General features: G+C 71.9%; 34 protein-coding genes and 1 pseudogene. 33 read left to right on the top strand and 2 right to left on the bottom strand.

Annotated features, from left to right (window positions below; all coding sequences use genetic code 11):
- The 14 genes from RYN42_RS08165 to aroC form a co-directional block, all read left to right on the top strand.
- Nucleotides 1–1,254 (top strand): type IV pilus twitching motility protein PilT (locus RYN42_RS08165; RefSeq protein ID WP_315095268.1); only part of this gene is annotated, 1,254 nt, incomplete at its 5' end.
- Nucleotides 1,254–2,486, top strand: a complete 1,233-nt coding sequence (locus RYN42_RS08160; protein WP_315095267.1) for a type II secretion system F family protein — start codon at nucleotides 1,254–1,256, stop codon at nucleotides 2,484–2,486. The genes RYN42_RS08165 and RYN42_RS08160, both read left to right, overlap by 1 nt.
- A gap of 153 nt (nucleotides 2,487–2,639) precedes the next feature.
- Nucleotides 2,640–3,065, top strand: a complete 426-nt coding sequence (locus tag RYN42_RS08155) for a prepilin-type N-terminal cleavage/methylation domain-containing protein (protein WP_315095266.1) — start codon at nucleotides 2,640–2,642, stop codon at nucleotides 3,063–3,065.
- A gap of 142 nt (nucleotides 3,066–3,207) precedes the next feature.
- Nucleotides 3,208–5,136 carry a type II secretion system protein gene (locus RYN42_RS08150; protein WP_315095265.1) on the top strand — a complete coding sequence of 643 codons (1,929 nt, stop codon included), beginning with the start codon at nucleotides 3,208–3,210 and terminating at the stop codon, nucleotides 5,134–5,136.
- Nucleotides 5,133–5,891 carry a prepilin-type N-terminal cleavage/methylation domain-containing protein gene (locus RYN42_RS08145; RefSeq protein ID WP_315095264.1) on the top strand — a complete coding sequence of 253 codons (759 nt, stop codon included), beginning with the start codon at nucleotides 5,133–5,135 and terminating at the stop codon, nucleotides 5,889–5,891. The genes RYN42_RS08150 and RYN42_RS08145 overlap by 4 nt, the downstream gene beginning before the upstream one ends.
- Before the next feature lie 47 nt (nucleotides 5,892–5,938).
- The gene (locus tag RYN42_RS08140; protein ID WP_315095263.1) at nucleotides 5,939–7,789 is read left to right on the top strand and encodes a hypothetical protein; all 1,851 of its coding nucleotides are present in this window, start codon (nucleotides 5,939–5,941) and stop codon (nucleotides 7,787–7,789) included.
- A 212-nt stretch (nucleotides 7,790–8,001) separates the two neighbouring features.
- Nucleotides 8,002–9,786 (top strand): prepilin-type N-terminal cleavage/methylation domain-containing protein, encoded by a 1,785-nt coding sequence (locus RYN42_RS08135; RefSeq protein ID WP_315095262.1) that lies wholly within the window; start codon nucleotides 8,002–8,004, stop codon nucleotides 9,784–9,786.
- Nucleotides 9,779–10,480: a type II secretion system protein gene (locus tag RYN42_RS08130; protein ID WP_315095261.1), complete on the top strand. Its 702-nt coding sequence runs from the start codon at nucleotides 9,779–9,781 to the stop codon at nucleotides 10,478–10,480. Before RYN42_RS08135 ends, RYN42_RS08130 begins: the two co-directional genes overlap by 8 nt.
- 35 nt (nucleotides 10,481–10,515) lie before the next feature.
- Nucleotides 10,516–12,087 (top strand): hypothetical protein, encoded by a 1,572-nt coding sequence (locus tag RYN42_RS08125; protein WP_315095260.1) that lies wholly within the window; start codon nucleotides 10,516–10,518, stop codon nucleotides 12,085–12,087.
- Nucleotides 12,084–12,869 carry a prepilin peptidase gene (locus RYN42_RS08120; protein WP_315095259.1) on the top strand — a complete coding sequence of 262 codons (786 nt, stop codon included), beginning with the start codon at nucleotides 12,084–12,086 and terminating at the stop codon, nucleotides 12,867–12,869. Before RYN42_RS08125 ends, RYN42_RS08120 begins: the two co-directional genes overlap by 4 nt.
- Before the next feature lie 112 nt (nucleotides 12,870–12,981).
- Complete coding sequence (gene pilM, locus RYN42_RS08115) at nucleotides 12,982–14,046, top strand: type IV pilus assembly protein PilM (RefSeq protein ID WP_315095258.1); 1,065 nt, start codon at nucleotides 12,982–12,984, stop codon at nucleotides 14,044–14,046.
- Entirely contained in the window at nucleotides 14,043–14,744 is a 702-nt protein-coding gene (locus RYN42_RS08110) for a fimbrial assembly protein (protein ID WP_315095257.1), read from the top strand. The genes pilM and RYN42_RS08110 overlap by 4 nt, the downstream gene beginning before the upstream one ends.
- On the top strand, nucleotides 14,719–15,528 hold the full coding sequence (locus RYN42_RS08105; RefSeq protein WP_315095256.1) for a hypothetical protein: 810 nt from the start codon (nucleotides 14,719–14,721) through the stop codon (nucleotides 15,526–15,528). Before RYN42_RS08110 ends, RYN42_RS08105 begins: the two co-directional genes overlap by 26 nt.
- A gap of 72 nt (nucleotides 15,529–15,600) precedes the next feature.
- Entirely contained in the window at nucleotides 15,601–16,791 is a 1,191-nt protein-coding gene (aroC, locus tag RYN42_RS08100) for a chorismate synthase (RefSeq protein WP_315095255.1), read from the top strand.
- Nucleotides 16,792–16,863: 72 nt separating this feature from the next.
- Here aroC and RYN42_RS08095 read toward each other — a convergent pair whose 3' ends face one another.
- Complete coding sequence (locus RYN42_RS08095; protein ID WP_315095254.1) at nucleotides 16,864–20,496, bottom strand: fibronectin type III domain-containing protein; 3,633 nt, start codon at nucleotides 20,494–20,496, stop codon at nucleotides 16,864–16,866.
- 185 nt (nucleotides 20,497–20,681) lie between these two features.
- Here RYN42_RS08095 and RYN42_RS08090 point away from each other — a divergent pair, with 185 nt between their 5' ends.
- The 6 genes from RYN42_RS08090 (at nucleotide 20,682) to nusB (ending at nucleotide 25,091) form a co-directional block, all read left to right on the top strand.
- Nucleotides 20,682–21,245, top strand: a complete 564-nt coding sequence (locus tag RYN42_RS08090; protein ID WP_315095253.1) for a shikimate kinase — start codon at nucleotides 20,682–20,684, stop codon at nucleotides 21,243–21,245.
- The gene (aroB, locus tag RYN42_RS08085) at nucleotides 21,242–22,366 is read left to right on the top strand and encodes a 3-dehydroquinate synthase (protein WP_315095252.1); all 1,125 of its coding nucleotides are present in this window, start codon (nucleotides 21,242–21,244) and stop codon (nucleotides 22,364–22,366) included. The genes RYN42_RS08090 and aroB overlap by 4 nt, the downstream gene beginning before the upstream one ends.
- Nucleotides 22,367–22,395: 29 nt before the next feature.
- Entirely contained in the window at nucleotides 22,396–22,836 is a 441-nt protein-coding gene (aroQ, locus tag RYN42_RS08080) for a type II 3-dehydroquinate dehydratase (protein WP_315095251.1), read from the top strand.
- 163 nt (nucleotides 22,837–22,999) lie between these two features.
- Nucleotides 23,000–23,920, top strand: a complete 921-nt coding sequence (locus RYN42_RS08075; protein ID WP_315095250.1) for a type IV toxin-antitoxin system AbiEi family antitoxin domain-containing protein — start codon at nucleotides 23,000–23,002, stop codon at nucleotides 23,918–23,920.
- Between the two features lie 189 nt (nucleotides 23,921–24,109).
- Complete coding sequence (gene efp, locus RYN42_RS08070; protein ID WP_315095249.1) at nucleotides 24,110–24,673, top strand: elongation factor P; 564 nt, start codon at nucleotides 24,110–24,112, stop codon at nucleotides 24,671–24,673.
- A gap of 1 nt (nucleotide 24,674) precedes the next feature.
- Nucleotides 24,675–25,091 carry a transcription antitermination factor NusB gene (gene nusB / locus RYN42_RS08065; protein ID WP_315095248.1) on the top strand — a complete coding sequence of 139 codons (417 nt, stop codon included), beginning with the start codon at nucleotides 24,675–24,677 and terminating at the stop codon, nucleotides 25,089–25,091.
- A gap of 56 nt (nucleotides 25,092–25,147) precedes the next feature.
- On the opposite strand, the gene RYN42_RS08060 is transcribed toward nusB, so the two are convergent.
- Nucleotides 25,148–27,436 (bottom strand): EAL domain-containing protein, encoded by a 2,289-nt coding sequence (locus RYN42_RS08060; protein ID WP_315095247.1) that lies wholly within the window; start codon nucleotides 27,434–27,436, stop codon nucleotides 25,148–25,150.
- 167 nt (nucleotides 27,437–27,603) lie between these two features.
- Here RYN42_RS08060 and pyrR point away from each other — a divergent pair, with 167 nt between their 5' ends.
- From pyrR to RYN42_RS07995, 13 genes and pseudogenes are all read left to right on the top strand, one after another.
- The gene (gene pyrR / locus RYN42_RS08055) at nucleotides 27,604–28,194 is read left to right on the top strand and encodes a bifunctional pyr operon transcriptional regulator/uracil phosphoribosyltransferase PyrR (protein ID WP_315095246.1); all 591 of its coding nucleotides are present in this window, start codon (nucleotides 27,604–27,606) and stop codon (nucleotides 28,192–28,194) included.
- Nucleotides 28,191–29,195: an aspartate carbamoyltransferase catalytic subunit gene (locus RYN42_RS08050; protein WP_315095245.1), complete on the top strand. Its 1,005-nt coding sequence runs from the start codon at nucleotides 28,191–28,193 to the stop codon at nucleotides 29,193–29,195. Before pyrR ends, RYN42_RS08050 begins: the two co-directional genes overlap by 4 nt.
- The gene (locus tag RYN42_RS08045; protein ID WP_315095244.1) at nucleotides 29,192–30,514 is read left to right on the top strand and encodes a dihydroorotase; all 1,323 of its coding nucleotides are present in this window, start codon (nucleotides 29,192–29,194) and stop codon (nucleotides 30,512–30,514) included. Before RYN42_RS08050 ends, RYN42_RS08045 begins: the two co-directional genes overlap by 4 nt.
- Nucleotides 30,511–31,044 carry a hypothetical protein gene (locus tag RYN42_RS08040; RefSeq protein ID WP_315095243.1) on the top strand — a complete coding sequence of 178 codons (534 nt, stop codon included), beginning with the start codon at nucleotides 30,511–30,513 and terminating at the stop codon, nucleotides 31,042–31,044. Before RYN42_RS08045 ends, RYN42_RS08040 begins: the two co-directional genes overlap by 4 nt.
- Complete coding sequence (carA, locus tag RYN42_RS08035) at nucleotides 31,041–32,210, top strand: glutamine-hydrolyzing carbamoyl-phosphate synthase small subunit (RefSeq protein WP_315095242.1); 1,170 nt, start codon at nucleotides 31,041–31,043, stop codon at nucleotides 32,208–32,210. The genes RYN42_RS08040 and carA overlap by 4 nt, the downstream gene beginning before the upstream one ends.
- A complete protein-coding gene (carB, locus tag RYN42_RS08030) occupies nucleotides 32,210–35,548 on the top strand; it encodes a carbamoyl-phosphate synthase large subunit (protein WP_315095241.1) in 3,339 nt (1,112 codons plus the stop codon). The genes carA and carB overlap by 1 nt, the downstream gene beginning before the upstream one ends.
- Nucleotides 35,545–36,390 (top strand): orotidine-5'-phosphate decarboxylase, encoded by an 846-nt coding sequence (gene pyrF, locus RYN42_RS08025; RefSeq protein ID WP_315095240.1) that lies wholly within the window; start codon nucleotides 35,545–35,547, stop codon nucleotides 36,388–36,390. Before carB ends, pyrF begins: the two co-directional genes overlap by 4 nt.
- A 144-nt stretch (nucleotides 36,391–36,534) precedes the next feature.
- Nucleotides 36,535–36,846, top strand: coding sequence for an integration host factor, actinobacterial type (gene mihF / locus RYN42_RS08020; RefSeq protein ID WP_208213389.1), 312 nt, complete (start codon nucleotides 36,535–36,537; stop codon nucleotides 36,844–36,846).
- A 55-nt stretch (nucleotides 36,847–36,901) separates the two neighbouring features.
- Complete coding sequence (gmk, locus tag RYN42_RS08015) at nucleotides 36,902–37,471, top strand: guanylate kinase (RefSeq protein WP_315095239.1); 570 nt, start codon at nucleotides 36,902–36,904, stop codon at nucleotides 37,469–37,471.
- 55 nt (nucleotides 37,472–37,526) lie between these two features.
- Nucleotides 37,527–37,790 (top strand): DNA-directed RNA polymerase subunit omega, encoded by a 264-nt coding sequence (gene rpoZ, locus RYN42_RS08010; protein ID WP_175347634.1) that lies wholly within the window; start codon nucleotides 37,527–37,529, stop codon nucleotides 37,788–37,790.
- 10 nt (nucleotides 37,791–37,800) lie between these two features.
- Nucleotides 37,801–38,997, top strand: a complete 1,197-nt coding sequence (gene coaBC / locus RYN42_RS08005) for a bifunctional phosphopantothenoylcysteine decarboxylase/phosphopantothenate--cysteine ligase CoaBC (protein ID WP_315095236.1) — start codon at nucleotides 37,801–37,803, stop codon at nucleotides 38,995–38,997.
- A 43-nt stretch (nucleotides 38,998–39,040) separates the two neighbouring features.
- A complete protein-coding gene (metK, locus tag RYN42_RS08000) occupies nucleotides 39,041–40,243 on the top strand; it encodes a methionine adenosyltransferase (protein ID WP_315095234.1) in 1,203 nt (400 codons plus the stop codon).
- 52 nt (nucleotides 40,244–40,295) lie between these two features.
- Nucleotides 40,296–41,412: pseudogene (locus tag RYN42_RS07995) on the top strand (primosomal protein N'); the annotation flags it as partial.

The following is a 41,412-nucleotide window of genomic DNA, read 5'->3' as shown; positions in this document are numbered from 1 at the left end:
GGGCACGTCCCCGCGCCCCAGCAGCCCGCCGAGCCGCCGGCGCGGCCCGAGCCGGCGCCCGCACGGGACCGCGGCCAGCGACGCCCCATGGGGCAGGAGCAGCAGGAGGGCGACCTCCCGATCGACGAGATCCTCACCGAGATGGTCCGGCTCGGCGCGTCCGACGTGCACCTCACCACGGGTACGACGCCCATGGTCCGCATCAACGGCTCGCTCAAGCCGCTCGACGGCTTCGGGCAGGTCATGCCCGAGGGGCTGAAGCGGACGCTCTACTCGTTCCTGACGCAGAAGCAGCGCGAGAAGTTCGAGGCCAACCTCGAGCTCGACCTCTCGTACTCGGTCCGTGGGCTCGCGCGCTTCCGCGTGAACATCTACCAGCAGCGGGAGTCGATCGGCGCCGCGTTCCGCGTGATCCCCTACGAGATCAAGCCGCTCGAGGCGCTCGGGATCCCCGCCGTCGTCGGCACGTTCGCCGGCATGCCGCGCGGGCTCGTGCTGGTGACCGGCCCCACCGGTTCCGGCAAGTCGACGACGCTCGCCTCGATCGTCGACCTCGCCAACCGGACGCGCGAGGACCACATCATGACCGTCGAGGACCCGATCGAGTTCCTGCACCGGCACAAGAAGTGCGTGGTCAACCAGCGCGAGGTCGGCCAGGACACGCACTCCTTCGCCAACGCCCTCAAGCACGTGCTGCGCCAGGACCCGGACATCATCCTGGTCGGCGAGATGCGCGACCTCGAGACGATCTCCGTGGCCCTGACGGCCGCCGAGACCGGTCACCTGGTCTTCGCCACCCTGCACACGTCGGACGCCGCGCAGACCATCGACCGCGTGATCGACGTGTTCCCCGCGCACCAGCAGTCGCAGGTCCGCACCCAGCTGGCCGGCGCCATCCAGGGGGTCGTCTGCCAGACCCTGGCCAAGCGCTCCGACTCGCCCGGCCGTGCCGTGGCCACCGAGGTGCTCGTCGCGACACCCGCCATCCGCAACCTCATCCGCGAGGGGAAGACCCACCAGATCTACTCCGCGATGCAGGCCGGCGCCAAGCAGGGGATGCACACCATGGACCAGCACCTGGCCGAGCTGGTGAAGACCGGCAAGATCTCCTACGAGACCGGCCTGGAGAAGTGCCACCACGTGGAGGACTACAACCGCCTGACCGGCCGGTTCTCCGGCGGGTCGCAGGGCGCTGCTGGTCTGGGTGACCAGGCGAGCATGGGCGGCTCCTCCTTCGGAAGCCAGGCCCTCTGATGGCCGGCGCGACGAAGACCTTCGAGTACGCCGTCCGGGACAAGGGCGGCAAGATCGTCAAGGGTCGCGTGGAGGCGACCAACCAGGCGGCGGTGGCCAACCGGCTGCGGGAGATGGGCCTCGCGGCCGTCTCGATCTCCGAGGTCAACACCGTCGGGCTCAACGCCGAGATCAGCATCCCCGGGTTCGGCGGGAACAAGATCTCGCTCAAGGACCTGGCGATCATGTCCCGCCAGCTGGCCACGATGATCGACTCGGGACTCTCGCTGCTGCGCTCCCTGACGATCCTGGCCGAGCAGACGGAGTCCAAGCCGTTGGCCAAGGTCATCGCGCAGGTGCGCAACGACGTCGAGGTCGGCACGGCGTTCTCGACCGCCCTGGCCAAGCACACGGACGTGTTCCCGCCGCTGATGATCAACATGGTCAAGGCCGGCGAGGTCGGCGGCTTCCTCGACCAGACGCTCGTCTCGGTGGCGAACAACTTCGAGTCCGAGGTCAAGCTGCGCGGAAAGATCAAGTCCGCCATGACCTACCCGGTCGTCGTGTTCGTCATCGCGATCCTGGCCACCACAGGCATGCTGCTCTTCATCGTCCCGGTCTTCGCGGGGATGTTCTCGAGCCTGGGCGGAAAGCTCCCGCTGCCCACGCAGATCCTCATGTGGATGTCGCAGGGCCTCAAGGTCGCCATCATTCCGCTGATCATCGCGCTCGTGGTCTTCTCCGTGTGGTGGGGAAAGCACAAGAACGACCGGGGAATCCGCGAGCGGATCGACCCGTGGAAGCTCAAGATGCCTGTCTTTGGGCAGTTGTTCCGGAAGATCGCAATCTCCCGGTTCACGCGCAACTTCGGCACCATGATCCACGCCGGCGTCCCGCTGCTGCAGGCCCTCGACATCGTCGGGGAGACCAGCGGCAACCTGGTGATCGAGCGCGCCGCCAAGGCTGTACAGGAGTCTGTCCGACGAGGAGAGTCCCTGTCAGGACCGTTGTCGCAGCATCCCGTGTTTCCCCCGATGGTCGTCCAGATGATGGCCGTCGGTGAGGACACGGGTGCGCTGGACACGATGCTCGCCAAGGTCGCGGACTTCTACGACCAGGAGGTCGAGTCCACCACCGAGCAGCTCACGAGCCTCATCGAGCCCCTCATGATCGTCGTCATCGGCGCCATCGTTGGCTCCATGGTCATTGCCATGTACATGCCCATCTTCGGCGTTTTCGCGCTCATTGAGTGACCTACTGCTCCGAGCGAGTGAATCCGAGATCTCCTGCACATTCTGCTCAAGGTGCGACCGGTCCAGGACGATGCATCGGCTGTAGGACCGAACCGGCTCTGCCGGACTGAAATGTGACACCGACCCCACGTCGTGACCTCAAGGGAGCTCATCATGATCGCTCGTATCCGCAAGTCCGTCGAGGAGAAGGACAAGGGCTTCACCCTTATCGAGCTCCTCGTCGTCATGATCATCATCGGCATCCTCGCGGCCATCGCGATCCCGGTGTTCCTGAACCAGCGCAAGAAGGCCGAGGACTCCGCTGCCAAGGCGGACGTCTCCACCCTCGGCAAGGAGGTCGCCACCTACTTCGTCGACTGGGACGGCACCACCGCCGTCACCGTCGGCATCGCGGGCGGCAAGCTCCAGGTCAACGGCCTGCCGGTCGGGAACGCGTCCAAGAACGTCGCGATCGGTGGCACGGCCGCCCTCGCCGACGACCAGGCCTGGTGCGTCGGGGTCACGAACCCCAAGGGCGACAAGGCCGTCGTGGGCTACAAGTACTCGGCTGCCGGTGGGCTCGAGGAAGGCACCTGCTGATCCGAAGTACCTGATGCCCCGGTGGGCGACGCGAGCAGCGCTCTCGTTACCCACCGGGGCTTCTTCGGTCCGTCCGACCATCGATTCGTCCGGGTCATCCGCACCCGTCCCCAGCGTCCCCTGACAGGCAGAGGTGTACACCGTGGTAGGTAGCCCGCGCGGCGCCCGAGGCGCCGACCAGGGGTTCTCGCTCATCGAGCTGGTCGTCGCGATGGTGGTGCTCGGCACGATGGCCATGGCCGTCATCGGCGTGATCATGAACGCCCAGTCGCAGGGCGTGGCGAACCGCAGCCGGATCGCCGCCGCCAACCTGGCCGCACGGGAGATCGACCTGGTGCGCGAGGAGTTCGCCGCCACCAAGACAGGGCCCGTGAACCTGGCGGCCGCCGGCTACGTCGTCAACCCGCACCCGCTGTCGGGGGGCACCGCCGGCCAGCCGCTGACGATCGACGGCCGCGAGTACACCATCGTGCGCACCGCCCAGTGGAACATCGCCGGCACCGGGGCGTCCGCCTGTGAGGGTGGGTCGCTCGTCGCGTACCCGACCCTCGGCGTGACGGTCTCCGTGACGTGGCCGGACATGGGCAACGTCCAGCCCGTGGTGAGCACCGCCGCTCTGGCTCCGGACAAGGAGACGGGCGTCGACAGCACCGACTCCTTCATCGCCGCCAAGGTGCGCGACCAGAACGCCGACCCCTTGACCGGGATCCCTGTCACGGCGACCGGCGGCGCGACGACCATCGGCTACACCGACGCGTCCGGCTGTGCGGTGATCCGGGTCAGCCCCGCGGTCGCCGGCACGGCGTACACCATCACGGTGGCCGACAGCAGCTACGTGGACCTGTCCGGGACGCCGAACCCCAGCAAGAACTCGGGCGTCATCCTGCAGGGCCAGATCTACGCCGGCGCCAGCTTCAGCGTGGCCAAGGCCGCCAGCGTCACGGTCAAGATCGTCCGTTCCGACGGCGTCCCGCTGACGGACGCCCAGGCGAGCGGGTCCACCGTGACCCTCGTCGCGTCCCAGTTCTCCGGTGCGTCGGGGGAGAGCCCGCGGATCGCCACCGGGGTGCTCACCACCTTCGCCAACCTGTGGCCGACGGGCTACGGCGCGTACTTCGGCAACGTCCCGCCGACCGGCGGCTACGACGTGCACGAGCTGCCCCCGGGCGGCCACATCACGATCGACGTCCCGCTGGACATGGCCGCCGTCCTCGCCACCGGGCTGCCGGCCGGCACGACGAACGTGATCGCCGTTCCCGCCGGCACCCCCACCACCTGCACGACCGGGACCTCCGAGCCGGTCTCCGGCGCGGGTGCGAGCTTCCTGCTCATGCCCGCCGCCTACGACTTCTACGCGGTCGGCAGCACGTTCGCCTGCTCGCCGGGACCGGTCAACGTCGCCCTCGGCGGCGGGGAGAACGAGGACATCGTCTGGGCGACCACGACGATCCGCATCCAGGGTCTGGCCAGCGGCACCGTGTGGATCGCCGAGAAGCAGAAGTCCGGCCTCGCGACGCTGACCACGTGCCCGACGACGGCCCCCGTAGGTGCCATCGCGGTGAACATCGACGGCGCGCGGACGGCACCGGTCGCCATCCCGGCGGGCAGCTGGTGGGTCTGGCAGACGAGCGGGCCCTGGAACGGGACGTGCGTGAGCTACCCAGACCTGATCAGCGCGTTCTCGGCTCCGTACGGGACGGCGACGTCCAAGACGTGGGGGGCGACCCCGCCGCCGACGCTGTATTCGGCGATCACGATGACGAGCGTGGGCACCACCAACCGGTGGCTGCTGCTCAGCACGGCCACCGTGAGCACGTGCACGTCGTCGACCGCGACCACTGCCGGGACCAGGTACCAGTCGGGATCGAAGTCGTCCTCGACCGTGCAGACGCTCACGATCCCAGGTGGGGTCCCGCGGCCGGTCACCGGCACCACGACCTACTACGCATACCTGTGGAACAAGGAGACGACCGGCACGGGCAACAGGTGCACGGATGCGGGAACCTATGTGGTGGGCCCGGCGACCACGACTCTCTCGAAGTCCCTCGGTTCGTCGTCGGTCGGGCCGTGATCGCCCACCTGCGCCGGGCGGTCCCGGCACGACGCGACGAGCAGGGCACCACCCTGACCGAGCTGCTGGTCTCGATGCTCGTGTTCTCGATCCTGCTGGCCGCGGTCGGCACGCTGACGATCGGCTTCACGCGGACCAACGCCCAGTCGATCTCGCGGCAGAACCAGGTCGACTCGGCGCGCGTCGTCGTCTCGACCATGACCAAGACGCTGCGCACCGCGGTCATGCCGAACCAGCTGACCAGCACCTGCACGCTGTGCACCGAGGACGCCTTCGTCATCGGCAAGGGCTTCAGCGTGCAGTTCTACGCGAACATCAACAACCCGGGGAACACGGTCGGTCCGAGCCGCGTCACCTACACGCTCACCACCACGGGGGCCGACGCCGGCACGCTGGTCGAGAAGGTCCAGGTGCCGGACTCGAACATCCCGTCGGCCACCGGGTACGCCTACTGCGACGCGGAGGCGTCCGGCTCGCCGACCGCCTGCCGGAACCGGCTCAGCACGCGCGTGCTCGCCCGGGGCGTCCAGTCGGACACGGGCCCGATCTTCGCCTACTACGACCGGACCGGCGCGCAGCTGACCCCCCCGACCAACGGCACGCTCACGGCGGCGGAGCTCAAGAAGGTGCTCGCCGTGGAGCTCGTCGTCTCGGTCCAGGCGCAGGACGCGACGAAGGTCGACCCGACGACGTACATCCAGCGGGTGACGCTGCCCAACGCGCAGGCCGTCCTCCGCCAGGAGGAGGAGGACTGATGACCAGGTTCCGACGCCCGCGAGCAACCGCCGACGATGAGGCCGGCATGGCTCTGCTCCTCGTGATCGGGTCGATGCTCGTGCTCGCGATGCTCGCGATGACCGCACTGGCGTTCACCGTCTCGAGCCAGAAGTTCGCGCGCTACGACCAGGACTACTCGAGCACCATGTCCGCCGCCCAGTCCGGGATCGACGACTTCATCTCGCGGCTCAACCGCGACGACGGGTACTTCCTGGACGTCGACTGCACCAACGACGCACTGAAGGGTCCCCTGGTCGCCGCCAACACCTGTGGCTGGGGCGCCGGCACTCCCGAGGGGTGGCTTCCCGTCTACCCCGGAAAGACAGCGGAGAAGGACGCCTTCTTCCACTACTCGATCGACGCGTCGCGAGCCCAGACCGAGGGCACGATCACGGTGCGGTCCACCGGACGCGTGAACGGCGAGTACCGCACGGTCGAGGCCGCCGTCGGCAAGGGCGGGTCCACCGACTACGTCTACTACACCGACTTCGAGTCTGCGGACCCCTCCAACGTGCAGTCCTACACACCGGCGAAGATCGCCGCCCTCACCGCGACGGAGAAGGCCGCCTGCGGTCTCGGCGGGTATGACCCCGCCCTGTACTGGTGGGAGGGCCGCCAGGGCAAGAACTGCAACGAGATCACGTTCATCGACGGCGACGAGCTCGAGGGTGCGGTGTTCTCGAACGACTCCGTGCTCGCCAACGACCCGACGTTCACCGACGGGTTCCTCTCGGCCAACCCCGAGTGCCGCGACGTGACCGGTGTGACGTCCACGTGGAAGAAGTGCCTCCGCAAGACCGGCGCCAGCTACAGCACGGCGGACTTCAACGGGGTCCAGCCGGCGTACTCCAAGGCGCTCTACCTGGACGACAACTCGGCGGCGTTCACCGGCTACCCCGGGTGCCACTACTTTGGGTCGACGCGGATCATCTTCGACGCCGCGGGCACGATGCGGGTCTGGAACAAGGCGGTCAACGGCGGCAGCAACCCCATCGCCATCGGGCCGCCCCCCAGCGGCGCCGCACCCGACTGCGGGAGCACATCGGCCCTGAACTCGGCCGCGGGTGCGACCGTGGCCGTGCCGGACAACATGGTCGTCCAGGTCTCCCCGGCCAACACCGGCGTCACCTACGCCCGCTGCGACGCCGGCCAGATCGGTGGTCCGGGGACCTCGGCGCTGCCGCTCGGCACCTACACGAAGGCGCTCGCCGCGGCCAAGCCGGCGGCCAACAACGCGAGCTACACCTACGACATGACGATGAAGGAAGCCACGAAGTACTGCCAGGAGGGCAACCTCTACGTGCAGGGGACCGTGAAGGGGCGGGTGACCCTCGCCGCGACGCAGTCGGTCATCCTCACGGGCGACATCATGCTGGCGGGCGGGCTGACCGGCGCCGACATGGTCGGTGTCGTCGCGACGAACTCGGTCGAGGTCTTCCACCCGTGGATGGCCAAGGTCTCCGGCCCCAGCTCGGGGTGCCCGAGCTCCAGCTGCAACTGGGGGACCGATCCCGGGTCGGAGACGGGTGCGGTCGCGGGCTGGCCCGTGGACGTCACGCCTCCGGCGGGGATGACCGCCTTCACCGGCATCGAGATCATGGGCTCCATCCAGACGCTGCAGCACTCGTTCTACGTGCAGCGCTACGACAAGGGCACGGCCGCCGGCCTGCTGCGGGTCGACGGTTCGATCGCCCAGCGCTGGCGCGGGATCGTCGGCCAGAGCGGCGGCTCGGGCATCACCGGCTACACCAAGAAGTACGTCTACGACACCCGGCTCAAGTACAGCGCGCCGCCGTACTTCCCGCGGTGGGTCAACGCGCAGTGGTCGCAGCGCTACTTCGGCGAGGTCAACACGCCCGCCGACATCAAGTCCTGACGGCGGCACGGTCGCCGCTCCTCGGCGGGGGCGGCGACCGTGGCGCATTCGCCCCGCCTTGTGAGCAACGTCCGGCAGCTTGATGAAAGTTTGATGAGATTCCGCCCACACTCCGTGGGCCTCGCTCATGGTCGACCCTCGAACTGCCGTTGAGAGATCACGCACCACCGTGGTAGCGCTCTCAAGGACAAATGGGGACGGGGAACCGCTGCATGGTTCGACGACGGCACACCGGCAGACGACTGCGGTCCGACGAGTCCGGGTTCACGCTCGCCGAGCTGCTCGTCGCCATGATGATCATCTCCGGCGTGCTGCTCGGCCTGATGGCGGTGCAGACGTCGGCGCTGGTCACCACGGCGCAGACGCGGCAGCGGGCGCAGGGCACCGCCGTGGCCAACCAGGTCATGGAGCAGATGCGGGCCCTCCCGTGGGCGTCCCTGTCCAAGGGCATGCACGCGAGCTTCGCGTCGGCCGCCGGGGGAGACCCCAACGTCACGTCCTCGCAGCTGCACCCGGTGGCCGACCCGTCGATCACCGAGCCCCTGGTCACCAGCACCGACCAGACGACCGACCGGGCGCCCCTGTCGGGAGCAGGCGGCTCGAACAAGACGGTCGAGGCGGACCCGTCCATCCCGGGGTTCACCTACACCAGCCGCGCGTACGTCACGCGCTCGGCGCAGACGGCCGCGAACGTCCTCACCCTCACCGTGATCACGTCGTGGCGGGCCAACCAGACGACCACGCAGAAGCACGTCATCCTCCGGTCGCAGGCATTCGCGCCGACAGGCGGCTGCGGCGACGCCTCGAACCAGCCGTACCTCGGTGCGTGCCAGGCCCTGCTGTCCGGAGACGCGGGCGCGACCGGCCCGACCGTGACGGTCGCCGCCGCCGGCGCCGGTCCCACGGGGCCGGTGACGACACCGACGACACCGATCATCCCCGGCACCGAGGCGACCGTCGCCACGCTGAGCGTGGGAACCGCCGGTGTCGGCCTCACCTCCCAGCAGGCGACCGCGGTCGAGGCCACGGCCACGCACGGCGGGTTGCAGACGCTGACCGCCGACGCCGCCGTCGCGGCTGTTGCCACGGGCGGCGGCAGGCTGACGAACAGCGCGTCCAACGACGCCGGGTCCGCCGGTGCCGCTCCCGCCAACCCGGCCGACGTGACCGGAGTGGGCTCGGCCTCCCCGCTCACCGTGTCGGGGACCGGCATGAGCCTGCAGCTCGTGCCGGCCAGCGGCACGAGCGCCAACCTGCGGGCGACGACCACCGTGTCGTGCGCCACGGGCGTCCCCGCGGGGCAGGCGTGCGCCGCGTCCGACCTCACCGGCGGCGGCGCGTCGTCGGTCGTGCTCACGACCGGTGGCACGCCGTTCACGGTGGCCTCGGTCGCGGGCGGAGGGTCGGCGAAGACGCTGGGCGCCAGGTTCACGTCGGCAGCCGGCACCACCGCGGTGGGCTGCGCCGCGCTCTCGGGCCCCGGGTGCCTCGGGACGTCGGTCAAGCGCACGGTGGGCTTGACCAGCGTCGGGCAAGGACCGTGGACCGGCGGTGCGGCGCCGTCCGGCCTGGCGTCCGTGACGTCCTACACCGACGCCACGCTGGTGGAGCGGGGGCTGTCGCAGCGCACGACGGCGGGCGTGACGACGCGCACCGGGACGGTGAGCTACTGGAACGGCTCGGGCTACTCGACGCTGACCATCGACCGGCTGACGAGCACGACCCTGGTGACCCCCGCGGTGACGACGACCGTCGGCGGCGTCACCGTCTCGGCGTCCGCCACGGTCACCGTCACGCCCGCCATGTCGATCGCGTCCCACCCCGACCCGGTCGGCTGCTCCGGGCAGGGCTGCTCGGTCACCTCGGACACCGGCACCCTGACGCTCACGGTCACCTATGTGGTCACCTCTGGGGGAATCCCGTCGGCGTTCACCGCCGCCGCGAGCGTGGGCTCCGGCCGGGCGAGCGCCGCGTTCAAGGCGGCGCCCAGTGCGTGAGCTGCGGCGGGTGCTGCGCGCCCGGCTCGACGCCGACGGCCGGCGCGACGCCGGGTGGACCCTGGTCGAGCTGATCGTGTCGATGGGGATCTTCGGCCTCCTCCTCGCGCTCGTGTTCTCCATCCTGGTGACCGTGAGCATGCAGACCAAGGACAACCTGGCACGCACGCGGGCGGTCGACGAGACCCAGATCGGCCTCATGCAGATCGACCGGCAGGTGCGCTCGGGCAACGTGATCGCCGACCCGGCCAACGAGAGCGCCGCCATGTCCGGGGTGGCGCCCTACTACGCGCTGCGCGTCTACACGCAGACGGACGGCGTCTTCCAGTGCGTGCAGTGGCGGGTGCGCTTTCCCACGGGGTCGTCGTTCGGCGTGCTCGAGTACCGGTCCTGGAAGCCCACCTGGCAGTCCACGGGCGGCGTGGAGGCGTGGCGCACGGTGGCGCGCAGCATCGTCAAGCCCGCCACGAGCACGGTCGTCGCCGCTGATCGCAGCACCTGGCCACCGTTCTTCGTGCAGGCCAACGACGCCGAGATCTCGTCGTCCGCGCAGACCATCCGCGTCACGTTGCGCGTCAAGGACCCGGCGCAGCGAGCGTCGTCGGCGCCGGCCACGGTGACGTCCACCCTGACCGGGCGCAACACGATCTTCGGCTACCCGGCGGACACCTGCAGCCCGGTGCCGGCGCCATGACCACCCCACACACCCACCTCAGGAGCACCAGACCCATGCGAGACGCCCTCCGCCGACGCCTGGCCGCCTCCGGCGACGACCGTGGGGTCGCGCTGGTCGCCGCCGTCGCGGTCGCGCTCATCGGCATCATGCTCGTGACCGTCGTCGTCGCCAACGCGGTGTCGACGTCGCGGGACTCCGGCGAGGACCGCGCCCGCACCTCCGGCATCCACACGGCCGAGGGTGCGGTCGACGCCGTCTACGCCGAGCTGGAGACGTGGACCCCGTGCACCTGGCCGGGCACCGGCGTGCTCGTCGGCGGTACGTCGCCGTCGCGCACGACCGCCACCGCCACGGTGCAGTACTTCTCCACGACCGGCGCCCTCCTGACCTGCGGCCCCGGCGGTGCGGTCACTGGCGGGACCCCGGCCTCCGCGGTCGTCACCGCGACCGCCACCGCGCAGGACGGGACGCGGCGGACCGTGCAGTCCAAGGTGGCGCTGACCCCGTCGTCCACCCAGGGCAGCGGTGCCGCGATCTTCGCTGCGAACAGCATCATGACCACCAACAACTTCACCGTGACGACCACGCTGCCGGACACCGACGTCGACGTGTGGGTGGACGGCGGGAACGTCAACTGCAACTCCAGCGTGCTGATCAAGGGCAACCTCATCGTCGTCAACGGGACCGTCGACATCTCCAACAGCTGCCGGGTCACCGGCAACCTGTGGAGCAAGAAGCAGCTCACCATCCATCAGGCCGCTCCGGGCGGCCTGCACACCGTCGGTCAGAACCTGTACGTCACGGCGAACGCCTCCCTCGCCGCCGGCACCAAGATCGGCGGCGACGTGGTGCTCACCGGGACGCGGACCGGCGGGACCCCGATCGTCGGCGGCGCGATCCGGACGGGCGTCGCTCCGGCGAACATCCCGCAGTATGTCCCGGTGAAGCTTCCCGAGGTCCTGTACCGACCGGCCGACTGGACCGGCTTCGTCAACACCGGCGACCGGCGGGCCGCCTACCGCGCGTGGGTGCAGGCGCAGGCCGTCGCCAACGGGGCGCCGACGTGGGCCGACGCGCGCAACCCGGCGAAGGACCAGTGCCGGGTCGCCGGCGCCAGCTACGACGCCAACGGGCCGCTCGTGGGGCCGACGCTGCCGACGGTGTTCGACACCACGAACTGTGCGGAGACCCGCTTCGAGGGCGGCCTGAACATCAAGCTCAGGGCCGACATGGTCATCTTCGCCAAGAGCTTCTACTCCACCGGTGACTTCAAGGTGACGTCGGCGGACGGCGCGCAGCACAAGTTCTGGGTCATCGTCCCGGACACCAACCCGAACGGCATCGCGGAGTGCAGCGGCGGCGCGGGGAACATCAAGAACGACTCAGGATCGCTCGCCATCGCGCCGATCACCCTGTTCATGTACACGCCGTGCGTCATCGACACCAACAACACGACCGACTTCTACGGCCAGCTCTACGGCGGCACCGTGAACCTGCGCAACTCGATGACCATGAACTACGTGCCCATCGGCATCCCGGGCGTCATCCTGCCGAGCACCGATCCCGTCGCCAGCGCCGGCTACCGGGTCGACGTGGTGTTCAAGCGCGAGGTCCGGAACCCGTGACGGGGCTGCTCGTCGTCGCCGCCACCCTGGTCGGGCTGGCGATCGGCTCGTTCCTCAACGTCGTGGTCTGGCGAGTGCCGCGCGGGGAGTCCGTCGCCCACCCACCGAGCGCGTGCCCGCGCTGCGGGCACGTCATCCGGCCGCGGGACAACGTGCCCGTGCTGTCGTGGCTCGTGCTGCGCGGCCGGTGCCGGGACTGCGCCGCGCCGATCTCCGCGCGCTACCCGCTCGTCGAGGCCGGTACCGCCGTGCTGTTCGGCCTCACCGCGTGGTTCGCCGGTCCGGCGTGGGTGCTGCCGGCGCTGCTCTACCTGGCCGCCGTCTCCGTGGCGCTCGCGCTCATCGACATCGACACCAAGCGGCTCCCCAACGCGATCGTGCTCCCGTCCTACCCGGTGGCGCTCGGGCTGCTCGCCCTGGCCAGCTGGAACCCCGGGGGAACGTCCGACTGGTCGGCGTTCGTCCGCGCACTGGTCGGGGGAGCCGCACTGTTCCTCGTCTACTTCGTCACCGTCCTCGTCTACCCGGCGGGGATGGGGTTCGGCGACGTGAAGCTGGCCGGCGTCCTCGGCCTGTACCTCGGGTGGTTCGGCTGGGGAACGCTGTTCACGGGCTGGTTCGGCGCCTTCCTGCTGGGGGGCCTCTTCTCCGTCGGCCTCCTGGTGACCGGCCGCGCCGGGCGCAAGTCCGGGATCCCGTTCGGGCCGTGGATGCTCCTCGGCGCCGCCGTCGGCATCGTCGTCGGCGAGCCGATCTGGGACTGGTACCTCGGCTCGCTCTGAGCAGCGCAGTCGTGCACGCGCTACGTGCACCAGATCGGCCGAACTTGCTCAAGTCGCCTGTCGGGACACCCGATAGGACGAAGGAACTCATCCGTTCGTAGGAAGGACCCTCGTGGCCACCACACGCGTCATCGGGCTGGACATCGGCTCGTCCTGCGTCCGCGCCGCGGAGCTCGAGTTCGGGAACGGTGGCCCCCAGGGCAAGACACCGCCGATGCTCGTCCGCTTCGGTCAGGTCGCACTCCCGCTCGGCGCGGTGCGCGACGGCGAGGTGGTCCAGCCCGAGACCGTCTCCAGCGCCCTGCGCCAGCTCTGGGCGCAGGCGAAGTTCGAGTCGAAGGACGTCGTCATCGGCGTCGGCAACCAGCGGGTGATCGTCCGGGAGCTCGACCTGCCCTGGATGCCGCTGCCCCAGCTGAAGGCCTCGCTGCCCTACCAGGTCAGCGAGCTGCTGCCCATGTCGACCGACGACGCGCTGCTCGACTACTTCCCGACGTCGGAGTTCGACGGGCCCCAGGGCCGGACCGTGCACGGCATGCTCGTCGCCGCGCAGCGGGACACGGTGAACGCGAACATCATCGCCGTCGAGGGCGCCGGTCTGCGGCCCCGGATGGTGGACCTCAACGCGTTCGCCCTGCACCGCTCGCTGGCTCGCGGGGAGCTCGCGCACTCGACGGCGGCCCTCGTCGACATCGGTGCCTCGATCACGACGGTCGTCATCTCCGCCCAGGGCTCGCCCCGCCTGGTGCGGTCGCTGCCCACCGGTGGCCAGAACGTCACCAACGCCGTCGCGAGCGCGCTGGGGATCGCCGCCGCCGAGGCGGAGGCCGTGAAGCGCGAGATCGGGATCGGGTACGCCGTCGGTCCTGACCGCGCGGAGGCCGCCGAGGCGATCAGCACGGTGGTTCGTGCGCTGGTCGAGTCGGTCCGCAACACGTTCGTCTACTACTCGAGCAACAACCCGGGCGCCGGCATCGACGTCTGCGTGCTCACCGGAGGCGGTTCGCACCTGCCCGGGCTCGGGCAGTACCTGTCCAGCGCGAGCCGGCTGCCCGTCACCCTCGGGGACCCGCTCGCGGGGCTCCGGTCCGCGAAGACCGCGCAGCGCGACGCGCTGAACGGCCACGAGTCCTTCATCGCCCTCCCCGTCGGACTGGCCTACGGAGTTGCCGCATGACCACGTTGATCGAACGCCCGCGGTCCCGGTCGAACGCCGGCACCGCGCTGAGCGGGACGCTGCCGCAGGTCAACCTGCTGCCCCCCGAGGTCCGGGCGGCCCGCGGACTGCGGGTCACCAAGCGCTGGCTGCTCATCAGCCTCGTGGTCACCCTCTTCCTGTGCGTGGGCGCCTTCGGGCTCGCGCTCATCTCCGGTGCGACGGCTGCCTCCGAGCTCGCCGACGCGCAGGCCGAGACCGTCCGTCTCGACAACGAGGCCGCCAAGTACGCCGAGGTGCCGCAGGTGCTCGACGCGCTGCAGCAGGCGCGGACCGCACGCACGATCGGCATGTCCACCGAGGTCCAGTGGCGGCCGTACTTCGACGCGGTGACCAGCGTCCTGCCGGCCGGCGTCAGCATCGAGTCGATCGTCTCCACGGGCGCCACGCCCTTGGTGGCGGCGGCTCCTCCGACGGACCCGCTGCAGGCGCCGAGCGTCGGCCAGCTCGCCTTCACGGCACGCAGCGTCACCGTTCCCGACACGTCCGCGTGGATCGACGCGCTCAACGCCATCCCCGGCTTCGGTGACGCGTGGGTGTCCTCCGCGGCAGTGACCGAGGACGACACGGGCACCTACTACGCCGTCTCCGCGACGGTCCAGCTGACCGACGCGACCTACTCGCACCGGTTCGATGCCAGTACTGAAGGGCAGGGCTGACATGGGCGGCGCCAAGAAGAGCACCTGGATCGGTGGCACGGTCTTCATCGGGCTGGTCATCGCCGCGGCGGCGTGGTTCTTCGCGATCTCGCCGACCATGGCGGCCGCGTCCGAGATCCGTGCCGAGGCGGAGAACACCCGCCAGCAGAACGAGCTCCTCGAGCTGCGGGTCACGCAGCTCAAGGCGGACTTCGAGAGGCTGCCGGAGTTCAAGGCTGAGCTCGCGTCGATCCAGCAGCAGATCCCGACGGACGCGATGCTGTCCGAGTACCTGCGCCAGCTGGACGCCATCGCCGTCGCGCACTCGGTCACGCTGACCGCGGTCACGCCGTCGATCCCGCAGTCCGTCGTGCTCGCGGTTCCCGCGGTCACGGCGCCGGTCGCGGAGCCGACCGAGCCGGGCGAGGAGTCCGCGGAGGTGGCGGCCGAGCCCGTCGCCCCGGCCGGCGCCAACGGCCCGACCGGCTTCACCGCGATCCCGCTGTCCGTCACCGCCCTGGGCACGTACGACAACACGATCGCCTTCCTGCACGACCTGCAGAACTCCACGCAGCGGCTGTTCCTGGTCACCGGCTTCGTCGGGACCGCACAGTCGCAGCAGGACGCCAGCAGCGGGAGGCCCGCCACCGCGGTCGGCGACCAGGAGCTGGTCATCACCGGGTACACGTACGCGCTGCCCGACGCCCTCGCAGTCCCCGCGGTGGCCGACCCGGCCGCCGTGCCGCCGGCCCTCCCGGGGGCCGTGCCGGGCAAGAACCCGCTCGTCCCGGTCGCCCGCAGCTGACCGGTCCGGCTCACGGTCCACCCTCCGGGCGCCCGCCCGGGGGGTGGACCGCGTCATGGGAGGATCTGGCTCATGCTGCGTTGGTTGACGTCCGGTGAGTCTCATGGTCCGGCGCTCGTCGGCATCCTCGAGGGCCTGCCGGCGGACGTCGAGGTGCAGACCTCGGACATCCAGGACGCCCTCGCACGCCGGCGCCTGGGCTACGGCCGCGGCGCGCGCATGAAGTTCGAGCAGGACGAGGTCCGGCTGCTCGGCGGGGTGCGGCACGGTCGCACCCAGGGCGGTCCGGTCGCCATCGAGATCGGCAACACCGAGTGGCCCAAGTGGGTCGACGTGATGTCGGCGGACCCCGTGGCGGACCCGGACGTGCTCAAGCGCGCGCGCAACGCGCCCCTGACCCGGCCGCGGCCGGGTCACGCCGACCTGGTGGGGATGCGCAAGTACGGCTTCGACGACGCCCGGCCCGTGCTGGAGCGCGCGAGTGCGCGGGAGACCGCGACGCGGGTGGCGCTCGGCACGGTCGCCGCCCGGTTCCTCGAGCAGGCGGCCGGCATCCGGCTCGTCTCGCACGTCGTGAGCATCGGTCCGGTGTGGGCTCCAGACGACGCCCCGCTGCCGACGCCCGACGACGCTGCGGCCCTCGACGCCGACCCGGTGCGCTGCTTCGACGCAGCCGCCTCGGCCGCGATGGTCGCCGAGATCGACGAGTGCCACAAGGACGGCGACACGCTCGGCGGCGTGGTCGAGGTGCTCGCCTACGGGCTGCCCTCCGGCCTCGGCTCGTACGTCCACGCCGACCGCCGGCTCGACTCCCAGCTCGCCGCCGTGCTCATGGGCATCCAGGCGATCAAGGGCGTCGAGGTCGGGGACGGGTTCCGCACGGCCGCCCGCCGCGGCTCACAGGCCCACGACGAGATCGAGCGCGACGCGTCCGGCAGGATCGTGCGCCGGAGCAACCGTGCGGGCGGGCTCGAGGGCGGCATGACCAATGGGGAGATCCTGCGCGTGCGGGCGGCGATGAAGCCGATCTCCACGGTGCCGCGCGCGCTCGACACGGTCGACACGGCGACGGGTGAGGCGACGAAGGCTCAGCACCAGCGCTCGGACGTGTGCGCCGTCCCGCCCGCCGCGGTGGTCGCGGAGGCCATGGTCGCGCTCGCTCTGGCGGACGCGCTGCTGGCCAAGACCGGCGGCGACTCCGTCGCCGAGGTCCGCCGCAACCTCGACGCGTACGTGGCGTCGATCCCACACCTGCTCGGCTGAGCCAGGCGGCAGCGCCGCCGCGCGACGACCGGACCCCGTGGGGGCCGGCCGCCGCAGGGCGGGCTGTGGCGGCTACGCCCGAGGCGCGATCGTCGCGGTGCGCGACCGGATCACGCTCGGCACGGACGGCTGCACCCGGAGCGCCTTCGTGGGAGCGCCCGTCCCGATGGCGGTCTTCGCGCTCAGCCGGAACTCGTACGTCGTGCCGTTCACCAGGCTCGTCACGGTCGCGCTCCGGGCCGTGCTCGCGGGCGACGACTTGACCGCCCAGGCGCTCCAGGTGGCCGTCGACGAGCTGTAGGTCCGCATCTCGAGGGCGTACCCCGTGATCGCCGACCCACCGTCGCTGGCCGGCGGCGCCCACGTCACGGTGGCGAAGCGGTCACCGCGCGTCACGGCGAACTGCACGGGAGAACCGGGCAGCCCCGCGACAGTGGACTGCGCCGCCGCCGCCGGGCCGGAACCGACGGCGTTCTCGGCCGTGACCTCGACGCGGTAGTCGGTGTTCTGGACCAGGCCAGTGATCGTGTAGGTCGTCGTGGAGGGCAGCAGCGGGACGGTGGTCCAGCTGCTCTCGGCCGTGCGCTGGTAGCGCAGGGTCACGCCGGTGAGCGGGGTTCCGCCGGTCGACGTGGGGAGCCTCCAGGTGACCTTGAGGGTGCCCGCGCCCGAGACGAACACCAGCCCGGTGGGCGCCCCCGGGGGACCCGCGGTGGCCCTCGTGGCGGTGGACGACCACTGCCCCTGGCCCTCGGCCGTCAGCGCGCTGACCGCGACCTCGTACGTCGTGCTGCTCTGCAGCCCGGTGAGCACCATGCTCGCGGCGCCTGCGGTCGTGGGGGACAGGACCACCCACGCGTTCTCGGGTGTCGCGCTGGCGCGGTAGCGCACCACGTACCGGACGCCCGTGTCGGTCCCCGACGCCGCCGTGGTGAGCTGCGTCCAGCTGACCGTGAGGTCGCGGCCGTTCACCGTGACCGCCGTGCCCACCGGGGCGCCGGGCGTGGTGCGGGTGCTGAACGTGCGCTCGACCGACGTCCCGAGGGACACGCGGGACGTTCCCGTCGAGGAGCTGTACTTCTCCGACACCGCCCGCACGCGCCACCAGTACGTGGCCCCGAACGTGACGGCGGAGGGCACGGCGAGCGACGAGGCGACCGTCTCCACGCCGACGGCCGACGCGACGGCGCCCGACGACGTCGCCCACTGGACGATGTACCGGGACGCACCGGGGACCGGCTCCCAGTCGAGGACGCGGGCGGACGTCGGCAGCACGACCGCGTCGCCGGTGATGAGCTCGGGCGCCCGCGTGGCCACGACGGCCGTGGCGACGGTGCTCCACTGCGAGACACCGTTCGCCGAGTCGACGGACCGGACGCGCCAGCCGTAGGTCCCGGGCGCGAGGTCCTTGACGGTCAGGCCGGTCTGCTTGACCAGCGACACGCCTGCCACCTTGGTCGTCGCGGTCGGCGTGGCGGTGTTCCAGTACTCGACCTCGTACCGCGCGACGGCGGCCGGCGTCGACCACCGCAGCGCGAGGCTCGACGTGCCGGCCTGAGCAGCGGCGAGCACGGGCCTCGGGGTCTCCACGGTGAAGTCCCGGGCCGGCTCGAACACGCGACCGGGGTTCCCGTTGGCGTCGAGCGGGGCGACCGTGAACTTGTAGTTGCCATCGGGCAGCGGCTTGCCGTTGGCCGGGTTCTGCGCGACGTAGGACGGGTACTCGATCTTCTTGGCGGCAAGCAGCGTGCCGTCGGAGTTGAGGATCGAGATCTGGTAGCCCCGTGCTCCGCCGTCGAGGGGCGCACTGGCGCCCTGCGGCCGCCAGGACAGGACCGTGGTCCCGTCGGACGACACCGAGACGGGGTTGACCACACCGACGAGGTCCGTCGCGCGCGAGTTCTTCACCCAGCTGGGGTGCGAGGCGGAGCCGTCGGCGATGTAGACGATGTCCCCGCTGACGTGCTTGAACGGGCGCACCTGCCAGTAGTACGGCAGGCCGGTGGTGTTGTCGTCGAAGACGCCGTTGAGGCGCAGCACCGTGCCCTGCGTCCGGACGACGGCGATCTGCGTGGTCATCGCGGAGTTGGTCGCGAACCGGACCTCGTAGCCGGTGGCGCCGATGGTGGCGTTCCAGGAGAACACCGGCGAGGGCTGGCCCTTGAGCGCGTCGGTCGTCGCTGCGGCGAAGGCGGCCTCGTCAGGCTCGGAGCCGGTCGCTGTGGCGGCGGGCGGAGCCACCACCTTGACGTACCGCGCGCGGGCCGGCAGGCCGGCGTCCTCGGGGTCCGACCAGTCGCTGACCACGGTGCCAGTGGGCAGGGACGACTGCAGGAGCGTCGTGGCGGCGCCCGTCAGGTCGATCGCGCGGACGCGCCAGCGGTACGTCGCGCCGGCCTGGATGCGCTTGGTCGGGACAGCCGTCCACAGGCAGGGACCGGCGCCGTCCTGCGCGCTGGGGAGTCCTGCCCCCGGGTCGACCTCCTCGATCACGGTCACCGAGGTCGACGCGGTGCGGCAGGTGAGGCGCGGGTCGCCGTTGAGCGGGACGACCTGGACCTCGTACATCGTCGCGCGCGGGACGGGCTGCCAGGAGAGCTGGAAGCTGTTGAGGTCGATCTCCGGCGCGTTCTCGACGCTCGGGGCGCCGATGGTCGGGACCGGGTAGGTGCTCGGGGCACCGACCGTCACCGTCGGGGAGGTCTGACCGCCCCACTGCTTCTGGAACTGGCGGATGTCGGACGGGACCCCGGGGCGCCCGGCGGTGTCGTACGCGACGACCTGCCAGTAGTAGTTCTGGTCGAGCAGCGCGATCTCCGGCACCAGCGTGGTGCTGGTCGTCGTGCCACCGGCGTTCGCCAGCTCGCCGGCGATCGCGGTGCCGGCGTCGTTCTTCGCGACGCCGACGACGACCTTGTAGGACGCGGCGCCGGGCACCGGCGACCAGGTGAACACGACGTCGGACACTGCCGGGTCGGTGGGCGAGGTCCAGCTGGCGGGGGACAGGAGGGTCGGCTTCGAGGCCGCGGCGGGCCACTCGACCGTGAACCTGGAGCCGGGCGACCACCGACCGGTGAGCGCGGTCGACGTGCCCGAGTAGAAGTTGGCGCGGACGCGCCAGTTCCACACGATCGTCTCGCCGGCGACCGTGCGCTCGAGGGGGAGGTCGAGGGTCCAGCTGGTGCCTGTGGTGTTCTCGACCGGGCGGCTGACCTCGGTGGGGAAGGTGCTGTCCGGCGAGTACTGCACGTCGTAGCTGACCGCACCCGGGACGGGCTGCCACACGAACGTGACCGGCGTCGGGTAGGTCACGGTGCCGCCGCTCGGCGAGCCGGGGCTGACCAGCACCGGGACCGCCATCGCGTCGGTGTCGAACGTCTGCGCCTCGGAGTAGCCCCCCCGGGACGCGACCGTCGTCCCGCTGCTGTAGGCAGCGACGTGCCAGTACAGGGTGCGCGCCTCGCCGCTGGCCAGGACCGAGGTCGGAACCCAGGTCAGGGCATAGGTGTCCGCGGCGGCGACGACCGTCCCGGCGTCGAACCCGGCCGTGGTCGCGACCTCGACCCGGTACGCGGACGCCCCGGGCGTCGGCTGCCAGCTCAGGCGCAGGTCGCCGTCGCCGTCGACGACCGCGAGGTTCGCCTCGGGGGCGTCGATGGTCGCGGCGTGAGCCGGGAGCGTGCCGGCGGCCATGAGGGTGGCCACGAGGGCACCCGTCACGATCGCGGCTAGGGAACGTCGGAACACAGCGAGGCCTCCGGGGCGCGCGTGGATACAGCGGTCTCGTCGCTTCTCGGCAGGCCCAGGCCTGATCATGAGGGTCCGGGACGCACCATCTGGCGTCGTAGGCCAGGCGGGTGAACGGCGGTCCGCGCACTACCCTGCTGGCTGTGCCCGCTGCAGACTCCACCGCCCCCCGTCTCGTGCTGATCGGTCCCCCCGGCTCGGGGAAGTCGTCCGTCGCCGCGGCGCTCGCCACGCGCTGGCAGCTGGCGTCGCGAGACACCGATGCCGACGTGGAGGCGGCGGCCGGCAAGACGGTTGCCGAGATCTTCGTCGACGAGGGCGAGCCCCGGTTCCGTGCGCTCGAGCGGGACGCGGTCGCGGCCGCGCTGACGAGCCACGCGGGCGTCCTGGCGCTCGGTGGGGGCGCCGTGCTCGACCCCTCCACCCGCGCGGCGCTCGACGACTACGTGGCTGGCGGCGGGGTCGTCGTGTTCCTGGACGTGACCTTGGCCCACGCGGGCCCCCGGGTGGGCTTCAACCAGTCCCGACCGCTGCTGCTGGGCAACCCGCGAGCCCAGTGGCAGGCACTCATGGAAGCCCGCCGGCCCGTGTACGAGCAGCTGGCGACGCTCCGGGTGCTCACCGACGGCCTCCGACCCGCGGACGTCGCCGAGCAGATCGAGCAGGAGCTCGCGGTCCTGCGCCGCTCCGAGGGGAACCCGTCATGACCGAGGCACGGACCGTCCGGGTCGAGGGCGACCAGCCCTACGACGTCGTCATTGGGCGGCACCTGCTCGCTGCGCTGCCCGACCTGCTGGGTCCGGACGTGCGCCGGGTCCTCGTCGTGCACCCCGCGGCTCTCGCGACCACCGCCGACGCCGTCCGGGAGGACCTGCGCGCGCACGGGTACGAGGCGTTCATCGCCGAGGTCCCCGACGCGGAGGAGGCCAAGACCGCCCAGGTCGCCGCGTTCCTGTGGCAGGTGCTCGGCCAGGCGGACTTCACGCGCTCCGACGCGGTCGTCGCGGTGGGTGGCGGCGCGACGACGGACCTGGGCGGGTTCGTCGCGGCGACCTGGCTGCGCGGCATCAAGGTCGTCCAGGTGCCGACCACGCTGCTCGCCATGGTGGACGCGGCCGTCGGTGGCAAGACCGGCATCAACACCGCCGAGGGCAAGAACCTCGTGGGCGCGTTCCACCCGCCCGCCGGGGTGCTCTGCGACCTGGTTGCCCTCGAGTCGATGTCTCGGCACGACTTCGTCGCCGGGCTGGCCGAGGTGGTCAAGTGCGGCTTCATCGCGGACCCGCGCATCCTCGAGCTGGTCGAGGCGAACACGGCGCTGCTGACCGACCCCGTGGCGGCGGCGTCGTCGCCTGTGCTGCTCGAGCTGGTCGAGCGGGCCGTGGCCGTCAAGGCGCGCGTCGTGGGGGAGGACCTGCGGGAGGGCGGCCTGCGCGAGATCCTCAACTACGGGCACACGTTCGCCCACGCCGTCGAGCACGTGGAGCGGTTCCAGTGGCGGCACGGCGCGGCGGTCTCGGTGGGCATGGTCTACGTCGCCGAGCTGGCGCGCCTGGCGGGGCGGCTCTCCGACGAGGTCGTCGACCGGCACCGCTCGATCCTCACGTCGCTCGGTCTGCCCGTGACCTACCGGGGCGACCGCTGGGAGCGGCTGCTCGCGGCCATGCGCCGGGACAAGAAGACCCGCGGCGACCTGCTGCGCTTCGTGGTGCTCGAGGACATCGGCAAGCCGGTGCGCCTCGAGGGGCCTGACCCGACGCTGCTGGCCGCCGCGTACGCCGAGCTGAGCGAGGGCGCCCCGGCCCCGTCGCGCGCGATCTCCCTCTGACGCCGACGACCGTCACCTAGGCTGCCCGCATGACGCGCGTGCTGGTGCTCAACGGTCCCAACCTCGGCCGCCTGGGGGTCCGGGAGCCGGAGGTGTACGGCTCCACCACGCACGACGAGCTCTCCGCGGCGGTGGAGAAGTGGGCGGCGGACCTCGGCCTCGACGTCGAGGTGCGTCAGACCGACGACGAGTCCGCCCTCGTCGGCTGGCTGCACGAGGCGGTCGACGCCCGAGCACACGTGGCGCTCAACCCGGCCGCGTTCACCCACTACTCGTACGCGCTGCGCGACGCGGCCGCGCAAGTCACCCACGCCGGCCTGGTGCTGGTCGAGGTGCACCTGTCCAACCCCTACGCCCGCGAGGTGTTCCGGCACGTCTCGGTCATCGGCCCGATCGCCACGGGCACGATCGCCGGCTTCGGCCTCCAGGGCTACCGCCTCGCCCTCGAGGCGATCGCGGCCCGCACGTAGCGCCCGCCCTGGCGCAGGAATGTGAAGGAACGGGTCGACATTCGGCCGGGAGGTTCTCATTCCTCGCCTCGGACGAGTCGCCCACAGCCCGGGCGGTGGACGCGCTGTGCACCGAGCGGTCGTGCGGGTCGGCACGGAGGCATCCGGACGTGACCCTTCATGGGTGACGGACCGGCTACCAGCGCGATGGCGCCCACCGGAGGCGACCGGCCAGGCGGGCCTCTTCACCGCGCAGCAGGCGATGGCTGCCGGGATGACCGAGCACCAGGTGCGGCGTCGTCTGCGCGGCGGCCGGTGGATGCGGGTCGCCGGTGCCGCGCTCACCCTCCGGGACCAGTCCGTCGGGCCGTGGGAGCAGGTGCACGCCGTGTGGCTCACCTGGCCGGAGGCGACGACGTGCCTCGGGACCGCAGCGCGGCTCCACCGGCTCCCCGTCGCCGACGACGGCCTGATCCACGTCCACGTACCGACCGCGCGGCCGTCGAGGGACGCGCTGCGGGCCCACCGGTTCGGGCTCGATCCCTCCGACACCGAGCCTGCGGGGCACGCCCGGGTGACGACGCTTCGACGCACGATCATCGACTGCCTCGGCCGACTCGAGCCCGATCAGTCGGACGGCCTGCTGGCGTGGGTGCTGAGTCGTCGGCTCCTCGCCGCCGACGAGCTGGCGGCGTGGATCGGGGCGCATCCCGGGGCATGGGGGAACGTCCCACGGCGGTCTGCGCTGGACCGGTTGCGTGACGGGGCAGCGAGCCCGGCCGAGTGGCGACTGCAACGACTGCTGCGGGAGGCGCGGATCGGGGGGTGGCTCGCGGCGGAGTCGCTGCATCGGCACGTCGGCGTCGCTGCGTCCGCGGACATCTACTTCCCGGACGTCCGGCTCGTGATCGAGGTCGACGGCCAGCGCTTCCACGGGGCTGACCGCTTCCAGTCCGACCGTACGCGGCAGAACCTGCTCGTCGCGGCCGGGTGCACCGTGCTCCGCTACACGTGGGACGACATCGTCAACCGTCCGCGGATGGTGATCGCACAGATCGAGTCCCACCTCACCACGCTGCGCTCGCTGCCTCGCCCGGGACGGTGAACGATCGGGCCGTCTTCGGGCCGGATGCTTCACAATTGTCGGCTGGGCGCCGAGGGACGGGCCGGCAGTCGGTGCACGGTACGATGGTCGGCGGTCTGCGGCCGCTGATGCCGCGCACGCCCCTGGGAACGCACAGGGCCGCGCCTCCGCCGGACCGCACAGAAGCTCACTCGACAGGAAGCGACGATCGTGGCGACCACCAACGACCTCAAGAACGGCACCGTGCTGAAGATCGACGGCCAGCTGTGGACCGTGATCGAGTTCCAGCACGTCAAGCCCGGCAAGGGTGGCGCGTTCGTCCGCACCAAGCTGAAGAACGTCATGTCCGGCAAGGTGGTCGACCGCACGTTCAACGCCGGCCTGAAGGTCGAGACCGCCAGCGTCGACAAGCGCGACATGCAGTACCTGTACAAGGACGGCACGGACTTCGTGTTCATGGACACGGACACGTACGACCAGGTGCACATCTCCGAGGTCACGGTCGGCGACGTGTCGCACTTCCTCCTGGAGAACCAGAACGCGATGGTGGCGACGAACGAGGGGGTGCCGCTGTACGTCGAGCTGCCCCCGTCGGTCGTCCTCGAGGTCACGTACACCGAGCCGGGCCTGCAGGGCGACCGCTCGTCGGCCGGCACCAAGCCCGCGACGCTGGAGACCGGCTACGAGATCCAGGTGCCGCTGTTCCTCGAGGCGAACACGAAGGTCAAGGTGGACACCCGCGACGGGAGCTACCTGGGCCGCGTGAACGACTGAGGTGGGAGCTCGCACCAAGGCCCGCAAGCGGGCCCTCGACGTCCTCTTCGAGGCGGACCAGCGGGGGATCGACCCCGTCCGGCTGCTCGCGGACCGCATCGCGGAGCCCGGCACCGAGAGCGCGTTGCCGCAGTACTCCGTCGACCTGGTCGAGGGCGTGATCGCCGAGCAGGACCGCATCGACGAGCTGCTGGCCACGCACGCGCACGGCTGGACCATCGACCGGATGCCGGCGGTCGACCGGGCGCTGCTGCGCCTGGGCACGTGGGAGATCCTCTTCAACGACGACGTCCCCGACGCGGTCGCCGTCGACGAGGCCGTCGAGCTGGCCCGCTCCCTGTCCACGGACGAGTCGCCGCAGTTCGTCAACGGCCTGCTGGGACGCATCGTCGACCTGAAGCCGACGCTCCTGGCCTGAGCACGCACGACGACGCCCGCGCACCGGGGGTGCGCGGGCGTCGTCGTGCCCGGGGGTCAGTACCGGGGCACCGAGGCCAGCCGGCTGCCGTCCCGGCCGGAGGCGGGGGTCGGCACGATGGAGCGCAGCGCCCGGCCGGCATGCACGACCGCGGTCGCACCGGTCGTCGGACGCGGCCCGCGCACCGGCAGGTTCGGCGCCGCGCGGCCCAGGAAGTTGCCCTGCACGCGGGTCACCCCCATCTCGCCCAGGGTGGTCAGCTGCAGGGCCGTCTCGACGCCCTCGGCGACGATGGCGAGGTCGTGCGTCTGGGCGAGCGCGACGATGGCCCGCACGACGCCGCGTCCTCGCTCGGTCCCGATGTCCCGCACGAAGGATCGGTCGATCTTCAGCTCGTCGACGGGGAGCCGGGCGATGCGGGCGAGCGAGCTGTAGCCGGTGCCGAAGTCGTCGACGGCGATCCGCGCACCGCGCGCACGCAGCTCGGACAGGACCGGGACGGCCGACGACGTCTGGACCAGCGCGCTCTCGGTGATCTCGAGCGTCAGGTGCTCCCAGAAGGCGTCGCCCCAGGCCGTCTCGATCTGCTCGAGCGCGTCCGGCTCCGCCAGCTGCCGGGCGGCCACGTTGACCGACACGGGCATCTGGAACCGCTCCAGCGCGCGCCGGGCCTGCCGCAGGACCTCGAGCCCGATGGGCACGATGAGCCCGGACTCCTCCGCCAGCTCGAGCCAGTCGGCGGGCAGGATGAGGTTGCCGTGGTGGTCCCAGCGGGCGAGCGCCTCCACCTGCACGATCTCGAGGGTCTGGGCGTCGACGATGGGCTGGAAGTAGGCGGTGAACTGACCGGCCCCGACTGCGGCCTCGAGCGCGGTCAGCTGGTGGCGCTCGGCCTCCACGCGGCGGCGCAGCGCCCGGTCGAACACGCGGAAGCCCGACCGCGAGCGCTTGGCCTCGAGCATCGCCGTGTCGGCGTGCCGGACGAGGCCGTCGGCGTCGACGACGTCGCCCGGCACCCAGGTGGCGACGCCCACGGTGAGTCGGGCGGGCCGGCTGCCGCCCGCGCGGTCGACGAACCCTTCCCGGATGCCGCGCGCGATGGCGACGAGCTCCACGTCCTGCGGTGCCCGGGCCAGGACGACGACGAACTCGTCCCCGCCGACCCGGCCCACGTAGGCGTCATGGTCGGGGAGCGCGCCCCGCAGGTACTCCGCGACCCGCACCAGGAGCGCGTCGCCGTGCGCGTGGCCGTAGGTGTCGTTGACGCGCTTGAACCCGTCCAGGTCGCAGTAGACCAGGGACACCCGGGTGCGCTCGACGTTCGCACGCTCGAGCATCGCCAGGAGGTGCTCCTCGACGGCCCGGCGGTTGGGCAGCCGCGTCAGCGGGTCGGCGAACGCGGTGGTGTGGAGCCGCTCGCTCAGCTGGTACCGCTCGGCCGCGGCGGAGACGATCTGCGCGAGGTCGATCAGGAACGTCCGGCACGGAGCGGCATGCTCGACCTTCGTCGCCGAGAAGAGCTCCGCGACGAAACGGTCGCGGGCGATCGGCCGTAGCGAGCCCTCGATGCTCGGGTCCTGCAGGATGATGCGGGCCTCGTCGCGGGCGGACACGAGCAGGCCGTCCGCGTCCTTGACGAACCACGCGGAGTTGGCCAGGCGGGCCAGGGCGTCGCGCATCTGGTGCTGGCGGGCGGCTGCGTCCTGCGCGTCACGCAGCCGGTTGAGCGCGAGCACCTCGATGCCCACCGCGAGCGGGATTGCCCAGAGGGCCGCGCACATGGCCCCGAGCGCGTGGTCCCGGACCAGGACGCCCGCGGTGAAGAGGGCGAGCGACTCCGCACCGGCGACGACGAGCAGCGACCCGAACGCGGTGAGCTTCGTCCGGCCGACGGCGACCACCACGTACGAGACGACCACCGCGGTCGGGGCGAGCAGCAGGCCGGCGTCGAGGACGTCGGCGTCGGCGACCCACTGGTCCATCGGCACCCACCACAGTGCGGCGCGTGCGGTGAACAGGGCGATCGCCGCCCACAGCCAGTAGCGCACCTTGGGGCCGCCGGCGATCGCCCGCGTCGCGGGGACGGCGATGACCAGGAAGCCGGCCACGAGCTGCGCGTGGACGAAGACCAGCACGTCCCGCACGGTGCCGGGGGTGGTCAGCGTGAACAGCCCGCCGGCCAGGAGCACGAGTCCCATGTCCGACGACCAGGCGAGGGACCACGCGGCGCTGGCCGGCCGGACCTCGCCACGCCACCACACCCACTGGAGCACGCAGAATCCACCGACCAGCCCTGCAGCAAGCAGCTGCAGCACGGTCACCCAGGTGGGAACGGTTCCGAGCACATCAGGGGATCGTCACGTGGTCGCCCCGGGATGACGTGGCATCCGGGTGACGAGCCCGTCAGCCGTGACGGACGTCGCACCGGGAGCACCCCGGCCGGACGGTAGGGTGGCCGCTCGAGAGACCTTCCTTTAAGACCCGTCCTGTGAGGCGGGGAAGGAGTCGCATGATGAGCAGCAGCACGCCCGCACCCGCACCCGGGAGCGTCGACGACGACGCCAACGTGGTCCTCGGGTCCCCGGAGATTGGCCGGGCGCTCACGCGCATCGCGCACGAGATCCTGGAACGCAACAAGGGCGGCGCCGACGTCGTCCTGCTCGGCATCCCCACCCGGGGGCTCCCGCTGGCCCGCCGCCTGGCCGAGCGGCTCGTCGCGGTGGAGCCCGGCCTGGACCCGGCCCTGCTGGTGGGCAGCCTCGACGTGACGATGTACCGCGACGACCTCGCGCGCCATCCCACCCGGACGATCGGCGCCACGGACATCCCCGGTGGCGGCCTGGACGGCAAGGTGGTCGTGCTCGTCGACGACGTCCTGTACTCCGGCCGCACCATCCGCGCCGCGCTCGACGCGATCAGCGACCTCGGCCGGCCGCGCGCGGTCCAGCTGGCCGCCCTGGTCGACCGCGGCCACCGCGAGCTGCCCATCCGCGCGGACTTCGTCGGCAAGAACCTGCCCACCTCCACCAGCGAGCGCGTCCGCGTGCTGCTCGAGGAGACCGACGGTCGCGACGCCGTCCTCATCGAGGGAGGGGTGCGATGAGGCACCTGCTGTCCACCGCCGACCTCGACGTGGCCGACGCCGTGCGGATCCTCGACACCGCCGGCTCGATGGCCGCGACGCAGGGCCGCGAGATCAAGAAGCTGCCCACGCTGCGGGGTCGCACGGTGGTCAACCTGTTCTTCGAGGACTCCACCCGCACGCGCATCTCGTTCGAGACCGCAGCCAAGCGACTGTCCGCCGACGTCATCAACTTCTCCGCCAAGGGCTCGAGCGTGTCCAAGGGCGAGTCGCTCAAGGACACCGCCCTGACGCTGCAGGCGATGGGTGCGGACGCCGTCGTGATCCGGCACCACGCGTCCGGCGCGCCGCACACGCTGGCCACCTCGGGCTGGACCACCGGCGCCGTCATCAACGCGGGCGACGGGATGCACCAGCACCCGACGCAGGCGCTGCTCGACGCGTACACGCTGCGCCGGCACCTGTCCGGGCCCGGGGACGTGACCGGCCGCGACCTGGCGGGCCTCCGGGTCGCGATCGTCGGCGACGTCCTGCACAGCCGCGTCGCGCGGTCGAACGTGCAGCTGCTGCACACGCTCGGTGCGGAGGTGGTCCTGGTGGCGCCCCCGACGCTGCTGCCCGTGGGGGTCGGCGCCTGGCCGGCCCGGATGTCGTACCACCTGGACGAGGTGCTCGCGGACGAGAAGCCCGACGCGGTGATGATGCTCCGCGTCCAGCGCGAGCGGATGTCCAGCGCGGGTGGCGGGTTCTTCCCCAGCCCGCTGGAGTACACCCGGCGGTACGGCCTGGACGCCCGGCGCCTGGCGATGCTGCCGGAGCACGCGATCGTCCTGCACCCCGGCCCGATGAACCGCGGCCTGGAGATCTCGGCCGACGCCGCGGACTCCCCGCGTGCGGTCATCGTCGAGCAGGTGGCCAACGGCGTGGCGGTCCGCATGGCCGTCCTGTACCTGCTGCTGGCGGGCGGGGACGCCCGAGCGGCCGCCCCCAGCACCACAGACGAGACGAAGGTGGACGCGTGACCCGGAACTACCTGCTGCGGGACGTCAGCCCGCTCGGCGACGGCACGACCGACGTGCTGCTCGCCGACGGCGTGATCGCGGCGATCGGCGAGGACGCGGAACGTCTGGCCGGTGACGACGCGGTAATCATCAACGGCAGCGGGCTGATCCTGCTGCCGGGCCTGGTGGACCTGCACACGCACCTGCGCGAGCCCGGCCGCGAGGACGCCGAGACCGTCCGCTCCGGCACCCGGGCGGCAGCGATGGGTGGGTTCACGGCGGTGCACGCGATGGCCAACACCACGCCGACGCAGGACACCGCGGGCGTCGTCGAGCAGGTCTGGCGCCTTGGACGCGACGCGGGCTGGGTGGACGTGCGGCCCGTGGGTGCCGTCACCGTGGGGCTCGAGGGGGAGCGGCTCGCGGAGCTGGGTGCCATGGCCGAGTCCGCGGCGCAGGTGCGGGTGTTCTCCGACGACGGGAAGTGCGTGCACGACCCCGTCGTGATGCGCCGGGCGCTGGAGTACGTGAAGGCCTTCGACGGGGTCATCGCCCAGCACGCGCAGGAGCCAAGGCTGACCGACGGTGCCCAGATGCACGAGGGGGTCGTCTCCGCGGAGCTCGGCCTGGCGGGCTGGCCCGCGGTCGCCGAGGAGGCGATCATCGCGCGCGACGTGCTCCTGGCCGAGCACGTGGGCTCGCGGCTGCACGTCTGCCACCTGTCCACCGCCGGCTCGGTCGAGATCATCCGCTGGGCCAAGTCCCGCGGGATCGACGTCACGGCCGAGGTCACGCCGCACCACCTCATGCTCACGGACGAGCTGGCGCGCGGGTACGACCCGGTGTTCAAGGTCAACCCGCCCCTGCGCACGCAGCGGGACGTGGAGGCGGTCCGCGAGGGGTTGGCCGACGGCACCATCGATATCGTCGCCACCGACCACGCGCCGCACACGCGGGAGGACAAGGACTGCGAGTGGGGCGCGGCGGCGTTCGGCATGACCGGCCTGGAGACGGCGCTGTCCGTCGTGCAGGAGACGATGGTCGACACCGGGCGCATGACGTGGGCCGACGTGGCGCGCGTCCTGTCGACCACCCCGGCGCGGATCGGGCGGGTGAGCGACCACGGGCGGCCGATCGCGGTGGGGGAGCCCGCCAACCTCACCCTGGTGGACCCCGGCATCCGCCGGGTGGTGGTGCCCGAGGAGCAGGCGACGCAGTCCGTCAACTCGCCGTTCCGCGGCCGCGAGCTGTCCGGCTGCGTCATCGCGACATGGCTGCGCGGGCGCGCCACCGTGATGGACGGGTCGGCGTGCGACGAGACCGTGGTGGTCCGGTCGTGACCCGGCAGGCCGTCTCGACGGTCGTGCTCGCCCTTGTCGTCGTGCTGGTGCTCTGGGCCATGCGCGCCGGCTGGCGGGCACGCACCCGGCGGTCGTCCGCCCTGGTCCCGGCCCTGCCGGTGGCCCCCGCGGACCTGGGGTCCACCCGCCTCGGCCCCGTGGACGCGGTCTACGTGTCCACCACCCGTGCGGGGGACTGGCTCGACCGGGTCACCGCTCACGACCTCGGGGTGCGCAGCCGCGCGCAGGTCACCGTGCTCGACGCCGGCGTGCGGATCACCCGGGAGGGTGCGGCCGACGTCTTCGTGCCCGCCGCCTCGCTGCGGGGGGCGTCGACCGCGCCCGGCATGGCCGGAAAGGTCGTCGGCGGAGACGGCCTCGTCGTCCTGACCTGGCAGGCCGACCCGGCGGACCCCCGCGGCCTGGACACGGGCCTGCGACCCCAGCACGCCGCCGATCGCGGGCGGCTCATCGAGTCAGTCACGGCTTTGACGACGGGCCGCGCGCCCGCGCAGGAGGAGAACTCATGAGGGACGCAGTGCTCGTGCTCGAGGACGGACGCACCTTCACCGGTCGCCCGTACGGCGCGGAGGGCTCGACGCTGGGCGAGATCGTCTTCAACACCGGGATGACCGGCTACCAGGAGACCCTCACGGACCCGTCGTACCACCGGCAGATCGTCGTGATGACCGCGCCGCACATCGGCAACACCGGCGTGAACGACGAGGACGACGAGTCGTCGAAGATCTGGGTGGCGGGTTACGTCGTGCGTGATCCCGCGCGGCGCGCGTCGAGCTGGCGCTCGGTGCGCACGCTCGACGACGACCTGGTGGCGCAGGGCGTCGTCGGGATCAGCGAGATCGACACCCGCGCCCTGACGCGCCACCTGCGCGAGCGCGGCGTCATGCGCGCGGGGATCTTCTCGGGTGCGGCGCTGCTCGACGAGAAGGGCGAGCGCAGGCCGGACGACGAGCTGCTCGACGACGTCCTGGCCGCTCCCGCGATGGTGGGCGCCGACCTGGCCGGCGAGGTGTCGACCGACGCCGCGTACGTGGTCGAACCGATCGGGAAGCACGTCGCCACCGTCGCGGCCGTCGACCTCGGCATCAAGGCGATGACTCCGCAGCGCCTGGCCGAGCGCGGCGTCCGGGTGCACGTGCTGCCCTCGAGCGCCACCATCGACGAGGTCCTGGCCACGTCGCCGGACGGTGTCTTCTTCTCCAACGGGCCCGGCGACCCCTCGGCCGCGACGCACGAGATCGAGCTGCTGCGGGACGTGCTGGACCGCCGGATCCCGTTCTTCGGCATCTGCTACGGCAACCAGCTGCTGGGCCGGGCGCTCGGGTACGGCACGTACAAGCTGGGATACGGCCACCGCGGCGTGAACCAGCCCGTCATGGACCGCGCGACCGGCAAGGTGGAGATCACCGCGCACAACCACGGGTTCGCAGTCGACGCCCCGCTGGACGGGGAGTCGGTGGCCCCGCACGACGGGGGTCGGTACGGCCGGGTCGTCGTGAGCCACGTCGACCTCAACGACGACGTGGTCGAGGGCCTGCGCGCGCTCGACCTGCCGGCGTTCTCCGTGCAGTACCACCCGGAGGCGGCGGCGGGCCCGCACGATGCCGCATACCTGTTCGACAGGTTCCTCGACCTCATGGCCCCTCCCACGAACAAGCAGAAGGGTGACGCCTGATGCCCCGGCGCACAGACATCAACAGCGTCCTGGTCATCGGCTCCGGCCCGATCGTCATCGGCCAGGCCTGCGAGTTCGACTACTCGGGGACGCAGGCCTGCCGCGTGCTCAAGGCGGAGGGCCTGCGGGTCATCCTGGTCAACTCCAACCCGGCCACGATCATGACCGACCCGGAGTTCGCCGACGCCACCTACGTCGAGCCGATCACCACCGAGATCCTCACCACCATCATCGCCAAGGAGCGCCCGGACGCGATCCTGCCCACGCTGGGCGGCCAGACGGCCCTGAACGCGGCGATCGCGCTGGACGAGGCCGGCGTGCTGGAGAAGTACGACGTCGAGCTCATCGGTGCCAACATCGCGTCCATCCAGAAGGGGGAGGACCGGGAGCAGTTCAAGCAGGTCGTCGAGGTCTGCGGCGCCGAGAGCGCCCGGTCCGTCATCGTGCACTCGATCGACGACGCCCTCGCGGCGGTCGAGGAGCTGGGCTACCCGATGGTGGTCCGCCCCTCGTTCACCATGGGCGGCCTGGGCTCGGGCATCGCGTACGACGAGACCGACCTGCGCCGGATCGCCGGCCAGGGCCTGCACTACTCGCCGACCACCGAGGTGCTCCTGGAGGAGTCCATCCTCGGCTGGAAGGAGTACGAGCTCGAGCTCATGCGCGACAAGAACGACAACGTCGTGGTCGTGTGCTCGATCGAGAACGTCGACCCGGTCGGCGTGCACACGGGCGACTCGGTGACGGTGGCCCCCGCGCTCACCCTCACCGACCGCGAGTACCAGCGCATGCGCGACATCGGCATCGCGGTCATCCGCGAGGTCGGGGTGGACACCGGCGGCTGCAACATCCAGTTCGCCGTCGAGCCGTCCACCGGGCGCATCGTCGTGATCGAGATGAACCCGCGGGTCTCGCGCAGCTCCGCCCTCGCGTCCAAGGCGACCGGGTTCCCCATCGCGAAGATCGCCGCCAAGCTGGCCATCGGCTACACGCTCGACGAGATCCCCAACGACATCACGGGTGGCTCGACGCCTGCGTCCTTCGAGCCCACGCTCGACTACGTCGTGGTCAAGGTCCCGCGCTTCGCGTTCGAGAAGTTCCCCGCGGCCGACGACACGCTCACGACGACCATGAAGTCCGTCGGCGAGGCGATGGCCCTGGGCCGGAACTTCTCCGAGGCGCTCGGCAAGGCCATGCGGTCGCTCGACACGAAGGGTGCGGTCTTCCACTGGGCCGGCGACGCCCTGACCGGCGAGGCCCTGGAGGCCCTGGTCGCGACGATCTCGCGGCCCACCGAGCACCGCCTCGTGGACGTCCAGCAGGTGCTGCGGGCCGGCGTCGCGCTGGAGCGGGTGTACGAGCTCACGGGCATCGACCCCTGGTTCCTCGACCAGGTCCAGCTGATCAACGAGGTGGCGGAGCAGACCCGCACGGCCGACGCCCTGACGCGCGAGGTGCTCCTGCACGCCAAGCGGCACGGTCTGTCGGACGCGCAGATCGCCACGCTGCGCCGCACCTCCGAGGACGCGGTCCGCCGCGGCCGTCACGCGGTCGGCCTGCGGCCGGTGTTCAAGACGGTCGACACCTGCGCCGCCGAGTTCGCCGCCAGCACGCCGTACCACTACTCGTCCTACGACGAGGAGACCGAGGTCGCCCCGCGCACCCGGCCGGCGATCCTCATCCTCGGCTCGGGCCCCAACCGGATCGGCCAGGGCATCGAGTTCGACTACTCCTGCGTGCACGCGGCGCTGGCGCTCAAGGGTGAGTACGAGACCGTCATGGTCAACTGCAACCCCGAGACGGTCTCCACGGACTACGACACCTCGGACCGCCTGTACTTCGAGCCGCTGACGTTCGAGGACGTGCTCGAGGTCTACACCGCCGAGCTCGCCGCCGGTCCCGTCGAGGGCCTCATCGTCACGCTCGGCGGCCAGACGCCGCTCTCCCTGGCCCAGCGTCTGCTGGACGCCGGCCTGCCGATCCTCGGCACGTCGCCGGCCGCGATCGACGCCGCCGAGGACCGCGGGGAGTTCGGCAAGGTGCTCGAGGCCGCGGGGCTGCCCGCGCCGGCCTTCGGCACCGCCACCACGCAGGCGGGGGCCCGCGACACCGCGCGCCGGATCGGCTTCCCCGTCCTGGTGCGGCCGTCCTACGTGCTCGGCGGGCGCGGCATGGAGATCGTCTACAGCGAGCCGCAGCTGGACGAGTACGTCAAGCGTGCGCTCGACAACGCCGCCGACGGGGGGCGCGCGGGCACGCTGCCGCCGCTGCTCATCGACCGCTTCCTCGACGACGCCATCGAGATCGACGTCGACGCGCTGTTCGACGGCACGGAGCTGTTCCTCGGCGGCGTCATGGAGCACATCGAGGAGGCCGGCATCCACTCCGGCGACTCGGCGTGCACCCTCCCGCCAGTCACGCTCTCGACATCCGAGCTCGAGCGCATCCGGCTGTCCACCGAGGCGATCGCGCGGGGCGTCGGTGTGCACGGGCTGCTGAACATCCAGTTCGCGCTGGTCTCCGACGTGCTCTACGTCCTGGAGGCGAACCCGCGGGCGTCGCGCACGGTCCCGTTCGTCTCGAAGGCCACGGGCGTCTCCCTGGCCAAGGCTGCGGCGCTCGTGATGGCCGGCCGCTCGATCGCGGACCTGCGGGCGATGGGCATCCTGCCGGTCGACGACGCCAGCGTGCTCGACCTCGACTCGCCGATCGCGGTCAAGGAGGCGGTGCTGCCGTTCAAGCGGTTCCGCACCAAGGAGGGTCTGGTCGTGGACACCGTGCTCGGCCCGGAGATGCGCTCCACGGGTGAGGTCATGGGCTTCGACGTGGACTTCCCGACCGCGTTCGCCAAGTCGCAGGACGCGGCGTTCGGCGGCCTGCCGACCGGCGGCAAGGCGTTCATCTCGGTGGCCGACCGCGACAAGCGCTCGATCGTCTTCCCGGTCAAGCGCCTCGCGGAGCTGGGCTTCGAGATCCTCGCCACCGAGGGCACCGCGGCCGTCCTGCACCGCAGCGGCATCAGCTCGACGGTCGTGCGCAAGTACTCGGCCGGCCGCGGCGCTGCGGGGGAGCCGACCATCGTCGACCTCATCACCTCCGGCGACGTCGACATCGTGGTGAACACCCCGTCCGGCCAGGGCGCCCGCGCCGACGGCTACGAGATCCGTGCGGCGACCGTCGCGGCCGACAAGGCCATGGTCACCACGGTGCAGCAGCTGGGCGCCGCCGTGCAGGCGATCGAGGCGCGGCAGGCGGGGCCGTTCCGGGTGACCAGCCTGCAGGAGCACGACGCGGCGGCCCTGGTGCGGCGTCAGGCGCGTGCGGCGGCCGGCGCGTGACGCAGCCGTTCGGGGCGCGACTGGCGGCTGCCATGGACGTCCACGGGCCGCTGTGCGTCGGCATCGACCCGCACACGAGCCTGCTGGACGCCTGGGGGCTGCCGGACGACGCCGCCGGGGTCCGCTCGTTCGCCCTGACGGTGCTCGAGGCCGTCGGGGGCCGGGTGGCGGCGGTGAAGCCCCAGGCCGCCTTCTTCGAGCGGCACGGGTCTGCCGGCGTCGCGGTGCTCGAGGAGGTGGTCGCGGCCGGCCGGGACACCGGCACCCTCGTCATCGTCGACGCCAAGCGCGGCGACATCGGCTCGACGATGGGCGCCTACGCCGACGCGTTCCTGCGCGACGGCTCGCCGCTGGCCGGCGACGCGCTGACCGTCTCGCCGTACCTCGGGTTCGGGTCGCTGGACCCCGCCGTGGACCTGGCGCTGTCGTCGGGCCGGGGGCTCTTCGTCCTGTGCCTCACCTCCAACGCGGAGGGCCGCGAGGTGCAGCACGCACGGACCGATGACGGCGTGACGGTGGCCGCGTCCGTCGCGGCGCGTGCCGCCGTGCTCAACGCCGACGCCCACCCGCTGGGGTCGATCGGTCTGGTCGTCGGGGCGACGGTCGGTGACGCCGCTGCGCGTGCGGGCGTCGACCTCGCCCGCGTCAACGGTCCCCTCCTGGCTCCCGGGGTGGGCGCACAGGGCGCCGGGCCGCGCGAGCTGGCGCAGGTCTTCGGCTCCGCCCGCCGCCAGGTGCTGGCCTCGTCGTCCCGTGGTGTGCTCGCCGCGGGGCCGTCCGTGCCGGCGCTGCGGGCGGCTGCGCGGCGGGCGTCCGACGAGGCGGCCGCTGCGCTGTCCTGACCGGGGAAGGGCGGCGTCGGTGCAGGTCGTGGGCGGTTGGACGCGCGTTCGCATTGCCGATGGGGATGCCGCTCGCTAGTTTCGTAGACACGATCCCGCGCACTCGACGTGGGTCGCCGGCCCACTGACGAGAAGGTGACGCGCGTGGCACTCCCTCCGCTGACTCCCGAACAACGAGCGGCAGCGCTCCAGAAGGCCGCCGCTGCCCGGCAGGCCCGCGCCGAGGTCAAGAACCGCCTCAAGTACTCGCAGGGAACGCTCTCCGAGGTGATCACGCAGGGCCAGCAGGACGAGACGATCGGCAAGCTCAAGGTCCTCGCCCTGCTGGAGTCGCTCCCTGGCGTCGGCAAGGTCAAGGCTCGTGCGATCATCTCCGAGATCGGAATCTCCGAGACCCGCCGCGTGCGGGGCCTCGGACCGCACCAGGTGAAGGCTCTCGTCGACCGCTTCGGGTGAACATCTCGAGGTCGAGGCGACCCCGCCGCGCAGCTCGAGGAGTACCGCACCACCCATGACGACGACGCCTGCCCGGCTGACCGTGCTCGCCGGACCGACTGCCGTCGGCAAGGGGACGGTGTCCGCCGACGTCCGCGCCCGCTACCCGCGGGTGTGGCTCTCCGTCTCCGCGACCACCCGTTCACCGCGCCCGGGCGAGGTGGACGGCGTCCACTACCTGTTCGTGTCGGGTGACGAGTTCGACCGGATGGTCGCGCGCGGCGACCTGCTCGAGTGGGCCGTCGTGCACGGCCGCAACCGCTACGGCACGCCGCGCCGTCCGGTGGAGGAGAGGCTGGCCGCCGGGGAGCCGGCGTTGCTGGAGATCGACCTGCAGGGGGCACGTCAGGTGCGGGAGTCGATGCCCGACGCGCACTTCGTGTTCCTCGCCCCGCCGTCGTTCGCCGAGCTCGAGCGGCGGCTCGTCGGCCGGGGGACCGAGGACGCCGAGGAGCGGGAGCGGCGGCTGGAGACCGCCCGCGTCGAGCTCGCGGCGGAGTCGGAGTTCGACCAGGTCATCGTCAACGACGACGTGCACCGGGCCACCGACGAGCTGGTCCGCGGGATGGGGATCCCGACCGGGTAGGATGGGGCCAGAGCATGTCACTGCCCAACCCACCTCGTACCTCTGGGAGATCACCATGTCCGGCACCGTCGCAGCCCCCGTCGGGATCACCGACCCGCCGATCGACCGCCTGCTCGAGCGCGCCGACTCCAAGTACGCGCTCGTCCTGTTCTCGGCCAAGCGCGCGCGCCAGATCAACGCGTACTACTCCCAGCTGAACGAGGGCCTGCTCGAGTACGTCGGCCCCCTGGTGGACACCCGCCCGCAGGAGAAGCCGCTCTCGATCGCCATGCGGGAGATCGACGCCGGCCTGCTCACGTCCGAGGCCACCGAGGGCTGACCTGCCCGCCATGCGCATCGTCCTCGGCGTCGCAGGCGGGATCGCCGCCTACAAGGCCGTCCTGCTCCTGCGCCTGCTGCGCGAGGACGGCCACTCCGTCCGCGTCGTGCCCACGCGCGCGGCGCTGGAGTTCGTCGGGCGCGCCACCTGGGAGGCCCTGTCCGGGCAGCCGGTGACCACCGACGTCTTCGAGGACGTCGACCAGGTGGCCCACGTCGCCGTCGGCAAGCAGGCCGAGCTCGTCATCGTCGCCCCGGCGACCGCGGACCTGCTGGCCCGGGCCGCGACGGGACAGGCCGACGACCTGCTCACCGCGACCCTGCTGGTTGCTCGGTGCCCCGTGCTGCTGGCCCCCGCGATGCACACCGAGATGTGGGAGCACCCCGCCACGGTCGCCAACGTGCAGACGTTGCGGTCCCGCGGCGTGCACGTCCTGGAGCCCGCCGCCGGGCGCCTCACCGGCTCGGACACCGGCCCAGGACGCCTGCCGGAGCCCGAGGAGATCGCGGCGTCCGCCCTCGCGCTGGTCACCGACCGGCCGCAGGACCTCGCCGGTAGGCACGTCGTCGTGTCCGCCGGGGGAACCCGAGAGCCGCTGGACCCCGTCCGCTTCCTGGGGAACCGCTCGTCGGGTCGGCAGGGCGTCGCCCTGGCTCGCACGGCCGCAGCCCGCGGCGCCCGGGTCACGCTCGTCGCCGCGAACATCGACGTGCCCGTCCCTCCGGGCGTCGACACGGTCCGTGCGGAGACCGGTGCCGAGCTGCGCGACGCCGTCCGAGCCGCAGCCAAGGACGCCGACGTCGTCGTCATGGCCGCCGCGGTGGCCGACTTCCGGCCGCGCACCAGCGCGGAGACCAAGATCAAGAAGCAGCCGGGCGGTGCGCCGACCGTCCTCGAGCTGGTCGAGACGGTCGACATCCTGGCCGAGCTCTCCACCGACACGGTACGCGCCGGGCAGCTCGTCGTCGGCTTCGCGGCGGAGACCGGTGACGAGTCCGGCAGCGTCCTGGAGCACGGCCGCGCCAAGGCGTTGCGCAAGGGCGCGGACCTGCTGGTCGTCAACGCGGTCGGGGGCGGTCGGGGATTCGGGGCCGACGTCAACGAGGTCACCATCGTCGACGGCGCCGGGACGGTGGTCGCCTCCGCGACCGGGACGAAGGACGCCGTCGCGGACGCCGTCTGGGACGCGGTCGTCGCACGCGCCTGAGACCGCGCCCGCGTCCGGGGGCGCGGCCATTACGCTGTCCGCCATGACCGAGCCCGACATGCGCCTGTTCACGTCCGAGTCCGTGACCGAGGGGCACCCGGACAAGATCTGTGACCAGATCTCCGACGCGATCCTCGACGCGATGCTGGAGCAGGACCCGCAGGCTCGTGTCGCGGTCGAGACGATGGTGACGACCGGCCTGGTCCACGTGGCCGGCGAGGTCACCACCAGCGCGTACGTCGAGATCCCGCAGATCGTCCGCGAGGTGGTCCGGGGGATCGGCTACACCTCGTCGTCGATCGGGTTCGACGGCGACTCGTGCGGTATCTCCGTGTCCATCGGGCAGCAGTCGCCGGACATCGCCGCGGGTGTCGACAAGGCGCTCGAGGTCCGCGAGGACAGCTCCGACCTCGACCCGCTGGACGCCCAGGGCGCCGGCGACCAGGGCCTCATGTTCGGCTATGCCAGCGACGACACCCCGACGCTCCTGCCGCTGCCCATCTGGCTCGCGCACCGGCTCGCCGAGCGCCTGACCCTGGTGCGCAAGGAGGGGATCGTCCCCGGGCTGCGTCCCGACGGGAAGACCCAGGTCACCATCGGCTACGACGGGGACCGCGCCGTCCGCCTGGACACGGTCGTCCTGTCCACCCAGCACGACCCGGACGTGCAGCTGGAGACCGCGCTCCGACCGGCGATCGCCGAGCACGTGGTGGCCCCGGTGCTGGCTCAGCTCGACCTGGACGCCACCGACTACCGTCTCCTGGTCAACCCCACCGGCACGTTCGTCGTCGGCGGACCGCAGGGGGACGCCGGGCTGACCGGACGCAAGATCATCGTCGACACGTACGGCGGGATCGCCCGGCACGGTGGCGGGGCGTTCTCCGGCAAGGACCCGTCGAAGGTGGACCGGTCCGCGGCCTACGCCATGCGCTGGGTGGCCAAGAACGTCGTCGCCGCCGGGCTGGCTCGCCGGTGCGAGGTCCAGGTCGCGTACGCGATCGGCAAGGCCAACCCCGTGGGCCTCTACGTCGAGACGTTCGGGACGGAGACCGTGCCCGTCGCGCGGCTCACCGCGGCCATCCGCGAGGTGTTCGACCTGCGTCCGGCCGCGATCGTGCGGGACCTCGACCTGCTGCGCCCCATCTACCGCAAGACGGCTGCGTACGGGCACTTCGGCCGCGAGCTCCCCGAGTTCACCTGGGAGCGCACCGACCGCGTGGCGGACCTCCAGTCCGCGGTGGGCTGACGCCCGCCGGATCCCCGGCCGGTCGTGCACGGGTGCGCAGGAGCACGTGGACGTGACCGCGGACGGCGAGCAGCTCGTGCTCGACGGCCTGCCGCAGCCCCAGCGGCGCGTCCGGGCGTCCGCCGGTGCCGTGCCGCCGGCTGAGCACCTGCCGGTCGCCCGCGTGTGTGTGGACCTGACACCTGCGCACCTGGACCGGGTGTTCGAGTACCTCGTGCCCGCCACCCTGGCCGACACCGCCGTCCCGGGTGCCCGCGTGAAGGTGCGGTTCGGCGCGCAGGGCGACGTCAACGGCTACGTGCTGGAGCGCGTCGAGGAGGCGGAGCACGAGGGCGCGCTGCTGGCCGTGCGCAAGGTCGTCTCCGCCGAGCCCGTGCTCGCGCCGCAGGTCGCCCGCCTCGCCCGGGCCGTGGCCGACCGGTGGGCCGGGACCCTGAACGACGTGCTGCGCCTGGCCGTCCCGGCGCGGCACGCGCGCGTCGAGGCGGAGGTGCCGGCCCCAGCGCCGGCCGCGTCGTCGCCGTCGGTGTCCGCGAGCGCCTGGGTGCCCTACCGCGGTGGCGCAGCGTTCCTCCAGCACGTCACCGCGGGTGGGGCGCCCCGGGCTGTCTGGTCGGCACTTCCAGGCCCCGCGGGCGAGCGGTGGCCCGACGCGATCGCGCAGGCGGTCTCGGCCTGCCTCCTGGGCGGCCGGGGCGCGCTCGTGGTGGTTCCCGACGCGCGGGACATCGACCGGGTGCTCGCCGCGCTCGAGAGCGCCGGGGTGCCGCGATGGGTCCCGGGGGCGACAGGTGGCGCGGTGCGGCTCGCCGCCGACGACGGTCCCGCCGTGCGGTACCGGGCGTTCCTGGCGGCCCTGCGCGGTCAGGCGTCGGTGGTCGTCGGCACGCGGGCCTCGGCGTTCGCCCCGGTGACCGACCTGGGCCTGGCGGTCGTGTGGGACGACGGTGACCCGCTGCACGCCGAGCCGCGCGCCCCGTACCCGCACGTGCGGGAGGTGCTCGCCCTGCGGTCGGAGCTCGAGGGGTGCGCGCTGCTCGTGGCCGCCCACGGGCGCAGCGTCGAGGCGCAAGCGCTCGTGGAGTCCGGCTGGGCCCGCGAGGTAGCGGCCGACCGCGCGGTGACGAGGGCGCGTGCGGCACGGGTGCTGGCGCTGACCTCGGTGGAGC

Origin of the sequence: uncultured Cellulomonas sp., from assembly GCF_963527515.1 — a bacterium.
Lineage (GTDB): Bacteria > Actinomycetota > Actinomycetes > Actinomycetales > Cellulomonadaceae > Cellulomonas.
The sequence above is the reverse complement of the archived record's forward strand: the minus strand, read 5'-3'. Positions and strand labels throughout refer to the sequence as shown.

What these genes read in the sequence shown, in the direction of transcription:
- RYN42_RS08160 (WP_315095267.1), top strand. Translation starts at nt 1,254, where the DNA reads ATGGCCGGCGCGACGAAGACCTTCGAGTACGCCGTCCGGGACAAGGGC.
- RYN42_RS08155 (WP_315095266.1), top strand. Translation starts at nt 2,640, where the DNA reads ATGATCGCTCGTATCCGCAAGTCCGTCGAGGAGAAGGACAAGGGCTTC.
- RYN42_RS08140 (WP_315095263.1), top strand. Translation starts at nt 5,939, where the DNA reads ATGGCTCTGCTCCTCGTGATCGGGTCGATGCTCGTGCTCGCGATGCTC.
- RYN42_RS08135 (WP_315095262.1), top strand. Translation starts at nt 8,002, where the DNA reads ATGGTTCGACGACGGCACACCGGCAGACGACTGCGGTCCGACGAGTCC.
- RYN42_RS08125 (WP_315095260.1), top strand. Translation starts at nt 10,516, where the DNA reads ATGCGAGACGCCCTCCGCCGACGCCTGGCCGCCTCCGGCGACGACCGT.
- RYN42_RS08110 (WP_315095257.1), top strand. Translation starts at nt 14,043, where the DNA reads ATGACCACGTTGATCGAACGCCCGCGGTCCCGGTCGAACGCCGGCACC.
- RYN42_RS08105 (WP_315095256.1), top strand. Translation starts at nt 14,719, where the DNA reads ATGCCAGTACTGAAGGGCAGGGCTGACATGGGCGGCGCCAAGAAGAGC.
- aroC (WP_315095255.1), top strand. Translation starts at nt 15,601, where the DNA reads ATGCTGCGTTGGTTGACGTCCGGTGAGTCTCATGGTCCGGCGCTCGTC.
- aroB (WP_315095252.1), top strand. Translation starts at nt 21,242, where the DNA reads ATGACCGAGGCACGGACCGTCCGGGTCGAGGGCGACCAGCCCTACGAC.
- aroQ (WP_315095251.1), top strand. Translation starts at nt 22,396, where the DNA reads ATGACGCGCGTGCTGGTGCTCAACGGTCCCAACCTCGGCCGCCTGGGG.
- pyrR (WP_315095246.1), top strand. Translation starts at nt 27,604, where the DNA reads ATGAGCAGCAGCACGCCCGCACCCGCACCCGGGAGCGTCGACGACGAC.
- RYN42_RS08050 (WP_315095245.1), top strand. Translation starts at nt 28,191, where the DNA reads ATGAGGCACCTGCTGTCCACCGCCGACCTCGACGTGGCCGACGCCGTG.
- carA (WP_315095242.1), top strand. Translation starts at nt 31,041, where the DNA reads ATGAGGGACGCAGTGCTCGTGCTCGAGGACGGACGCACCTTCACCGGT.
- carB (WP_315095241.1), top strand. Translation starts at nt 32,210, where the DNA reads ATGCCCCGGCGCACAGACATCAACAGCGTCCTGGTCATCGGCTCCGGC.
- gmk (WP_315095239.1), top strand. Translation starts at nt 36,902, where the DNA reads ATGACGACGACGCCTGCCCGGCTGACCGTGCTCGCCGGACCGACTGCC.
- rpoZ (WP_175347634.1), top strand. Translation starts at nt 37,527, where the DNA reads ATGTCCGGCACCGTCGCAGCCCCCGTCGGGATCACCGACCCGCCGATC.
- coaBC (WP_315095236.1), top strand. Translation starts at nt 37,801, where the DNA reads ATGCGCATCGTCCTCGGCGTCGCAGGCGGGATCGCCGCCTACAAGGCC.
- metK (WP_315095234.1), top strand. Translation starts at nt 39,041, where the DNA reads ATGACCGAGCCCGACATGCGCCTGTTCACGTCCGAGTCCGTGACCGAG.